The 57671-nt window shown below is 70.6% G+C and carries 48 protein-coding genes, 1 tRNA gene and 1 pseudogene (1 of these 50 running past the window's edge); 23 read left to right on the top strand and 27 right to left on the bottom strand.

Going from position 1 to position 57671, the window contains the following annotated elements; all coding sequences use genetic code 11:
• The 9 genes from CX1_RS07515 to CX1_RS12675 form a co-directional block, all read right to left on the bottom strand.
• Positions 1-674, bottom strand: partial view of a serine hydrolase gene (locus CX1_RS07515; protein WP_060925485.1) — the 5' portion only. Its footprint begins 343 nt before the window's first position; only the first 674 of its 1017 coding nucleotides appear in the window; it begins with the start codon at positions 672-674; its stop codon lies beyond the left edge, outside the window.
• Between the two features lie 69 nt (positions 675-743).
• On the bottom strand, positions 744-1646 hold the full coding sequence (locus CX1_RS07510) for a hypothetical protein (protein ID WP_146780672.1): 903 nt from the start codon (positions 1644-1646) through the stop codon (positions 744-746).
• Between the two features lie 31 nt (positions 1647-1677).
• On the bottom strand, positions 1678-2109 hold the full coding sequence (locus CX1_RS07505) for a flagellar basal body-associated FliL family protein (protein WP_052753124.1): 432 nt from the start codon (positions 2107-2109) through the stop codon (positions 1678-1680).
• A 553-nt stretch (positions 2110-2662) separates the two neighbouring features.
• Positions 2663-3343 carry a hypothetical protein gene (locus tag CX1_RS07500; protein ID WP_046650038.1) on the bottom strand — a complete coding sequence of 227 codons (681 nt, stop codon included), beginning with the start codon at positions 3341-3343 and terminating at the stop codon, positions 2663-2665.
• A gap of 74 nt (positions 3344-3417) precedes the next feature.
• Positions 3418-4155 carry a hypothetical protein gene (locus tag CX1_RS07495; RefSeq protein WP_046650037.1) on the bottom strand — a complete coding sequence of 246 codons (738 nt, stop codon included), beginning with the start codon at positions 4153-4155 and terminating at the stop codon, positions 3418-3420.
• 85 nt (positions 4156-4240) lie between these two features.
• On the bottom strand, positions 4241-5143 hold the full coding sequence (locus CX1_RS07490; protein ID WP_046650036.1) for a hypothetical protein: 903 nt from the start codon (positions 5141-5143) through the stop codon (positions 4241-4243).
• 94 nt (positions 5144-5237) lie between these two features.
• Complete coding sequence (locus CX1_RS07485; protein ID WP_046650035.1) at positions 5238-5783, bottom strand: hypothetical protein; 546 nt, start codon at positions 5781-5783, stop codon at positions 5238-5240.
• A gap of 67 nt (positions 5784-5850) precedes the next feature.
• Positions 5851-6066, bottom strand: coding sequence for a hypothetical protein (locus CX1_RS07480; RefSeq protein WP_046650034.1), 216 nt, complete (start codon positions 6064-6066; stop codon positions 5851-5853).
• A 344-nt stretch (positions 6067-6410) separates the two neighbouring features.
• Positions 6411-7556 (bottom strand): hypothetical protein, encoded by a 1146-nt coding sequence (locus CX1_RS12675; protein WP_060925484.1) that lies wholly within the window; start codon positions 7554-7556, stop codon positions 6411-6413.
• Positions 7557-7905: 349 nt separating this feature from the next.
• Here CX1_RS12675 and CX1_RS07470 point away from each other — a divergent pair, with 349 nt between their 5' ends.
• A complete protein-coding gene (locus tag CX1_RS07470; RefSeq protein WP_046649531.1) occupies positions 7906-8916 on the top strand; it encodes a pirin family protein in 1011 nt (336 codons plus the stop codon).
• A gap of 99 nt (positions 8917-9015) precedes the next feature.
• Here CX1_RS07470 and CX1_RS07465 read toward each other — a convergent pair.
• A tRNA-Ser gene (locus CX1_RS07465) sits at positions 9016-9100 on the bottom strand.
• Positions 9101-9295: 195 nt separating this feature from the next.
• Between CX1_RS07465 and CX1_RS07460 the strand changes: the two genes are divergently transcribed.
• Positions 9296-10270, top strand: coding sequence for an NAD(P)H-quinone oxidoreductase (locus tag CX1_RS07460; RefSeq protein WP_046649544.1), 975 nt, complete (start codon positions 9296-9298; stop codon positions 10268-10270).
• A 67-nt stretch (positions 10271-10337) separates the two neighbouring features.
• Here the strand turns inward: CX1_RS07460 and CX1_RS07455 are convergent, their stop codons facing one another.
• Positions 10338-11606: an aminotransferase class V-fold PLP-dependent enzyme gene (locus CX1_RS07455; protein WP_046649545.1), complete on the bottom strand. Its 1269-nt coding sequence runs from the start codon at positions 11604-11606 to the stop codon at positions 10338-10340.
• Between the two features lie 273 nt (positions 11607-11879).
• Between CX1_RS07455 and wzm the strand changes: the two genes are divergently transcribed.
• The 3 genes from wzm (at position 11880) to CX1_RS07440 (ending at position 14710) form a co-directional block, all read left to right on the top strand.
• Positions 11880-12731 (top strand): galactan export ABC transporter permease subunit Wzm/RfbD, encoded by an 852-nt coding sequence (wzm, locus tag CX1_RS07450; protein WP_046649546.1) that lies wholly within the window; start codon positions 11880-11882, stop codon positions 12729-12731.
• Positions 12732-12759: 28 nt separating this feature from the next.
• Positions 12760-13554: a galactan export ABC transporter ATP-binding subunit Wzt/RfbE gene (gene wzt / locus CX1_RS07445; RefSeq protein ID WP_046649532.1), complete on the top strand. Its 795-nt coding sequence runs from the start codon at positions 12760-12762 to the stop codon at positions 13552-13554.
• A gap of 85 nt (positions 13555-13639) precedes the next feature.
• Complete coding sequence (locus CX1_RS07440; RefSeq protein ID WP_046649533.1) at positions 13640-14710, top strand: glycosyltransferase; 1071 nt, start codon at positions 13640-13642, stop codon at positions 14708-14710.
• On the opposite strand, the gene CX1_RS07435 is transcribed toward CX1_RS07440, so the two are convergent.
• From CX1_RS07435 to CX1_RS07415, 5 genes are all read right to left on the bottom strand, one after another.
• The gene (locus CX1_RS07435) at positions 14707-16596 is read right to left on the bottom strand and encodes a glycosyltransferase (protein WP_046649534.1); all 1890 of its coding nucleotides are present in this window, start codon (positions 16594-16596) and stop codon (positions 14707-14709) included. The genes CX1_RS07440 and CX1_RS07435 overlap by 4 nt on opposite strands.
• Before the next feature lie 51 nt (positions 16597-16647).
• The gene (locus tag CX1_RS12830; protein WP_244465375.1) at positions 16648-17250 is read right to left on the bottom strand and encodes a GtrA family protein; all 603 of its coding nucleotides are present in this window, start codon (positions 17248-17250) and stop codon (positions 16648-16650) included.
• A 168-nt stretch (positions 17251-17418) separates the two neighbouring features.
• Positions 17419-18468 (bottom strand): DUF559 domain-containing protein, encoded by a 1050-nt coding sequence (locus CX1_RS07425; RefSeq protein WP_146780674.1) that lies wholly within the window; start codon positions 18466-18468, stop codon positions 17419-17421.
• Positions 18469-18723: 255 nt separating this feature from the next.
• Entirely contained in the window at positions 18724-19440 is a 717-nt protein-coding gene (locus tag CX1_RS07420; RefSeq protein WP_082719218.1) for a hypothetical protein, read from the bottom strand.
• A gap of 413 nt (positions 19441-19853) precedes the next feature.
• Positions 19854-20477: a hypothetical protein gene (locus CX1_RS07415; protein ID WP_052753010.1), complete on the bottom strand. Its 624-nt coding sequence runs from the start codon at positions 20475-20477 to the stop codon at positions 19854-19856.
• A gap of 24 nt (positions 20478-20501) precedes the next feature.
• Between CX1_RS07415 and CX1_RS07410 the strand changes: the two genes are divergently transcribed.
• From CX1_RS07410 to CX1_RS07385, 6 genes are all read left to right on the top strand, one after another.
• Positions 20502-20729 carry a hypothetical protein gene (locus CX1_RS07410; RefSeq protein ID WP_046649536.1) on the top strand — a complete coding sequence of 76 codons (228 nt, stop codon included), beginning with the start codon at positions 20502-20504 and terminating at the stop codon, positions 20727-20729.
• Positions 20730-20890: 161 nt separating this feature from the next.
• Positions 20891-22360, top strand: a complete 1470-nt coding sequence (gene dprE1 / locus CX1_RS07405; protein ID WP_046649537.1) for a decaprenylphosphoryl-beta-D-ribose oxidase — start codon at positions 20891-20893, stop codon at positions 22358-22360.
• A 110-nt stretch (positions 22361-22470) separates the two neighbouring features.
• The gene (dprE2, locus tag CX1_RS07400) at positions 22471-23232 is read left to right on the top strand and encodes a decaprenylphospho-beta-D-erythro-pentofuranosid-2-ulose 2-reductase (protein WP_046649538.1); all 762 of its coding nucleotides are present in this window, start codon (positions 22471-22473) and stop codon (positions 23230-23232) included.
• A gap of 218 nt (positions 23233-23450) precedes the next feature.
• Entirely contained in the window at positions 23451-25445 is a 1995-nt protein-coding gene (locus CX1_RS07395; RefSeq protein ID WP_060925483.1) for a galactan 5-O-arabinofuranosyltransferase, read from the top strand.
• A 26-nt stretch (positions 25446-25471) separates the two neighbouring features.
• Positions 25472-28858, top strand: coding sequence for an arabinosyltransferase domain-containing protein (locus tag CX1_RS07390; RefSeq protein ID WP_060925482.1), 3387 nt, complete (start codon positions 25472-25474; stop codon positions 28856-28858).
• Positions 28859-29018: 160 nt separating this feature from the next.
• Positions 29019-30098, top strand: a complete 1080-nt coding sequence (locus tag CX1_RS07385; protein WP_255217648.1) for a TIGR00730 family Rossman fold protein — start codon at positions 29019-29021, stop codon at positions 30096-30098.
• Positions 30099-30329: 231 nt separating this feature from the next.
• Here the strand turns inward: CX1_RS07385 and CX1_RS12425 are convergent, their stop codons facing one another.
• The 3 genes from CX1_RS12425 to CX1_RS12415 all read right to left on the bottom strand — a co-directional run bounded on the left by CX1_RS12425 (position 30330) and on the right by CX1_RS12415 (position 33417).
• Positions 30330-31712, bottom strand: coding sequence for a glycoside hydrolase family 25 protein (locus CX1_RS12425; protein WP_113570013.1), 1383 nt, complete (start codon positions 31710-31712; stop codon positions 30330-30332).
• 170 nt (positions 31713-31882) lie between these two features.
• Positions 31883-32755 (bottom strand): PrsW family intramembrane metalloprotease, encoded by an 873-nt coding sequence (locus tag CX1_RS12420; RefSeq protein ID WP_052753013.1) that lies wholly within the window; start codon positions 32753-32755, stop codon positions 31883-31885.
• Complete coding sequence (locus tag CX1_RS12415) at positions 32752-33417, bottom strand: hypothetical protein (RefSeq protein ID WP_146780677.1); 666 nt, start codon at positions 33415-33417, stop codon at positions 32752-32754. The genes CX1_RS12420 and CX1_RS12415 overlap by 4 nt, the downstream gene beginning before the upstream one ends.
• A 111-nt stretch (positions 33418-33528) precedes the next feature.
• Between CX1_RS12415 and CX1_RS07365 the strand changes: the two genes are divergently transcribed.
• From CX1_RS07365 to CX1_RS07355, 3 genes are all read left to right on the top strand, one after another.
• Positions 33529-35562 (top strand): M13 family metallopeptidase, encoded by a 2034-nt coding sequence (locus tag CX1_RS07365; RefSeq protein WP_060925481.1) that lies wholly within the window; start codon positions 33529-33531, stop codon positions 35560-35562.
• Between the two features lie 273 nt (positions 35563-35835).
• Positions 35836-36771 carry a sugar-binding transcriptional regulator gene (locus CX1_RS07360; protein ID WP_046649541.1) on the top strand — a complete coding sequence of 312 codons (936 nt, stop codon included), beginning with the start codon at positions 35836-35838 and terminating at the stop codon, positions 36769-36771.
• A 515-nt stretch (positions 36772-37286) separates the two neighbouring features.
• A complete protein-coding gene (locus CX1_RS07355) occupies positions 37287-38252 on the top strand; it encodes a PDDEXK family nuclease (RefSeq protein WP_052753014.1) in 966 nt (321 codons plus the stop codon).
• A gap of 351 nt (positions 38253-38603) precedes the next feature.
• Here CX1_RS07355 and CX1_RS07350 read toward each other — a convergent pair whose 3' ends face one another.
• Positions 38604-39818, bottom strand: a complete 1215-nt coding sequence (locus CX1_RS07350; protein ID WP_046649542.1) for a NupC/NupG family nucleoside CNT transporter — start codon at positions 39816-39818, stop codon at positions 38604-38606.
• A 119-nt stretch (positions 39819-39937) separates the two neighbouring features.
• Positions 39938-40429 (bottom strand): cytidine deaminase, encoded by a 492-nt coding sequence (locus tag CX1_RS07345; protein WP_060925480.1) that lies wholly within the window; start codon positions 40427-40429, stop codon positions 39938-39940.
• A 282-nt stretch (positions 40430-40711) separates the two neighbouring features.
• Between CX1_RS07345 and CX1_RS07340 the strand changes: the two genes are divergently transcribed.
• The 3 genes from CX1_RS07340 (at position 40712) to CX1_RS07330 (ending at position 44747) form a co-directional block, all read left to right on the top strand.
• Positions 40712-41998, top strand: a complete 1287-nt coding sequence (locus tag CX1_RS07340) for a thymidine phosphorylase (protein WP_046649543.1) — start codon at positions 40712-40714, stop codon at positions 41996-41998.
• Between the two features lie 175 nt (positions 41999-42173).
• Complete coding sequence (deoC, locus tag CX1_RS07335; protein WP_060925479.1) at positions 42174-42824, top strand: deoxyribose-phosphate aldolase; 651 nt, start codon at positions 42174-42176, stop codon at positions 42822-42824.
• 6 nt (positions 42825-42830) lie between these two features.
• Complete coding sequence (locus CX1_RS07330; RefSeq protein WP_082719215.1) at positions 42831-44747, top strand: phospho-sugar mutase; 1917 nt, start codon at positions 42831-42833, stop codon at positions 44745-44747.
• 205 nt (positions 44748-44952) lie between these two features.
• Here CX1_RS07330 and CX1_RS07325 read toward each other — a convergent pair whose 3' ends face one another.
• The 4 genes from CX1_RS07325 to CX1_RS07310 all read right to left on the bottom strand — a co-directional run bounded on the left by CX1_RS07325 (position 44953) and on the right by CX1_RS07310 (position 48794).
• Positions 44953-45690, bottom strand: a complete 738-nt coding sequence (locus CX1_RS07325; protein WP_082719214.1) for a biliverdin-producing heme oxygenase — start codon at positions 45688-45690, stop codon at positions 44953-44955.
• Positions 45691-45757: 67 nt separating this feature from the next.
• The gene (locus CX1_RS07320) at positions 45758-46579 is read right to left on the bottom strand and encodes a heme ABC transporter ATP-binding protein (RefSeq protein WP_082719213.1); all 822 of its coding nucleotides are present in this window, start codon (positions 46577-46579) and stop codon (positions 45758-45760) included.
• The gene (locus CX1_RS07315) at positions 46576-47691 is read right to left on the bottom strand and encodes a FecCD family ABC transporter permease (protein ID WP_082719212.1); all 1116 of its coding nucleotides are present in this window, start codon (positions 47689-47691) and stop codon (positions 46576-46578) included. The genes CX1_RS07320 and CX1_RS07315 overlap by 4 nt, the downstream gene beginning before the upstream one ends.
• Entirely contained in the window at positions 47688-48794 is a 1107-nt protein-coding gene (locus CX1_RS07310) for a heme/hemin ABC transporter substrate-binding protein (RefSeq protein ID WP_052753346.1), read from the bottom strand. The genes CX1_RS07315 and CX1_RS07310 overlap by 4 nt, the downstream gene beginning before the upstream one ends.
• A 301-nt stretch (positions 48795-49095) precedes the next feature.
• Here CX1_RS07310 and CX1_RS07305 point away from each other — a divergent pair, with 301 nt between their 5' ends.
• Positions 49096-49776, top strand: a complete 681-nt coding sequence (locus tag CX1_RS07305; RefSeq protein WP_052753347.1) for a neocarzinostatin apoprotein domain-containing protein — start codon at positions 49096-49098, stop codon at positions 49774-49776.
• Positions 49777-49811: 35 nt separating this feature from the next.
• Positions 49812-51107, top strand: coding sequence for an isocitrate/isopropylmalate family dehydrogenase (locus CX1_RS07300; RefSeq protein ID WP_046651412.1), 1296 nt, complete (start codon positions 49812-49814; stop codon positions 51105-51107).
• Positions 51108-51206: 99 nt separating this feature from the next.
• On the opposite strand, the gene CX1_RS07295 is transcribed toward CX1_RS07300, so the two are convergent.
• Both CX1_RS07295 and CX1_RS07290 read right to left on the bottom strand, forming a co-directional pair.
• Entirely contained in the window at positions 51207-52109 is a 903-nt protein-coding gene (locus CX1_RS07295) for a VOC family protein (RefSeq protein ID WP_046651413.1), read from the bottom strand.
• Between the two features lie 200 nt (positions 52110-52309).
• Entirely contained in the window at positions 52310-52609 is a 300-nt protein-coding gene (locus CX1_RS07290; RefSeq protein ID WP_046651414.1) for an RNA-binding S4 domain-containing protein, read from the bottom strand.
• Between the two features lie 172 nt (positions 52610-52781).
• Here CX1_RS07290 and CX1_RS07285 point away from each other — a divergent pair, with 172 nt between their 5' ends.
• From CX1_RS07285 to CX1_RS07270, 4 genes and pseudogenes are all read left to right on the top strand, one after another.
• Positions 52782-54215 carry an ROK family transcriptional regulator gene (locus CX1_RS07285; RefSeq protein ID WP_146780679.1) on the top strand — a complete coding sequence of 478 codons (1434 nt, stop codon included), beginning with the start codon at positions 52782-52784 and terminating at the stop codon, positions 54213-54215.
• A gap of 24 nt (positions 54216-54239) precedes the next feature.
• The gene (locus tag CX1_RS07280) at positions 54240-54902 is read left to right on the top strand and encodes an HPP family protein (RefSeq protein ID WP_082719210.1); all 663 of its coding nucleotides are present in this window, start codon (positions 54240-54242) and stop codon (positions 54900-54902) included.
• Between the two features lie 339 nt (positions 54903-55241).
• Positions 55242-57362: a catalase gene (locus CX1_RS07275; RefSeq protein WP_046651420.1), complete on the top strand. Its 2121-nt coding sequence runs from the start codon at positions 55242-55244 to the stop codon at positions 57360-57362.
• A gap of 32 nt (positions 57363-57394) precedes the next feature.
• Positions 57395-57671, top strand: a pseudogene (locus CX1_RS07270) (acyl-CoA dehydrogenase); the annotation flags it as partial.

Raw genomic sequence — 57671 nt, 5'->3', positions numbered from 1 at the left:
GCGCCGAACGCCGCCTGGTCCGACAACTCCCACTGCACGTCACCCGGCGGCACCCAAGCGTCGAACTGCGTGCGCGCGTCGCCGCCGTCGCCGAGGACCTCGTTGACCGCCTTCGCCGCGGCCGCCTCTCCGCCCATGGACAGCCACGCCGATTCGGCGGCGTCGTTGTCGGACTCGGAGATCATCGGGTCGATCAGGTCGACCACCCACGACGCGGCGCCGGCCTCGGTGCCATCGCCGCTTTCGTCCCTTTCGTCGCTGGTGTCGTCGCCATCCTCGTCGCCGGCCTCGGCGGCGTCTTCGTAGCCGTTTTCGCGCAACGCGGCGATCGCCACGGGGACCTTGGAGGTCGACCAGGCCGAGACGTCGGAAAGCTCTCCCGCTTCCACGGGACCGTCGTCCGTTTCCGCGCCCGGCAGGGCAAGCGCGATGGCCGCCTCGCCGTCGTACTCCTCGGCGATCTTCTCGACCTCCGCGGCCAACTGCGGGTCGAGCCGACCGGCGGCGTCGATCCTCCAGGTGGGGTCATCCGGGACGCCCGGCTCGGGTTCCCCAGCATCCGCGCAACCGACCAGAAGCAGCGACGCCACGGACGCCGCGAGCAGCGCCGCCCCGGCCCGGGCGCTCGTCCGGTTCCACGTGCCCCGCGGTCCGATCGTGCTGGTGCGGGCCATGCGAGTCCTCCGGGGTCGTTCAAACGTACGTCGCCCATGAAATTCGGCGATGCCTTCCGCCGCACGAGCCTAGCAGGTGCCTCCGGCGGGCATGTGGCGAAGCACGGCCCCGGCGATCTCCGTGAGCATCGCCTGGCCGGATTCGTACGTGCCGTCCGCGGGGCGCGCCGCTATGGCCACGCCCACTTCACCACCATCGACGGCTATGGTGCCGAACTGTCTGACCAGGTAGGTCCCCGACGCATCCGGCCCCCAGCCGCCCTTGAAGCGGGCGCCCGGGATGGTGCCCAGCCCGTAGCGCTGATCGGCGGCGATGTCGCCCATCGCCTCCACGACGGGGCCGCCTCCGTCGATGCACGTCAGATTCGCGCCGAAGGCGGCCTGATCGGCCAGCGCCCACTGCGTCTGGCCGAAGGCGGTGAACTCCGGGCGGATGCGCTCCGGGTTGGTCCTGGTCACCGGGTCGCCACCGTCGCGCAGCACCGCGTCGGTGGCGGCCGCCGCAGCATACGGGCCACCGAGGGACGCCCACATGGCCTCCGCCGCGGCGTTGTCCGACACGGTGATCGCCGCATTGACGTTGGCGTCGGCGGCGCCGGTGGCGCGCACGGACGCGATGGCGATGGGCACCTTCAACGTCGACCAGGCGACGTCGGCGACCAAGTCGCCCGCGACCTGCGGGGCCCCGGCGCCGCCATCGCCCGCGGATCCCGGTTGAGCCACCGCGGCGCCGGCCTGGCCTCCCCGGGCGGCGATGATCGCGTCGATCTCGGCGGCCAGGTCGCCGGTGGCGCCGTCGGGTACGTTTCCGCCCTCGCCGGCACCGCCCTCGTCGTCCGGCGGAGTCGGGTTCGGCCGACCGTCGTCGACGGCGGAGGATCCGGCCACCGCGCCCCCGTCGTCCCCGTCATCCCCGCCGCCCGTGCCGCCCGGCAGCGTGCAGCCACCCAGCACGAGGCCGCCCGCGAGCATCGCCGCGAGCATGGTCCGGGCGAAACCCCGCCTAGACAATGTGCACCACGGCGTTGTTCCCGCCGCGGCAGGTCACCACGTCGCCGTCATCGGTGCAGGACATGTCGTAGCTGCGCCCGGTGACCGGGCTGTACGCGTTGATGGTGCCCTCGAGCCGATCGGTGGAGTTGTAGTGCCTGACGAACTCGTTGCGCACGGATTGCGCGAACTCGCAGCTGGTCACGCCCGTGCCCGAGTAATAAAGGTTGAGGTCGCCCGGATCGCCCGAACCGCCGCACTTGTTCCAGCTGGCCGGGGCGGACCATCCTTCGGCCCGGCCGCGGGCGGTCGTCGTCGTTTCCGGCTGCGCCTGCGCCACGGTCGACTGGGCGGCCGAGCCGGTCGAGTCCGCGTCGGAGCCGCCCGACATCAGGAAATAACCCAGAGCACCGCCGCCGACGATGAGCAGCAGCGCCAGGATCACGATCAGAGCGATCTTACCGCCGCCACCCCGGTTTTGCGGCGGCGGTCCCGCCGGTCCGCCGGGATAACCGCCGGGGTGAACGCCCGGCGCTCCCGGGTATCCGCCGGGATAAACGCCCGGTCCACCGGGGTAGCCACCCGGTCCACCCGACCCTGCCGGCCCTGCCGGCCCACCGGGGTAGCCACCCGGCCCGCCGGGAAATCCTCCGGTGCCGCCGGCGCCGCCCGGCCCGCCCCCGGAGTACGGGTTGCCCGCGCGGGACGACGCCGCCCACGGCTCATCGTCGAACACTTCCGGGGACTCGGACCACGCCTGCCCTTCGACGGGACGCCACTCGTTGGTGGGTTCGTTGCCCCCGCCCTGACCACCCGGTCGATCTCCGCCAAAAGGACTGCTCATCGCTACCGCCGCTCCTCGCAACACGTTGTGGTTCGATTCTGGCACAGGCCGCGGACGCCACCGCCCCGTCATCCCCGAAAGCGGGGATGACGGGGCGGGTCGACTCGGGGTCGCCGGCAGTGCCGGACCGTCGACAAGCGCGCTCGCGGAGCGCCTAGCTGGAGCCCAGCGAGCCGAAGGCGGCGGGCAGGGAATTCTCCACGGTAATCGGGGTACCACCGCTCACCTTGCGGGCCGTCGGACCGACGAGAGATCCGATGCGGACGAACCCTCCGTGCTGGTACTGGCCCAGCTCCTGGGGGGCGCGGTAGGTGAAGTCGACGACGATGGACTTCGACTTGGACACGGTGGGATTGTCCTCGAACAAACCGAGGAAACCGCCCTCGGTCCACGACAGGCGGACCTCCTGCAGGCCGTTCTCCACGGGAACGACGGTGCGATCCTCGGCGGGGACGGCGTGCAGAGCCTCGCCGAGCGCGTTTTCCTTCATGCGGGTGACGGAGACCAGCTCGAAGCCCTGGGGCATGATGTCGGCGATCTCGCGGACCTTGCCACCGTTGTCGTTGTTGCCGATGATCTCGATGCGCGTGGTCACCAGACCGCCCGGCGTGACGGTGACGCCGCGGGTGACCTGCTTGTACATGGTGGCGCTCCAGATCCAGCCACCAGTCGAATCCAGCTTCACCTTCGGCGCCGACGACTCGCCCATGCCGGGCATGAGGGAACCGAAGTCGGGCAGGACGGGGTTGATCTGGGCGGACGCCGGGGAGGCGACGCCGATGGCCATGCCGGCGGCGATGGCGGCGGCAGCGGCCGCACGGGTGAACTTCTTCATGATTGCTCCTGTGTCAGGGGGAAACACGGTGGCGGGCTTGCTTTGCGACGCCCACCGGACCGCGATCTGGCGTCTTAGTTGGAAGAACCGGAGTTCAGCGAGCCCCAGTCGATGGAGCCGGAGGAGTTGTTGTCGCCGCCCGGCAGGTCGGGGATCGGGATGATCGGGCGGGCGACGACGTTGACGGACGGGCCGCCATCGTCGGCCTTGGTGGAGTGCCGGAAGGAGCCGCCTGCGGCGGAAACCTCCATGCCGGCGCCAGTCTGCTTCCAGCCGGTCTCCTCGGGAGCAACGTAGGTGAAGTCGATGGAAAGCTTTCCCTCGCCGATGTGGATGCGACCGATGCCGTTGTTGTTGAGGTCGACTCGCGTATCGCGCAGCCCCTCACGCTCGACGCTGGTGTACTGCTCGGCGGTCAGCGGAGTGGTCGTGCCATCCGGGCGGTTGAGAACGACCGAGTCGATCGTGAAACCGGCGGGCATGACATCGGTGATTGCCTGAACGCGGGCCTCGGAAAGTGCGCCGCTCTTACCGCCCTCGACCTCGACGCGGAGGGTGATCTTCTCTCCCTGGGTCACGTTCTGGCCGCCCAAGATCTGCTTGTACAGGGTCGCACTGTAGACGCCCCACTGGCTGACGGGCTCGCCGACCTGAAGGCGCTGGCCGGCCTCGAGAGCGGAGACCGCCCGATCGGCGATCTCGCCGAGAGGGCCCGGCAGAGCCGGCTGGGCGACGGCCGCACCGGCTGCGGCGAGGAGCATGGTGGTGGCGGCGGCGCCGGCGACGGCGGCGCGGGTGATGTTCTTGCGCATGTGGTTTCCTAACGGTGAAGGGGATTTCCGGTGTGCGGAAAGCATGGGTGGATTGGGGGACGGCGGGCCGTCGTCAAGCGAGGTGCTACTCGCCCTCGTCGCCCTGGTTCAGCGAACCGAGGTCGATGGAACCCCAGTCGATGGAGCCCGTCGGATCCTCGGGGTCGATCACCGGCGGCTCAGGGATGATCGGGCGCTCCTTCACGATGATCGGCTGACCACCGGTGTCGGCGGAGAAGGAGCGCGCGTTGTCATCACCAATGCGATTCTTGCTGTCGGTGACGAAATTCGCGCTGCCGCCGTGCTCGTAGGTGCCCACGTTTTCGGGGGCCCGGTACAGGAAGTCCAGGGTGTACGTCTGGTCGGCGGAAACTCGCTGGTTGATGCCGCCCACCTTCACGTCGGTGGAGCCATCCTCGCGCTCGATGACTTCGTACTGCCCCTCCTCGAGGACGGCGGGATTCTCGCCTTCCTCGCCGACGGTGACGCGGGCGACGGAAACGAACTCGAAACCGGCCGGCATGTGATTGCTCATGTCCAGCAGGCGGGCATGCTTCCAATGGCCGTCGACCTGCATGCGGACGGCCACCATGTCACCGGGGTAGGCCTCCTGGCCGGCCGTGACCTGCTTGTGCAGCGATACCTCGTAACCGTCCGACTTCCAGAACCAGGTGCCCTTGTCCTCCGCACGGATGTTCTCGCCCAGCTGCACGCGCTCGCCAGTTCCGATCAGATCGTTAACCGGAACGTCGGGGGTCACGGGCAGCTCCGGAACCTCCGGCACCTCGGGGGCGGGGCCGGAGCCCGGCAGCTGCGGCAGGTTCTCGATGGACGACGCCGCGGGGGCCTCGGGGGCCTCCGACATGACCGGGTTCTCGGCCGGCTGCGCCCCGGCGGGCGCGATCATGCCGGCGATGAGGGCGGTCGACGCGGCGCCGGCGATGGTGGCGCGGCGGACCGCGGTGATTCGGGTGGTGCGCTTCTGCATGGTTGCTCCTTCTTTTTCGTGCGCTGTTTCAGTTCATGCGCCGCTTCAAAAACTTGGCTTGACGACGCCCACGTGGACGTCGTCAAGCCATCACCTAGATCGAGCCGACGCCGTAGCCCTCGAGGGAACCGAAGACGTTCTCCGGTGCGAGGGCGACCTCGATGGGCACGCCGCCCTTGTCGCCTCCGACGGTGCGGGGGAAGGCATTGAGCACGGAGCTCGCGCGCATGACGCCGCCGTGCTCGTAATCGCCCGGCTCCATTGGGGCGCGGTAGACGAAGTCGACGACGATCGACTCACCGGCGCGGATGCGCGGATTGTCCTGGTAAAGGCCCAGGAAGCCGTCCTCGTTCCACGAGACATTCACCTCGCGCAGGCCATCGGCCTCGCGCTCGACGACGTCGTATTCCCCCTCGGCGAGGACGTGAGCCGCCTTGCCCAGCGCGTTCTCCTTCATGCGCATCACCGCCACCAGCTGGAAGCCGGCGGGCATGACGTTGCGGAGCTCGCGGACGAAGGTGTGGCCGCCGTTGCCCTCGACCTTCAGGCGCACGGTGACCAGGCCGCCCGGCAGGACGCGCTGGCCGGCGACGACCTGCTTGTGCAACGCGGCGTCGTAGACGGTGCCGACGAACGGCACGACGCGTTCGCCCGGCCCAGCTCGACGGACTCGCCGGTGGACTCCGGCAGGCTCGGCATGATCGGGCTCAGATCGGGCTGAGATCGGGCATGCCCGGGATCGCCTGGATGACGCCGGGCGGAATGTCGGGAAGCCCGGCGGCGTCGGAGCCGGTGGGCTGCGCGGCGGCCGGGGCGGCGGCGCCGACGAACAACGCGGTGGCGAGGCCCGCGCCGACGGCGGCGCGGGTCAGGGCGGGACGGGAGAAGCGGGCACGAGAGAAGGGGACGGGGCGGATGCTCATGGGGTTCCTCATTCGGTTCGGCGACATCACCACAACCTGATTAAAACCCAACAGTCACTTAAGCACCACCAGTCACGCCCGTTTCGGCGCCGAACGGACCCGAACGGGGGCAACCGCAGTTCCCCGCCGCCGCCCCAGCGCAACGCCGTACGCCCGCGACGGGCGGCGAAATCCGGACGGGGGCGGTCCGTGGAAAATGCCGGAACGCGAGAAGGGCGAGCCGTGGAAAATGTCGGAACGCAAAAGGTGCGGGAACGCCAAAGGCGCGGACGACATGTCGTCGTCCGCGCCGTGGCGTCGTCAAGCAATACCGCGTGAACGCGGCGGGCCTCAACCGGTGAGCACTACTTCATCTGCTCGGCGACGGTCTTGGCCTCTTCGAGATTGTCGTAGGGGTACATCTCGAAGGAGATGCCCTCGTTGGTGTCGGCCCAGAAGACCTTGGCGGAGCCACTGTCGTAAGCGGCGGCGATCAGCGTGACGCCACCCTCCTCCTTGATCACCTCGTAGTCCATCGTGCGGGCCTGGTCGGTGGCACCCTTGGCGAACTCGGCGTCGTTGATGATCTCGATGTTGTTGCCGTCCAGCAGGCTGCCCGAGGCACCGCGGCAGCGCAGACCCGGAACGGTGCGGTCCTCGACGTTCGAGTCGTAGGACGTGATGGTCGCCGTCGCATCGCGGCAGGCATCCGCGTTGTCGCGCAAGTAGGCCGGGACCACGCTGGCGTAGGGCTCGCCCATCGAACCATCGCCGGCGGCGGACGCCGCAGGCGTCGTCGACGTCGCTTCCGGCGAGGTCGTCTCGTCGTTGCCCGTCGTCGTGGCGTCGGTGGTTTCACCGCCGTTGGTTTCCGTGCCCTCGGCCGTGGTTTCGGTGCCGGTGTTCTCGACGTCATCGTCGCCGCCCATGAACATGAAAGCGCCCAGCGCCAGGACCACGATGGCCACCAGCGCGCCGATGCCGATCAGCAGCCCCTTGTTGTTGCCGCCGCCCGATCCGGACGAGCCGGAGCTGGAGGGGCCTTCATATCCGCCGGAACCGTAGGGGCCGTTCGGGCCATTCGGGCCGCCGGGGCCGCCGGGGCCGCCGGGACCCGCGGGGCCATTCGGACCGCCGGGGCCCGCAGGACCGTTCGGGCCACCGGGGCCGCCGGGGCCTGCGGGGCCATTCGGACCAACCGGCCCGCCGGGACCGCCCTGGGATCCGTACGCACCATACGCACGGGTTTCGGCGTCGCCGCCGGCTCCGGGGGCGCCGCCATAACCGGGGCCCGGCCCCTGCGAGCCCGCACCACCGGGCGCATCCGCGGCCCCGTACGTACCTTCCCGCCCGTACTGCGACTGCGGGTTCGCGTACGGATTCGTGCGCCCGCCGCCCTGGGAGTACGGGTCGCCGGAACCGCCGTAGCCTCCGCCACCGGGAGCACCGTCCGGCCCACCCGGTCCGCTCGCTCCGGGATTGCCGCCGTATCCGTGGTTCTGGTCGTTCATGGCCTTGTCCGCCTTTCCGATTCCAACCCGAGGTCCGCCCTCGGGGTGTCTGGGTGGCGGGACCTCCTGCCCCGCCGCTTTCGACGATGTGATGCGCCGGGGACCCGAAAGGTTCCCGAAGTGAAATGGAAATTTTGCGGCAGCTCGCCCCATCGGGGAGAACGCCGTTAATTCCTTTGACAAAATCGTGCTTACATTTGTGGCGCATGTCACTTGCAGGGATCGACTGCTTTCATGGGCCGGGAATAGAATCGGGACCAACACCGTTTGATGATGTGACAACATTGTGGAGTCGTGCCGTCCCGCACGAATCACCCGAACCCAAGCCGCCCCAGAGAGAAGGCACACCATGTCCGCGATCCGCCAGGTCGTCCCCCTCGCCCAGCAGTGGCCGGGTATCGATCCTTTCCTCTTTTCCGTCCATCACCGCGACACCTACCCGGCGGCCGACGGCAACACGATGCGCCCCGACGCCTCGCTGGCCGGCCGAAACCTGGGCCAGGACTTCTCCGGCCGCGACGGCTGGTCGATGTACCACGGCGCCACCATCCCCGGCTTTCCGCAGCACCCGCATCGCGGCTTCGAAACCGTGACCATCGCCCTCGAGGGTTTCATCGACCATTCGGACTCACTCGGAGCCACCGCCCGCTTCGGCGACGGCGACACCCAGTGGCTCACGGCGGGCTCCGGCCTGTCCCACTCCGAGATGTTCCCGCTGCTCGACCCCGACGACCCGAACCCGCTGGAGCTGTTCCAGATCTGGTTGAACCTCGCCCCCGAGGACAAGGGCGCCGACCCGCACTTCGACATGTTCTGGGCGGAGGACACGCCCATCGTCGTGCGCGGCGAGGAAGGCTCCCGGGCCCGGTTCCGCGTCATCGCGGGCGACATCGACGGCGTCGAGGCGCCCACTCCCCCGCCGCGGTCCTGGGCGGCGCGGCCGGACAACCACGTGGCCATCTGGGTGGTCACGCTCGATCCCGGCGCGAGCACGGAGCTGCCGGCCTTCGACTCTTCCGCAGTCCGGACCCTGTACAACTACGGCGGTGCGCTGACCGTCGACGGCCGGGAGCTGGCCTACGAGGCCGCCGTCCTGGAGCCGGAGGCGGTCACCGTCACCGCAGGTACCGACGGCGCATCCTTCCTGATCCTCCAGGGCCGCCCGATCGGCGCGCCGGTCGTCCAGCAGGGCCCGTTCGTGGCCAACACCCGCGAGGAGATCATCGACGCGATCCAGGACTACCGCGCGGGCCGGTTCGGTGCCTGGCCGCTTGACGACGACGGCCCCGTCCTGCCCCACGGGGAGGGCCGCGTCGCCCGGTACCCCGACGGCGACGTGCGCCGGCCGGCCGCGCAGTAGCAGCCCCAGGGAACCCCACCGCCAGTACCCGAGGGCCCCGCCAGATGCGCAAAAGCCCCGGTCACGGATGTGTCCGTGCCGGGGCTTTGACGTGCTCGGCGGAAGTGGAGGGATTTGAACCCCCGGTCCGGTGAAGGACGCTCGCTTTCAAGGCGAGTGCATTCGGCCGCTCTGCCACACTTCCCCGCCCCGGCGACTGCTCGGCGGGGCTTCCCAATGATAACCGCGCCGCGTGCCCGCGCCTCAATCGCATCCGGCACATCCGGGGCGCCACGCCGATCATGCGGGCGCGGGCCGTCGTCAAGTGAAAACCGAGACGAAGCGCACGGAGACCGTGACCTCGACCACAAACGCGCTAACGGTGGTTAAGGTGGGATTCATGAAGGCGATCATCCAGACCAACCCCGACGACCCGCGCGCCCTGGAGTGGGGCGACGCCCCGACCCCCGAGATCGGCGATGGCGAGGTGCTGGTCAAGGTGCGCGCCGCGGCCGTCAACCGCGCCGACATCCTGCAGGCCCGCGGCCACTACCCGCCGCCGAAGGGCGTCACGGACATCCTGGGCCTGGAATGCGCGGGCGTCATCGAGAAGGTCGGCGACAACGCCGGCGGTTGGCAGGTCGGCGACGAAGTCTGCTGCCTGCTCTCCGGCGGCGGCTTCGCCGAATACGCCGCGGTGCCGGTCGGGCAGCTGCTGCCCGTGCCCAAGGGGTGGGAACTCGAGCGCGCCGTGGCCATGCCCGAGGTGGCGTGCACCGTGTACTCGAACATCGTCATGGTCGCCGGCCTGAAGGAGGGCGACACGCTGCTGGTCCACGGCGGCGCGGGCGGCATCGGCACCTTCGCCATCCAGCTGGCCAAGTCGCTCGGCGCGACCGTCGCCGTCACCGCCGGCAGCGCGGAAAAGCTCGAGCGCTGCCGCGAACTCGGCGCCGACATCCTGATCAACTACCGCGAGGACGCCTTCGAGGACGTGCTCAAGGAACACGGCGGCGCTAACGTCATCCTGGACATCATGGGCGCGAAGTACCTGGACCGGAACGTCAAGGCGCTGGCCATGGACGGCCACATGGTGATCATCGGCATGCAGGGCGGCGTCAAGGGCGAGCTGAACATCGGCCGCCTGCTGTCCAAGCGCGGCTCCATCACCGCCACCGGCCTGCGCTACCGCGACAAGGCCGACAAGGCGCGCATCGTCTCCGCGACCGAGGACATCGTGTGGCCGCTGCTGGAAAACGGCACCATCACCGACCAGATCCACGCGACCATGGACATCCGCGACACCGCGAAGGCCCACGAGCTGCTGGACTCCGGCGAGGTCACCGGCAAGATCGTCCTCGTCGTCGGCGACTAGGCGCACTGACCGGGGGGGCTGCGTTGCCCGGGGTCCCCGGCTATGCCGGCTGCCCCGGTTATCCCGGCTATCCCAGCGAGGCGACGGCGCGGACCAGCTGGTCCACGTCGTGGGGGGTGTTGAAGGGCTGCAGGCCCACGGTGACGGCACCGCCGGCCTCCATGACGCCCATCGCCTCCAGCAACGCGGAATGGCCGGGGCCGACCGCGCTGGTGACCATGTGGTTGTCCAGCAGGCGGCGCACCACCGTCGGCGCGGGCACGCCGGCGACGATGAAGCTCACGCGCGGCACGCGGTCGACGTCGACGCCCTCGGCGTCATCCGACCCCTCGCCGTCGACGCCGACGATGTGCACCTGATCGAGGTTGCCCAACGCGTCGATGAGGCGCGAAGTCAGGCCCGAGAGATAACGCCCGACCTGCGGCATCGACTGCTCGATGCGGTGGCGGCGGGTGCCGCGGGCGACGGGGTCGAGGTCCGCCAAGTGGCGCACCGACTCCGACACCCCGCCCAACAGCGACGGCGCGACGGTGGTGACCTCCAGGCGGGCGCGGCCGCGGGCGCCGGGCACCAGGGCCATCGACGTCATGCGGTCCAGCAGCGACGGATCGCGGAACACCAGCGCGGACACCTGCGGGCCACCCCACGCCGCGGCGTCGAGAAGCACGATGTCCGCACCCATGCGATTCATGTCCACGACGCGGTAAGGAGCGTAGGCCGACGCGTCGACCAGCACCTTGGCCGCCGAGTTCTCCCGCACCCGGCGCGCGATGTCCGCCACCGGGGCGACCGCGCCGACGAAGGGATCGGCGGCGGGCACGACCACCAGGCGGGTGTCCGGCGTGACCAGCTCGTCGAACTGCCAGGCCGGGACCGCACCCGTCGACAGATCTGCTTCGGCGAAACGCACGCGGGCGCCGAACATGTCGGCCGCGCGGCGGAACGGCACCTGCGACACCGGGTCACCCGTGCGGGTGAGCACCATGCCCGTGCCCAGCGACAGGCGGCGGCCCATCGCCTGCATGAGCAAATGCACCAGCGCCTCGCGCGACGGGCCGAGGACCACGCCCTCGACGCGACCGCCGGCGACGTCCGCGAACGCCCGGCGCGCCGCCGACGCGAACTGGTGGCCCGCGGTGATGCCGGCGACCTGCTCGCGCGAATGGGTGCCGGAACCGGTCTCCCCGGGCAGCGACTTCGGGGCGGCGCGGAAAGCCGTGGCCATGGTCGACAGCACCCGCTCCGGGATCTGGGCGCGCTCGCCGCCGTTGAGATACGTCCACCCGTCCGACAAAGACGAATAGAACCCTCGGGTCGTGGGCACGTCGAAGGCCATGACCACCCTTTCCGATTGCGAACGCTGGATACTGCCGGGGATACCTCTCACCACTGCAGATGCACGAGAGTACCCCTCGCTCCGCCAATGGTTCGGCCGGACCCCGCGCAACCGCGCGACAGCCCAGCCATCTGCAAGACAGTATGCCCCTGATCGCCTCCGGATAACACGGCGGGTAGGGCCGAGGGTGCCCCGCCGGGTAGGTTGGGATCCGTGACGAACGCAGAACAACCAGGTCACCCGCCCACCGGATTGCGGGCCGACATCGCCCGCATGACCGGCCAAGGCGACGTGGCGGCGCCGCCGCGCTCCAGGTCCCGCACCGTTTCCGCGGCATGGCGGGACCTGACCCGCGGTTACGGCCAGCGGCAGCTGTGGCTGCAGCTCGGCTGGCAGGACATCAAGCAGCGCTACCGCCGCTCGACGCTGGGCCCGCTGTGGATCACCATCGCCACCGGCGCGATGGCCGTGGCGCTGGGCCTGCTGTACTCCCTGCTGTTCCAGCAGGAGCTGTCGTACTTCCTGCCGCACGTCACCGTCGGCCTGATCATCTGGGGCTTCATCTCCGGGTGCGTCAAGGAGGGCTCGACGGTCTTCATCGAAAACGAGGGCCTGATCAAGCAGCTGCCCAGCGCGCTGAGCGTGCACGTCTACCGCCTGGTGTGGCGGCAGCTGCTGTTCCTGGCGCACAACATGGTCATCTGGGTGATCCTGGTGGCCGTGTTCCGGCCGGACCTGGGCTGGGATTTCTTCCTGGCCATCCCGGCGCTGGCGCTGCTGGTCGTCAATGGCGTGTGGGTGACCATGTTCTTCGGCATCGTGGCCACCCGCTACCGCGACGTCGCCCCGCTGTTGGATTCGATGATCCAGCTGGTGTTCTACATGACGCCGATCGTGTGGACCACGAAGACGCTGGAGGACCAGGGCGGCGCGGTCGCCGAGCGCGCCCGCATCGCCGAACTCAATCCGCTGTACCACTACCTGGAGATCGTCCGCGCCCCGCTGACGGGCCAGCCCCTGGACGCCTACCACTGGTGGATCGTCCTGGGCTGCACGGTCGCCGGCCTGCTGCTCGCCCTGCTGGCCATGCGCCAGTGGCGTTCGCGCGTGAGCTACTGGGTGTAACGGGAAGACGGACGAAGGAAGAACGAAAATGGTCAGCATCGACACCTACGACGCCTGCGTCGACTTCCCCATCTTCGACGCGAAGTCGCGGTCCATGAAGAAGGCGTTCCTCGGCGCCGCCGGCGGCGCGATCGGCCGCAACGACTCCAACGTGGTCGTCGTCGAGGCGCTGAAGGACATCAACCTGCACTTGCGCGAGGGCGATCGCGTGGGCCTGGTCGGCCACAACGGCGCCGGCAAGTCCACGCTGCTGCGCCTGCTGTCGGGCATCTACGAGCCGACGCGCGGCACGGCGGACGTCCGCGGCCGCGTCGCCCCGGTCTTCGATCTGGGCGTGGGCATGGACCCGGAGATCTCCGGCATGGAGAACATCATCATCCGCGGCCTGTTCCTGGGCCAGACCCGCAAGCAGATGAAGGACAAGCTCGACGACATCGCGGAGTTCACCGAACTCGGCGACTACCTGCACATGCCGCTGCGCACCTACTCCACCGGCATGCGGGTGCGCCTGGCGCTGGGCGTGGTCACGTCCATCGAACCGGAGATCCTGCTGCTCGACGAGGGCATCGGCGCCGTCGACGCCGCGTTCATGGCCAAGGCCCGCGACCGCCTCACCTCGCTGGTGGAGCGTTCGGGTCTGCTGGTCTTCGCGTCGCACTCCAACGAGTTCCTGGCCCAGCTGTGCGACACCGCCCTGTGGATCGATCACGGGCAGATCCGCAAGGCCGGCCTGGTCGACGAGGTCGTGGAGGCCTACGAGGGTCCCGAGGCCGCCGCAGCCGTGCGCCGCATCCGCGACGAGCGGGGCCACCGCCCGCTGTAGGGCCACATTGGGCCGCAACCCCGCACCTCGCCCCGACCCGGCCCCGTCACGCGGCCGCCCGCCGGCACTGTGGGAAGATGGCGCCATGACCGAGGGATCGAAGAGCAGCACCGCCGTCGTCGTCGTAACGCACAACCGCCTGCGGGAGCTGACCGGTTCCCTGGAGATCCTCGTCGGGCAATCCCACGCCCCCGAGTGGGTCATCGTGGTGGACAACGGCGATGATCCGCGCGTGCGCACCGTGGTGCAGTCGCTCGACGCCAGCGCCGATGGTGGCCCGCAGACGATCTACCTGGGGTCGAAGACGAATCTCGGCGGCGCCGGCGGTTTCGCGTTCGGCATGCTGACCGCCCTGAGCCTCGGCGCCGATTGGATCTGGTGCGCCGATGACGACGGCCGCCCCGAGGACACCACCGTCCTGGAGAAGCTCCACGCCTGCGCCGCGCGCCATGAACTCGACCAGGTGTCGCCGGTGGTCTGCAACATCGACGACCCCGACAAGCTGGCGTTTCCCCTGCGCCGCGGCCTGACGTGGCGCCGGAATCGTTCGGAATTGCTTTCCGACGGCGCCAACCCCAACCTGCCCCGCGTGGAGGACGAAGACGGCCGGGTCTGGTTCACCGGATTCGCCGACCAGGAAGCCGCCACCGGCGTGGCGCTGCCGGAGGACCTGCAGTGCACCGACGGCGAGCATGACCTGCTGCCGGGCATCGCCAGCCTGTTCAACGGCGCGCTGTTCACCGCGAAGTCGCTGGAGCGCCTCGGCGTGCCGGACTACCGCCTGTTCATCCGCGGCGACGAGGTCGAGTTCCACCGCCGGCTGGCGCGGTCGGGCCTGCGTTTCGGCACGTGCCTGACCACCGCGTACCTGCACCCGTCGGGCACGGAGGAGTTCCACCCGATCCTCGGCGGCCGCATGCACACGCAGTACCCGGCGGACGATTTCAAGCGCTACTTCACCTACCGCAACCGCGGCTACCTGATGAGCCAGCCGGGCATGCGCAAGCTGCTGCCCCAGGAGTACGCGCGCTTCGCGTGGTTCTTCCTGATCCAGCGCCGTGACGTGCCGGGCTTCGTCCGCTGGTGGGCGCTGCACCGCCGCGGCCGCCGCGAGAACTTCGAGCGCTTCAACCCGAAGCCGAAGAAGGACGACTAGGCCCCGAAGAACTTCTCCCAGTTGTCCGCGGCGGTCAGCTGCGGCACCGCGCCGCGCCACTGGTCGCGGATGGAATCCCACTCGGAGTTGAGCCGGCCCATCAGGCCGATCAGCTCGGAGCGCAGCTTCAGCTCGCGGTCGCGGTCGCGCACCAGGTGGCGCACGCCGGACTGCGACGCGTCGGTCACCCACACCTCGTCGAAGGTGGAGATGTGCCACCAGAACGCGTCCTCGAAGGCCACGGCCACGGGGCCCGGGCGCTTCTTGCCCATCTGCGTGTAGGCGACGCGCTTGGCGAAGGTCCGGTCGTCGCTGGCGATCTCCCGCGTCGGCGGGCGCACCGGCGACAGGCCGGCGGGCATGTCCGACAGCGGCAGCAGCTTCGTCTCGGGGTACTCGGCGCGGCCGGCGGAGATCCGCCCGAAGTCGCCCTGCGAGGCCTGGTCCAGCACCGACGGGCCGCGCAGCATGTCGCGCACGGCCTCCATCTGCGTCCACGCCAGGCCGTAGCGCATGGACACGATGTTGGACAGAATGCGACGGGTGACGGTGCCCACGACGTCCTTCGCGGTGACCGGGCCGTGCACCGACGTGGCGATCAGCCCGTTGCGCAACCCAAAGTACTGCGCCGCGTTCTCGACGTCCTTCCAGTAGAAATCCGCGTGCCACACCGCGGCACCGGGCACGGTGTCCGTCGGAAAGCCCGCCTTGGCGGCCCGGTACCCGAAGTCGATGTCGTCGTACTGGAAGAACAGGGGCAGCGCGAGGCCGATTTCCTCGACCACCTGCGACGGCACCAAGCACGTCCACCACGCGTTGTAGTCCACGCCGAGGCGGCGCAGCTGGTGGTTCTCCCGCACGTCGACGTCGGCCTTGGCGTACAGGTCGTCGTTTTCCAGCACGGTCAGCGACTTCCAGTCGAAGACCTCGCCGGTGCGGAACAGGTGCGTCGGGTTGTACAGGAACAGCATCTGCGCGCCGAGCAGCATCGGCTTCGCGGCGCAGCACGCCAGCGCCGACAGCCGCAAAGTGGTCTCCGGCTCGGGGCGGATGTCGTCGTCGGTGAGCAGGATCTGGCAGTCGCCGGCCGCGGTGGCGTCGCGCATGCCACGCGAGAAGCCTCCCGCACCGCCGAGGTTGGGTTGCTTGACGACGTTCAGGCGCTCACCCAGGATCCGCCGTGCACGCTGGAAGTCGGGCTGGTCCTCCGGGTGCTGGTCGCCCTGGTCGACGACCCGGATGGTGCGGACGCGCTCGAGCGCCGCGAGATCGTCGGCGAGCGTGGCGACGGTGTTGGCGCAGTCGACGGGGCGGTTGAAGGAGCAGATGACGATGTCCGTCGGGATGTCCCGGCGCACCTGATCCGCCGCGACGGTGTAGCGCAGGTCTTCCACGGCACCGCCGGCGTCGCCGGAATCGACGACGACGTGGATGGCGCCACCGTCGGCGAAACGGTCCAGCGGGACCGTCAGCGCGATGTCGGACTCCGGGCTGGTGGCGATGTCCGCGGCGGTGGCCCGGGCGTGCGACGCCTCCAGGCGCAGGTGGCCGCCGATGTCCTCGGTGTACGCGCGGACGCGGACGTCGCCGCGGACGCGGCCGCGGATGGTCACCTCCGGCACCGTCGTCCACCGCTGCCACTGGGAGGCGCGGAAGCGGCCGAAGTACGTGTCCGTGGCCACCGTGGTCCGCGGCCCGAGCTCGATCGCCGTGCGCGACGGGGTCGCCGAGCCGGCCGCCCCGTCCGCGCCCTTGACCGTGAAGTACAGGTCCGGGTCGATCCAGTCCGCCGGCGGGGCGAACAGCACGCGCTGGACGGTCATGCCCTCGGCGGCATTTGCGGTGGTATCGGGGGTGAAATCGGCGTCATCGCTGGAGTTGCTCACGGCCCCAGGGTAGCGACCGGGCGGCGAACCGCCCATCGGACTCGCCCGCCTTTACTCGACCTTGAAGATCACCGTGCGCTGCACGATGAAGTTCACCACCGTGGCCACGCCCTGCGCCACGACGAACGCCACCGTGTCGCTCAACCCGCGGCCCCAGCCCCACTGATCCACCAGCAGGAACGGCGCCGCCCAGAAAATCGCGTTCTGCACCGCGAACGTGGTCAGATACAGCGCCGCCACCGCCGCCAGACGCTTCCCCGACGCCTCCGCCTTGAACGTCCACCGCCGATTGATCATGTACGCCGTGATCGTGCCAAACACCCAGGCGACCGCCTTCGACACCGTGCGGTCGACGCCGAACACCCAGTTCATGATGATCAACGTGCCGAAGTCGACCACCGCCGCGATGACGCCGGAGATGATGAAACGCGTCATCTGCACCATCAGCCCGTGATCGTCGCGCGGCTTGTCGGCCAGCGGTGCCGTCGCGGACTTCTCGGCGCGGATGCCGTCGGTGCCGCGGGTCGAATCTGCGCTGGTGGAGTCGTTCACGTCACCGGTCGCGCCGCCGTTGCCCTCGGCGGCGTTCGCGGCATTGCGGCCGGCATCGTTCGCGCGGTCGTCGCTGGTGGAGTCGTCGTGGGCCTTGTTCACGGAACGGAAGCCTACGCCACCGCGCGCCGCCCGCCACAAAACCACCCGGCGCCACGGGCTTAGTGCCCGAATCCTCCAGACCCCAAAATCGCTGCCACAAAACCCCAGCTCGCGGGACCCCACGCAAAAAGTCTGGAGAATCCGAGCACTAAGCCTCCGCCCAAGTCGTCAGGCCCCGGCCCACTCGCGATCGCGCTCCCAATGCTCCAACCGGTCCCAGCGCTCGAAATAGAGGTCGCGGCACCGGCGCACGTCCCACTCCCCCTCGACGCGCGGGCCGCCGAGCAGCTGATCGATGGTGCGGGCAATCTCGGTGACGACTTCGTCGAAACGCAGCCACAGATCATCGTCCGTGTAGCGCAGAATCGCGAAACCCCTGCGCACGAGGTTGTTCTGTCGCGCGCGATCCTCGCGGAAAACGTCCTCGTCCATGTGGAATTTCTTCGAATCGAACTCGATGACCAGCCGCGCCGCCACATGCACGAGGTCCCACTCGTACGGCCCGATCCACTGGTTCAGCTCGATTTCGTAGCCGCGCAGGTTCAGCGCACGCGCCAGTCGCCCCTCCTTCAGCGAACGCCGGCGCTCCGGGGCCCACTCGACCAGAGGGCGCAGGCGATTGCGCTGGTGGGCGGGCAGTTCTTCGAGGTCATGCACAAGTTTGCTTCGCGACGCCGCCGTCGGCAGCTTCCGGTCGAGCGCGTCCGCCACGACCTCGGGACCCCACAGTTCGAGAAGATCGACGAGAGTTTCCGCCAGCGACGTCACCGGCACGCCGTCGATCGTGTTGACCTGCACGGACTCGCGTCGCCTGGTCAGGCACCCGGCGACGTCCCGGCGCGACGGCGGGACGACAACGTCCATGTAATCCGGCTCCCGTTTCCGCAGGCCGTGGAGATGCGCCGCGACCCGGTGGGAGAAGACCGCGTCCGGGGCCACCGCGAGGACCAGGCCCATCCGGGTCCGCAGGCCCGAGACCTCGAAGCGGTATCGCCCGCGCTCGACTCGGGCGATCGTTCCGTTCGCCAGCGCTCGCTCGAGCTCCAGGCGGGTCATGCCGCCGTCAAGGAGTTGGCGCCGCGTGCGGATGGTGCCCGGCTGGATGCCCGTCAGCTTGCCGCCGATTTCGCGGAGGCGTTTGCGTCTTTTCGGCTTCACCGACTTCGACTGCGTTGTCTTGCCGCGATTTTCCCCGTGGTCCCCCGTGGATTGATTCACGCGGAGACTCTCGCACGGCCGATGCGCCCCCGCATGACGAGTTTCGGCGGGGGCGGCGGGCCAATCCGGCCATCGAGCGGCGTCCTCGGCGAGAGCTTAGTGCTCAGATCCTCCAGAGTTCATTTGCCGGTCCACAAAACCGCAGGTCAGGATTCCCTCTTTAAAACTCTGGAGGATTCAGGCACTAAGTCGGGCAGAATCCTGCGCATCCGGACACGCAGAGGTGGAAAAGCGCTTGCAGGGGTGGCCGCCAGGTCAGCGCCGCAGGGCCTCGCGCAGCAGGTCGAGCTTCTCCACGACCCCCACCTGCTCGTCGCCGACCACCCCGACCTCCTCCAGCACCGCCCACGTCGCCGAGCACAGTTCCTCGACGTCTTCGCCGGTCAACGGCGTGCCGTCGTCGGCGACCCACCCCAGCGCATCCATGACGTGCGAGGTGACGTCGTGGCGGATGTCCTGGTCGGTCAGCGCCGACAGGCACAGCAGGGTGGCCAGCGCGGCGTCGCGGCCGGCGTGGTCGTCGGCGTCCTCGGCGGGCAGGACGCGCATGCGGTCGCAGTCATCGGCGATGCACGCGCAGCCGGGGTTGCGCCGCAGATCCAGAGCCTGCAGCAGGGGCACGAACTCGAAGACGCCGGACCGCTCGATGAGGTCCACGACATCGTCGCGGGCGGTGGCCAGCGTGTTGCGGATGGACTGTTCGCCGGTGAGCAGCTCGTTGATGGCGGCGATGTCGGGTCCGCCCGCCGCACTGCCCGGGTTGCCGGCGTTGCCGCCTCGCGGATCTCCCGCAGCAGCACCGGCGTCCCCGTCCCCGCCCTGGCCGGTGCCCCGGCCGGCACCACCCGGCCCCGCGACGTTGGCGACGCGGCCGCCGCGCCACAGCCCGTCGATGGTCCCCGATCCGCCGATGCACAGGGCGTCGCCTCGTCGCGGGCGAAGGCCTCGCGCACGTCGAGCCGGTGGTCCCACAACCCCCAGTGCCAGGTCAGCGTGTCGCCGACGTCCTGCAGCACGTCCCCGATGACGGTGTCCAGCGGCACGTTGACGCTCATCCCCGCGTCGAACCCCGGCGCCCCCGCGATCCCCGTCGAGCCTTCCAGGGTGAACTTGGTCGGGGCGGATTCGCCGGGCCAGCCGAACATGACGCGCAGCGCGTCGGAAAGCTCCCGCAGCGTCAGCCGGTCGTTGATGCCGAACTGCCGGTGCACCACCTGGGGCTCCTCCGCCAAAACGGCACCGATGATCAGCGTGGCCGGTTCCGCGGCCACGCGCACGCCCGGGAAGGCGATGACGTTGTCGGTGTCCGTCGACATGGCCCCAAGCGTACCGACGCTCCCCGAACCCCGCCGTGCCCCGAAGCCCCTCCCCACCTCGCGGCGGGGTCAGTCCGCGGCGTACTCCAGAGGCACGGGGCGGGACTCCGCACCCCACGGTTCCCGCAGGTAGTCACGCCGGCGGCGCTGCGATTCCAGCTCGGACCACGTCGCGGTGAGCTCCTCCAGCCCGCGCGCCCACGCGAGCACGGGCCCGGCGGCGGCCTCCCCGACGTGGCCGAATTCGATGGGTTCGACGTCGGCGACCGTCGGAAAGCGCGGCGACACCAGCTTGTCCTTGCCGGGCTTGGCCTTCTCCTCGGCGACGCGGTCCCTCAGCTCCTTCACGTGGCCGCGCAGGGCCTTCACGGTCGCGGCCAGGTCGACGCGGGGCGCGGGGGTCTGCTTGACGACGTCGACCTCCTCCCCCACGGCCAGCACCGCCGCCCCGGCGAACAGGTTGGCCAGCGTCGCCCCGGCGGCGTCGGCGGCCGGGTCCACCAGCCAGGCGCCGGACAGCCGGTCGCCGGTCAACTGCGGCGCGAGCTGCACGTGCCACACCGCGATCTCGCCGGATTCGCCCGGCGCGCCCACGACGGCGATGGTCGTCGGAGCCGTTGCCCCGGCGGCCCCGGCGGCGTCGGTGGCGGTCGCGGCGTCGGTGCCCGCTTCGGTGGCGCTGTCCTCGCTCATGGGCAACAGGATAACCTCACGGTCATGTTCGGATTCCTGAGGAAGAAGAAGAAAGACCCGGTCTACATCGCCGCGGAGCACACCGACACCCCGATGTCGTCGGAGATGACGCGCCTGGTCGCCCAGGAGCTGCCTCTGCTCGACAGCGTCAGCCGCACCCGCGTGTACCGGCTCCTCGAGGAGTACGACGGCCCCACCATCACCTCCCAGGAGGAGCTGCCGCAGGAGATCCGCGACCTGATGGACCTGTAGGCCGCTTCCTTTGCTTTGCGACGCCCACGCGCCACGCGGGCCGTCGCAAAGCAAAAGGGACGGAAAACCCCGGTGCTGCCGGGATTCTCAGGTATTTCTAGGCGCACTCCCGGGGCGCGCCCCCCTGTGGACTCATGCGGCCGGGAGTAGCGTGTGCGGTGATGTCTGCACACAACAACGGCACGTCCAGCACCGACGCTTCGAACGGTGCCCCCGGAGCCGTCTCCACAGAAGCCAGGAAACTCACCGGCTGGGGCCGCACCGCCCCCTCGACCGCGGAGGTGCTCTCCACCTCCGACGTGACGGAGATCGCCAACGCGGTGCGCGCCGTCGCCGAGCAGAACGACGGCAAGCCGTCGCACCTCAAGCGCGGCATCATCCCGCGCGGCATGGGCCGCTCCTACGGCGACCCCGCCCAGAACGCCGGCGGCCTCGTCGTCGACATGCAGGCCCTCAACCAGATCCACTCGATCGACCCGGATTCGGCGATCGTCGACGTCGACGGCGGCGTCACCCTGGATCAGCTGATGAAGGCCGCGCTGCCCTACGGCCTGTGGGTCCCGGTGCTGCCGGGCACCCGCCAGGTCACCATCGGCGGCGCCATCGGCCCCGACATCCACGGCAAGAACCACCACTCGGCCGGTTCCTTCGGCAACCATGTCGCGTCGATGGAACTGCTCGTCGCCGACGGCCGCATCCTGCACCTCGAGCCGGAGGGCTCCGACGACGACCCGTCGGGCGAACTGTTCTGGGCCACCGTCGGCGGCATGGGCCTGACCGGCATCATCCTCCGCGCGAAGATCCGCATGACCAAGACGGAGACCGCGTACTTCATCGCCGACGGCGACCTGACCGCCGACCTCGACGAGACGGTGGCGTTCCACTCCGACGGTTCGGAGCACAACTACACCTATTCCTCCGCGTGGTTCGACGCCATCTCGCCGGAGCCGAAGCTCGGCCGCGCCGCCATCTCCCGCGGCTCGCTGGCCACGCTGGCGCAGCTGGAGGAGCTGGCCCCGAAGCTGGCGAAGGATCCGCTGAAGTTCAACGCCCCGCAGCTGGTGACGGTGCCGGACATCTTCCCGTCGTTCACCATGAACAAGCTGTCCATGGTCGCCATCGGCGAACTGTGGTGGCTGAAGTCGGGCCGCTACAAGAACCAGGTCCAGAATCTGACGCAGTTCTACCAGCCGCTGGACCTCATCGGTGAGTGGAACCGCGGCTACGGCTCCAAGGGCTTCCTGCAGTACCAGTTCGTGGTGCCCATGGACGCCGTCGAGCCGTTCAAGGACATCGTCCGCGACATCCAGAAGTCCGGGCACTACTCCGCGCTGAACGTGTTCAAGCTGTTCGGCGAAGGCAACCGCGGCCACTTGTCCTACCCGATGCCGGGCTGGAACGTGTGCGTCGACTTCCCAATCAAGCGCGGCCTGGGCCCCTTCCTCGACGAACTGGACAAGCGCGTCATGGAGTTCGGCGGCCGCCTGTACCTGGCCAAGGAGTCCCGCACCTCCGCGGAGCACTTCCACGCCATGTACCCCGAAATGGGCGAGTGGCTGCGCATCCGCAACGACATCGACCCCACCGGCGTGTTCGAGTCCGACATGAGCCGCCGCCTCGAGCTGCGCTAGACGCCCTCGATTCCAGAATCGATCCGATTGCCGGTGGGCGTCGCAAAGCACACCCCGCTTTGCGACGGTCACCCTCCCGGCCATCCGGCCACAACCAAGGAGCAACGAACATGATCAACGCCGTGGGCGTCCCCCAGTCCATCCTGGTGCTCGGCGGCACCAGCGAGATCGGCCTCGCCATTTCCGCCGCCTTCCTGGAGAAGGGCCCCGCCAAGGTCACCTTGGCGGCGCTTCCCGGTGACCCGGGCCGCGAGGCCGCCGAGGCGCAGATGCGCGCCGCCGGCGCTTCCGACGTGCGCGTCATCGACTTCGACGCCACCGACTTCGAGTCCCACCCGGGCGTCATCGACGAGGCGTTCGCCGACGGCGACGTCGACATCTGCATCGTCGCCTTCGGCCTGCTCGGCGACGCCGAGGAGCTGTGGCAGAACCAGCGCAAGGCCGTGCAGATCGCGCAGGTCAACTACACCGGCGCGGTGTCGGTCGGCGTGCTGGTCGGCCAGAAGTTCAAGGCGCAGGGCCACGGCCAGTTCATCACCATGTCCTCCGCCGCCGGCGAACGCGTCCGCCGCTCGAACTTCGTCTACGGCTCGACCAAGGCCGGCCTCGACGGCTTCTACCTGTGCCTCGGCGAGGCACTGGAGGAGTACGGCGTGAAGTCCCTGGTCATCCGCCCGGGACAGGTGCGCACCCGCATGTCCGCCGGCGTGAAGGAAGCGCCGCTGACCGTGAACAAGGAAGACGTCGCGGCCCTGGCCGTGCGTTCCGTCGAGGCCGGCAAGTCGCTGGTCTGGGCGCCGCCGACGTTCCGGTGGGTGATGATGATCCTCAAGCACATCCCGCGCCCGATCTTCCGCAAGCTGCCGATCTAGGCCGCTGCCACGGCGCGGGCGCCCGCTGATCCGGCCACCGACGGCGCCACGCGGCGAAAGAGCTCAGCGTGGTGGCGCACGCGGAAAGGATGCGACGCCGCCGGTGCTGACGCCATGAACGAGCTGACGGGATGAACGGGGGGCACGGCATTCACGTGGGCGCCGGACCGTCGTAAAGCAACGGTGGCGGGGTCCGGGCCGTGTGGGAGACTGGTCCCATGTCAGAAAGCACTGCGCCGCCGAGCCCGACGGCGGCCACGGCAACGAAGGCCCCGCACGACCACCGGGACAACCCGTTCGCCACGGACCCCGTGGGCGAGGTCTTCGCCGACGACCAGCTGTCGCTGAAGCACGCGGCGCTGGGCATGATCGCGGCTGCCGTCGGCGGCGCGATCGTGGCGTTCGTCGCGTGGTTCGTGCTGCACCGGATCTCGCTGCCGGCGTTCGGCGGATCGATGGTCACGCGGGCGATCTCCTCCGCCGTGACCGTGGTCCTGCTGCTGGCCGTCACGGTGCTGCTGTGGTTCTGGGCCACCCGCGGCGCCGGCGCCCGCCCCCGCTGGATGGAACTGCTCACCTACGTCGTGTCCTACCTGTCGCCGGCCGCGCTGGTCGCGTCGACGCTGGCCATCCCGCTGGGGTCGACGCGCCTGTACCTCGACGGCATCAGCGTCGACCAGGAGTTCCGCACCGAATACCTGACCCGCATGACCGCGGAATTCGGGCTCAACGACATGGCGTACATCGACGTCCCGTCGTACTACCCCGCCGGCTGGTTCCTGGCCGGCGGCCGCCTCGCCGACCTGTTGGGCATCCCCGGCTGGGAGGTCTTCCAGCCGTGGGCGCTGATCACCCTGGCCGCCGGCGGTTCCCTGCTGGTCCCGGTGTGGCAGCGGCTGTCCGGTTCGCTGCCGGTGGCGGCGGGCATCGCGCTGCTGACGACGGCCATCGCCATCTCCACCACCGCCGACGAGCCCTACGCCGCCGTCGTGGCCATGGGCCTGCCGCCGCTGGCCGTCATGGCCCGCCGCGCACTGGCCGGCGCGTGGTCGGCGACGGTCGGCGTCATCGTCTTCCTGGGATTCTCCGCGACGTTCTACACGCTCCACACCGCCGTCGGCGCCCTCATCGTGATCACGCTGACCATCGCGGTCTGCGCGGCGGAGAGGTCCTGGCGGCCCGTCGCAAAGCTCGTTCTGATGGGCGCGGGTTCCATGCTCATCGCCGCCACGGTATGGGCCCCCTACCTGTGGGCCACGCTGACCGGCGCGGCGTCGTCCGGCGCCACCGCCATGAACTACCTGCCCGACAACGGCGCGCGCGTGCCGCTGCCCATGTTCGCCGCGTCGGTCATCGGCCTGATGTGCCTGCTGGGCCTGATCTGGATGATGGTGCGCGTGCTCGAACCCGACACCCGGGCCATGATCATCGGTCTGGCCGTGATGTACGGCTGGGTGGTCGCGTCGATGATCGCCACGCTGGCCGGGCGGACCCTGCTGGGCTTCCGGCTGGAGGCGCCGATCACCCTGATGCTGGCGACGGCCGGCGTGTTCGCCATCGCCGACATGAAGCTCAACGGGGTCGAAAAGCTGTGGCCCGCCGCCGTGCGCCCCGCCGCCGCGCGCGCCATCAGCGCCGTACTCGCGATGGTGATCTTGCTCGCAGGCGTCGGTTACGCCCAGTCGATCCCCACCCGCCTCCACGGGCCGATCGATCTGGCCCACACCGACACCGACGGATACGGCGAGCGCGCCGACCGTTTCGCGCCCGACGCCGGCAAGTGGTTCCCCGAAATCGACCGCGTCCTGCGCGAGTCCGGGCTGGAGCCGACGGAGTCCGTGGTGCTCACGGATGAGCGCAATTTCCAGGCGTTCTTCCCCTATTACTCGTTCCAGGCCCTGACCAGCCATTACGCCAACCCCTTGGGCGAATTCGACCGGCGCAACGCCGCCATCGAGGAATGGGCGGCCATCACCGACCCCGACGAACTGGTCAACGCGATGGACGCCGACCCGTGGCGGGGGCCCGACGCGATCATCGTCCGCGGCGACGCGTCCGACCCCGACGGGCGCTTTACCATCGACCTGGCCGACGACATCTATCCCAACAACCCCAACGTCCTTTTCCGCGGGGTCGCCTTCGATCCGGCCGCGTTCGAGAAGCATTGGGAGGTCACCCAAAAGGGACCTTTTGTCATCCTGATTAGGCAATAGGGGCCTTTTCCGTAAACTGTGTTTCCGTGTCTGCCGAAACCAGTGAAATCAAACGGAGCCCGGATCTCGACGAACCCGTGGTGACCGTGGACCGGATCGAACGCCCGCCGATGGACGGACCGAAGCCCACCAAGGGCGTTCGGCTCGCGGCCATCGCCGCGGGCATCATCGGTTTCCTGTGCTTCGTCGCGCTGCCCTTCCTCCCGGTGACCCAGACCCAGTCGTCGCTGAGCTGGCCCCAGAACGACAGCCTGAACTCGGTCGACGCGCCCCTGATGGCGCAGGCCCCGATCTCGCTGTCGATGGACGTGCCGCTGTCGCTGGTCGACGAGCTGCCGGAGGGCCGCACGCTGCTGGTCGGCACCCTGCCGCCGGATTCGAAGGACCCGACCGCCGAGGGCCTGCAGGTCCGCCGCGTCAACGGCTCCGTCGACGTCGTCGTCCGCGACCGCGCGGTGCTGTCCCTGAACCAGGACGAGCTGGAGGCGAACCGGGACGGGATCCTGTCCATCCGCTCCACGCACGAGTCCACCGAGGCGTTCGTCGAGGGCGCCGTCGACGAGGAGGGCGAGCCGCTGCGCGGCGTCGTGGAGGAGGACATCCGGCCGCAGACAGTCGGCATCTACACCTCCCTGCCCGCCGACGGCGACGCGGCGGCCGCCGTGGCCGCGGGCCTGAACGTCGACATGGAGATCGACAGCCGGTACACGTCGAAGCCGACGATCATCAAGTACATCGTCATGTGGCTCGGCCTGCTGCTGGCCCTGGTGTCGTTGTGGACCCTGTGGCGCATCGACAAGGTCGACGGCTCGTCGCCGACCCCGTGGCTGCGCAAGGACGCCTGGCGCCTGCGCCCGCTCGACGCCCTGGTCGGCTTCATCCTGCTGGTCTGGCACTTCATCGGCGCCAACACCTCCGATGACGGCTACATCTTCACCATGGCCCGCGTCTCCGACGAGTCCGGGTACATGGCCAACTACTACCGCTGGTTCGGTGCCCCCGAATCGCCGTTCGGCGCCCCGTACTACGACCTGCTGGCGCTGATGGTCAAGGTGTCCACGGCGTCGGTGTGGATGCGCCTGCCCGCGCTGATCGCCGGCCTGGCGATTTGGTTCGTGCTTTCCCGCCTGATCATCCCGCGCCTGGGCCGGGACATCGCCGAGCGCCGCGTGGCCTACTGGTCCGCCGCCGGCGTGCTGCTGGCGTTCTGGCTGCCGTACAACAACGGCCTGCGCCCCGAGCCGGTCGTCGCCCTGGGCGCCCTGCTGACGTGGGTGTTCATCGAGCGCGCCATCCTGACCCGCCGCCTGTTCCCGGCCGCCATCGGCGTCGTCGTCGCCACGCTGTCGCTGAGCTGCGGCCCCACCGGCCTGATGGCCATCGCCGCGCTGCTGGCCGGCCTGCCCGTGCTGGTCCGCATCGTCGTGGAGCGCCACAAGGCCCTCGGCGGCGGCGCCGCGGCCCCGCTGATGCAGACCATGCCGTTCCTGGCCGCGGGCACCGCGATCCTCGTCGCGGTGTTCGGCGACCAGACCCTGGCCTCCGTGCTGGAGTCCATCCGCGTGCGCGGCGCCATCGGCCCGTCGATGCCCTGGTACGAGGAGCCCATCCGCTACTACTGGATGATCCTCCAGTCGGTCGACGGTTCCTTCACCCGCCGCTTCGCCGTGCTGGCCGCGCTGATGGCGCTGGCCATCACCGTCGCCGCGCTGCTGCGCCACCGCACCGTCCCCGGTGCCCTGGCCGCGCCGTCGATGCGCCTGGTGTTCATGTACGTGGGCACCATGTTCTTCCTGACCTTCACGCCGACCAAGTGGACCCACCACTTCGGCGTGTACGCCGGCATCGGCGCCGCGCTGGCCGCGCTGGCCGCCATGGCGATCTCGCACTGGGCCGTCGGCTCGCGCCGCAACCAGGTGCTCTTCGCCGGCGCGTCGATCTTCCTGCTGGCGTTTTCGCTGATGGGCATCAACGGCTGGTGGTACGTGTCGGCGTACGGCGTGCCGTGGTTCGACAAGACCGTCCAGTTCCGCGGCGTCGAGGCCGGCAACATCGTCATGGTCATCGCGCTGCTCACCCTCGCCGCCGGTGCGGTGCTGCAGTTCGTGCAGGAGTTCCGCGGCAAGGACCGCAAGCCGTCGACGCTGGCGGCGCGATTGCGCCTGGGCACCGTCGCGGCCTCGCCGTTCGCGGTGGTCTCCTTCATGGTGGTCATCTTCTCGGTGCTCAGCCTGGGCAAGGGCTTCGTCTCCCAGTACCCGGCCTACTCGGTCGGCCTGGGCAACCTGCGCGCGCTGACCGGCCAGACCTGCAACCTGGCCGAGGACGTCCTCATGGAGACCGATCCGAACCAGGGCTTCCTGACCCCGGTCGGCGGCGTGTCCCTGGGCGACTCCCTCGACCCGGAGGGCAACGCCCGCGGCTTCACCCCGAACGGCCTGCCGTCGGAGATGACCGCCGACGCGGTGTGGGTCAACGACGGCCAGTCGAACACCGACCGCAGCGAGAACCCGGATTCCAACTGGGTCTCCGGCGGCGAGGGCGCGTCGACGGAGGGCGGCTTCGAGGCCGAGGCCGGCGTCAACGAGTCCCGCGCGACGCTGCCGTTCGACCTCGACGGCGAGCGCATCCCGGTGCTGGGCTCCTACAGCGAGGAGGTCCAGGTCCCGGGCTCGCTGGAGACCTCCTGGTACGAGCTGCCGGAGCGCTCCGAGTCGCACCCGCTGCTGGTGGTCTCGGCCGCCGGCCGCATCTACCACCACGACATCAATGGCGTTGAGCAGGAAGGCCAGTCGCTGATGGCCCAGTACGGCCAGTGGAACGGTTCGGAGTGGATCACGCTGCACGAGTCCGAGCCGATGGACATCGGCCCCGCCCCGACGTGGCGCAACCTGCGCTTCCCCACGGCCGACATCCCGGCCGAGGCCACCGCGGTGCGCCTGGTGGTCAAGGACGAGAACCTGGCCAAGGGCGAGTGGATCGCCGTCACCCCGCCGCGTCTGGCGGAGCTGACGCCGATGCCGCAGGTGATCGACGCGTCGGTGCCGACCATCCCGGACTGGGCGGTGGCGTTCCAGTTCCCGTGCCAGCGCCCGTTCGACCACTTCGCCGGCGTGGCGGAGAACCCGAAGTTCCGCATCACCCCGGACCGCGACCTGAAGGTGTCGTCGACGGACACGTGGATGTCGCTGAGCGCCGGTGGCGTGCTGGGCATGTCCGACGCCGTCAACGAGTCGGTGGCGGTGCCCGCGTACCAGAACCACGACTGGAACCGTGACTGGGGCATCGTCGAGGCGCTGCAGTCCCGCCCGAACCCGGACGGCGTCCGCCCGGAGCCGGCGGTCATCGACCACGAGGAGATCACCCGCTCCGGCCTGTGGTCGCCCGGGCCGATGATCGCGGAGGAGGACTAGTTCCTCCCGGGCGCGCCGTCGCTTGACGACGGCCCACCCACCCGCTTCCGGCCCGTGAACCCGGGTCCCTCCCGCACCGTGGAGGGGCCCGGGTTCCGCCGTTTCCGGGTCCGCCCGGGGCGGGGCAGCGGCGTCCGCGTGCATGACGGACAATGGGGCGGTGAGCAACATCGATGGTTTCGGGCAGGGCGGCGACGCCGGCGGGCAGGGTTTCGGGCACGGCAGCGGCCAGGACGACGAAGGCGTCGCACCGATCCTCGTCGCGGCGGTCGTCGTCACCGACGATCGAGGCCGCGTGCTGACGGTCCGCAAGGCCGGCACCGACCGCTTCATGCTCCCCGGCGGCAAGCCGGAGGAGATCGCCGGGGCGGATGGGCGGCGTCGTGAAGCGCCCGCGGAGACCGTGATCCGTGAGTTCCGCGAGGAACTCGGCGCGGAGCTGGACCCCGGGAAGCTGGCCGACTGGGGCGTCGTCGCCGATGCCGCGGCGAATGAGCCGGGGCGGTCGGTGGTGGGGCATCACCAGCGCTATCTCGGGGCGGTGCCGGAGGTGTCGCCGCAGGCGGAGATCGAGGAAGTCCGGTGGGTCGACCCGCGTTTCCCGACCGGGCGGCTGGCGCCGATGCTGGCCAACCACACGCTGCCGCGGCTTCGCGACGGGGCGCCGGCCAGGGAGATTTCGGCGGTGACCGTGTTCGCGGGTTCCACCGACGGCGCCGACCCGGCGTGGCGCACGGCGGCGGAGGAGCTGGGGCGGGAGCTCGGGCGCGAACGCGTGGAGATCGTCTACGGCGGCGCGTCGATCGGCCTGATGGGCGCCGTGGCCGACGGGGCGCTGGCCGAGGGCGGGCGCGTCACCGGCGTCATCCCGACGTTGCTGCGCGACCGCGAAATCGCCCACCGCGGGTTGTCCCACCTGGAGACCGTGGACACGATGGCGCAGCGCAAGGACCGGATGTACGCGCTCGGCGACGCGTTCATCGCGCTGCCCGGCGGCGCCGGCACGCTGGAGGAATTCTTCGAGGTGTGGACGCGCCAGCACATCGGCATCCACCAGCAGCCCGTCGCGTTGGTCGGGCCGGGCGGGTTCTGGCGGCCGCTGGTGGCGCTGATCGAATCGCTCGTCGACGGCGGACTGATCCAGCGCAAGCACCTGGATTCGCTCATCGTCGTGGAGGACCCCGCCGAGCTGCTGCCGGCGCTGTGCACGTGGCGGGCGCCCGGCACGAAGTGGGGATGACCATGCGGGCGTGAGTGGGCGGGCGTGACTGTGCGGACGACTGCGCGGCACCCTCACCGCACACGAACGCGCCGCCGGGGCCCCTTCCCCAGGGCCCCGACGGCGCGTCGGTGATGCGGTGATGTGTTGGCCGCCGTCGACCGGGGTCCCTTCCCCAGGACCCCGATGACGGGCGGTGTTCGGGTGGGCGCGGGCCGTCGTAAAGCCAACCGGCCCGCCCGAGATGCGCCTTTAGCGCGAGGCGCCGGCCAGCAGCGCGACCACGTCGGAGTACGTGGCCAGCTTGATGACCTGATCCGGATCGAACGACGACCCCTCGCCGGCGGTGGCATCGTCGCCGCCGATGGTGTCTCCGGCCTGGCCGGCCTCGTCGGCGGTCGGGGCGTTCTCGCCGATCTCCTCGAGCTGGCCCTCGGGGACGTTGCCCGACTCGATGGCCTGCTTCAGGAAGGCGATGAGCGTGTCGATCTGCGCGGCGTCCAGGCCCGCGGCCTCGGCGGCGTCGCGGACGGCGGCGATGCTGTCGTCGAAGTCGGCGTCGGAGGAGCCGCCCTGGATGGCCTCGATGATGGCGTCAACCAGTTCGGCCGTGGCCAGCGGAGACTCCGGCGCGGTGGTCGCGTCGTCGTTCGCGTCGTCGGTGGTGCCGCCGATGACATCGCCGTCGGCGGAGCGGTCGCGCGGCGGGGCGACGGTCTTGGCGTCGGCACCGGTGTCGGCGGCGTCCTTGGCGCGCTCGGCACCGGCGGCCTCGGCCTCGCTCTTCGGCTCGCCGCGGGTCTCGGGAGAGGCGGTGGCGTCGCCGGCTCCCCGACCGTTGACGCCGTTGGCGGAGCCACCCTTGCTCAGGCCCTCGAGCTGCGCCTTCGTGCCGTTGAAGGTGTTCAGGTCGACGGGGGTGTTGATGCCCGGCACGACGCCGGTGCTGGAGCGCTGCCAGAACAGCGGCTCGTTCCAGCCGCCGGGGACGTCCGTCGGCGGCTGGTCCTGGTAGGCGGCCAGCCACAGCGGGTAGCCGTTGAGGCCGGTGGTGTCGGCCATCTTGTTCACCCAGAACCAGCGGTAGGTGTAGATCATCGGCATTTCGCCGGTCTTGAGCTCCACGCGCTGCAGGAACGCCGACGCCCACTTCTCCAGGGCGGCGGGGGTCATGCCGGCATCGAGCTCGAGGTCGAGCACGGGCGGCAGGGTGCGGGCGCCGGCGGGCTGCAGCTTCAGTGCCTCGGCGTAGGCGTCGGCCTGCACGACGGCGTCGCGGTCGGGGTGGGCCTTGTGGTAGCTGCCGATCATCAGGCCGGCGTCGGAGGCGGCCTTGGAGTCCTCGGCGAAGAAGGGGCTCAGGCCCTCGAGGCCGTCGGTGGCCTTGATGAAGGCGAACTGCTCGCCGGAGGCGGCGACCTTCTCCCAGTCGAGCTTCACGCCGCCGGGACGCTGCCACTTGGAGACGTCGATGCCGGTCGGGGAAGTCGCGGTGAAGGCCTCGGCCGGGGCCGGCGCCAGGACGCCCAGCGCCATGGGCAGGGCGGCGGCGAGGGCGACGATCGCGCCTGCGCGGCCGCGGCGGGCTCCCGAGCGCGGCCGGGACTTGGGGAAGGTCACGGTGCGGAGGTTCATGACTCGTAACTATACGGCACTCACGCCCCTTTAGTCACATTGGCAACACGAGTAACAAACCCCTCCCGGTATATGCGCTGGGGTTTTCCCTCACCCACCGAGCTTTACGACGCCGCTGATTCACGACGCCGCCGTACTTGTTGGCGCCGATGTTCTGCGACGGCACTGCTTTACGACGGCACCGCGGAGCCTCTGCGGCGAACGGAATCCGGCCGCCGCAGATGATCCGACTGCCGCGCCAACTTTTTCGCGACGAGCCAGCACCCGATCAACGCCGCCAGATACAGCGGCCACATCACGGCGATGGGCCACGCGCCCCAGCTGGTCGGCCACGAGTAGTTCCACAGGAAGTGCATGAGGAATGCGGCGAACGGGCCACCGAGGCCGAGCGTCCAGCGGGCGGGCGTCGTCAAGCGGGGATGCAGCAGCGCCATGCCGACGCCGAGCCCCGCCACCGCCGAGAAGAAGACGTGCAGGCCGGGGCCGGCGACGGCGCGGACGAACCACATGAACAGCAGGCCGTCGACGTCGGAGTTGGCGTCGTCGAGTGCGCCGGCGGCGCCGTACTGGACGGTTTCGATGAGCTCGAAGCCCAGGCCCACGAAGATGCCGACCAGCAGGCCGTCCCACGGGCGATTCCACGGGCGCGGCAGGGCCAGCAGGATCAGGGCGATGCCCAGCGACTTGCCGACTTCCTCCGGCCACGCGCCCGCCAGCGACGCCTCGGCGGCTTCCCAACCGACGGCGGTGGCGATGGTGGTCATCGATTCGCCCGCGACGAGGATGAACGTGAAGGACCCCAGCGCTCCCCAGGCCAGCGCGAGCAGCGGCCACGCGCCGGCGGGGCGCCACAGGACCGAGCGGGACATGGCCCACCAGACGACGCCGATGACCGCCGCCGAAATCAACGTGCCGAACAGCAGCGACAGCGGCGTGACCCGCCCGAACGCGAAGAGCGTCAGGGCATTGACGGCCGCGCCCGCCGCGATGATCGGGACCAGGATCAGGAAGGCCCAGCGGATTTGGGAGGTGCGATCGATCATCGGCCCTCGCCCTTCCGCACGTCGGCGAGGATCGTCGCGGTGGCGTCGTCGACGTCCTCCGCGTCGCCGGAGACGATGGCCACGAGACCGCGGGCGCCTTCGGCGGAGCCGGAATCGGCCTCTCCGCCCGAACCGGCGGGATCGGCAGGATCCGCACCGACGCGATCGTCGGCCGTCCCCTCCTCGCCGAGCACGATAACCTGGTGCGTCACGCCGTCGAGGCTGGTCACGGGCGTGCCCGACCACGCGAGCAGGCCCGGGGCCCGCGGCGTCTCCGCGGCGCGCATCTCCGGGGCGGGCGAGTCCGAGAACGTCTTGGCGCGGATGGCGCGCACCCCGAAGCGGGGCAGGTCCTCCACGCCTTCGGCGGAGCGCGTCTCGATGGTCACGTCGTCGCAGGTGAATTCGTGGGCGCCCACGGTCAACGAGGTGGCGCGGTCGCAGTCGGGGGCGCCGTCCCGGACGTCGAAAAGCGCACTGTAGGAGGCGTCTTCGCCGCCGAGGGTGACCGTGCGCACGCTCTCGAGGACCTCCGCCTCCTCGCCCTTGGCGGAGGACAGCCCGGCGGCCAACGCAACGGGTGCGAGCGTGGCGGCCAGCGCGACGGCACTCACCAGCGCCACCGTGCGGTGCGAGGTGCCGCTGAATCGGTTCGGTTTCATCCGCCCATGATGCCATGCCGCGCGGCGGAATTGAGCACTGTTCAGATCCGAAACTTCCCGGCCACGCCGTTGTCGAACACCCGATCCGGCCCCGTCCCTACACTGGGCCGCATGACAGACGAGAACGCGAACGCCACCAGCCCGACCACGGCCCCCTCCCCCGCCGACGACCTGTACCGCCACGTCAACGGCGAATGGATCGACTCGCACGTCATCCCCGCCGACCGCGCCGTCGACGGCGCCTTCCACAAGCTGCGCGAGGAGTCGGAGGAAGCCGTCCGGGCGATCGTCGAGGATGCGCCGGCGGATTCGCGCATCGGAAAACTCTACGGGGCGTTCATGGACGAGGCCGCGATCGAGGACGCCGGCATCGACGCGCTGGCGCCGGACATCGCAGCGCTCGACGTCGACGACCGCGACGACCTCGCCGAGGCGCTGGGCCGCCTGGACCGCACCGGCGTCACCGGCCCGGCGGCGTTCTGGGTGGAGAAGGACTCCACCTCGGATGTGGCGATGCTCTACCTCGTCCAGTCCGGGCTGGGCCTGCCGGACGAGGCCTACTACCGCGAGGAATCCCACGCCGAGACGCTGGCCGCCTACCGGGAACACGTCGAGTCCATGCTGCAGCTGCTGGAGGATTCGACGGTGTCGGCGGGCAACTTCGAGGGCTTCGACGGCCTCGATTCCTTCCCGCTGCACGACCTCGCCGACGCCGCCCGCCGCATCGTCGACTTCGAGTCGGCGCTGGCGTCCGGCCATTGGGACGTCGTGGCCAGCCGCGACGCCGTGCGCACCTACAACCTCACCGACATGACCGCCCTGCCCGCCGGTTACCCGTGGGCGCGCTGGTTCGCGCAGATGGGCGTCGGCGCGGAGGTCGGCGCGGGGGCGGGCGCGGAATCGGACGCTTCGGCCGGGGTGGAGCGGATCGTCGTCATGCAGCCTTCCTACCTGGAGCACCTGGCGGCGCTGTGGCGCGACACCGACCTGGAGGACCTGCGGCTGTGGGCGCTGTGGCGCGTGCTGCGGGCGCGGGCGCCGTACCTGGGCGCGGCGTTCGTGGAGCAGAATTTCGAGTTCTACGGCAAGACCCTGTCCGGCGCCGAGGAGCTGCGGGCGCGGTGGAAGCGCGGCGTCGGCCTGGTCGAGGGCGCGCTGGGCCAGGAAGTGGGCAAGGAGTACGTCGCCCGCCACTTCCCGCCGACCCACAAGGAGCGGATGCTCGAGCTGGTCGACTACCTCATCGAGGCGTACCGCGAGCGCATCACCGACCTCGACTGGATGACGCCCGACACCCGTGAGCGCGCGCTGGAGAAGCTCGGCCAGTTCAAGGCGAAGATCGGATACCCCGACAAGTGGCGGAGCTACGAGGGCCTGGAGCTGACGGGCACTTTGCTTGACGACGTCCGCGCCGCCTCCGCATTCGGCCACGACTACGAAGTGGCGAAACTGGGCAAGCCGGCGGACCGCGACGAGTGGTTCGCCACGCCGCAGACCGTCAACGCGTTCTACAACCCCGTGGTCAACGACATCACGTTCCCCGCGGCGATCCTGCAACCCCCGTTCTTCGATCCCGAGGCCGACGCCGCCGAGAACTTCGGCGCGATCGGCGCGGTCATCGGCCACGAGATCGGGCACGGCTTCGACGATCAGGGCTCGCAGTACGACGGCCACGGCAACCTCAACCAGTGGTGGACCGACGCCGACCGCGCGGCGTTCGAGGGGCTGACCGACAAGCTCGTCGAGCAGTTCGACGGGCTGGTGCCCACCGGCCTGCGCGAGCGCGGCGAAACCGGCGTCGGCGTCAACGGCAAGTTCACCCTCGGCGAGAACATCGGCGACCTCGGCGGCCTGGGCATCGCCGTGGTGGCGTACCGCCGCTGGCTCGCCGACCAGGGGCGCGACACGTCCGTGGAGAAGGACCCGGAGGCGTACCGCGGCCTGTTCCTGTCGTGGGCGCTGGTGTGGCGCACCGCCATCCGCCCCGAGATGAGCCGCCAGTACCTGGCCATCGACCCGCACTCGCCGGCGGAGTTCCGCTGCAACGTCATCGTCACCGACATCGATGAGTTCCACGCCGCCTTCGACGTGAAGCCCGGCGATGGCATGTGGCGCGACCCCGCGGAGCGCGTGACCATCTGGTAGCCGGCGGCGCAGGCGCGGCGCGGCCCGTCCAAGCGGAGCGGGCGCCCGGGCGGAGCCAACGTCCGGGCCTGTCGCGCGGGCAGGCATGGCGCGGGCTTCACATTCGTTCCCGCGTCCCGGCAACCCTCCACGTAGCCACCGTTTCCACCCTCCACCCGAACGGTTTACAATTGTGCGGGAGAGTTGCCGGCGGGGACGCCGGGGCGTCGTGAAGCAAAACAACGGCCCCCACCGCCGACCCGGCACCACCCGCCCGGCCGAGGAGGAGGACCCGTGGATGCCCGCGACGTGCAGGCCCTGGCGGCCGTCAAGCTGTACTACGGCGAAGGGCTGACGCAATCCGACGTGGCCAAGGAGCTCGGGGTGTCGCGGCCGACCGTGTCCAAGCTGCTGACGCTCGGGCGCGAACGCGGATACGTGTCCATCACCATCCACGACCCGCGCGAGGAAGCGTCCGAAGCCGGCGCCCGCCTGCGCGACCGGTACGGCCTCGCCGACGTGCGGCTCGCCCAGCCCGCGCGGCCCGGATCCGACGTGCTGCTGCGCGAACTCGGGCGGATCGGCGCGGAACTGCTCGACGAACTCGTCGTCGACGGCACCATGCTCGGAGTGTCCTGGGGGCGCACCATGTTCGCCGTGTCGCGGCAGCTGAAGCGCAAGGACGTGCAGGGCGTCGAGATCATCCAGCTCAAGGGCGGGATGAGCCACTCCGACAAGTCGACCAACGACATCCGCACCATCGGCGGGTTCTGCTCCGCGTTCGGGGCGTTCGCGCGGACGCTGCCGCTGCCGGTGATCTTCGATTCCGTGGAGACCAAGCGCATCGTCGAGCAGGACCGGCACATCGCCCACATCCTGCAGCTGGGGCGGGAAGTCGACATTGCGCTGTTCACGGTCGGCAACATCGCGGCGGATTCGCTGGCACTGAATCTGGGGCAGCTTTCCGACGGCGAACGCGACCGCCTGCTCGAGCGCGCCGTCGGAGATGCGTGCTCGCGGTTCTACCGCGCCGACGGCGGGGTGGCGTTGCCCGAGGTCGACGCGCGGACCGTGGGCATCACCCTGGCGGATCTGCGGCGCGTGCCCACGAGGGTGCTGGTCGCCGGCGGGTCCGACAAAACCGAGGCGATCGAGACGGCGCTGCGCACCGGTCTGGCCACGCATGTCGTCATCGACGAGGCGACCGCGGCGAGGGTGCTGGAGGTCTAGCGCAGCGCGCCCCCACCCTGCACCCGCCGCGCCCTCCGCGGCCGTCCCCCACCCGACCCCTGTCGCCCGTCCCTCACGTCGGCGTCCCCTCCACCACCGTCCCGAACCCAACCCCCGTCGCCCCTCCACCACCGTCCCACACCCGGCCCCCGTCGCCCCCTTCACACAGAAAGATGTCGGGGAGCCAAAAAGATGCGGTGTGCCACTTCTTTCTGGCTGTCCGACGTCTTTCTGCCGGGGGTGGCCTCACGTCTCCCGATCCCCGCGGCCCATGATCTCCCGTCGCAGCGGAGCCACGATTTCCCGTCGTTGCAGCCCCCGTTTTCCGGTCGCCGAGGATTCCCCGAAACCCGATGGAACCGATCGGCCCCGAACCGCGTCTAACAAGGTGCGGCCCCATCGATGAAGGCCGCCGTACACGTCGGCGCGGATCGTCGTAAAGCGATGTCCGCTGGCCAGCCACGGGCGAACGCCCGCGTGTGCGACGAACCGACACCGGGGGAACCACGTAAACCATGGGCACGACAACCGAAACGACGCTGCGAATCCATTCCAGCGGCGTGATCCTGCGCCGCGACCAAAACGAGCTGGGCGCCGACGAGATCCGGCGGCGATTCCGAGCGGGGGAACTCGTGCGGATCGCGCGAGGCATCTACATCCGCCACGCCGAACGCCCCCGCCATGAAGATTTCCGGTTACGCGCGGCGGCTGCGGGACTGATCCACTCCGGCGCCATCGTCACGGGCCCCGGTGCAGCCGCCATCCAGGGTTTCGGTGGCCTGTACCCGCAAAAAATGATGATCGATGTGCTGTCCCCGAGCGTCGACGGCACTTCGGAAAGCGGATTCTGCCGCCTGCGCAAAGCCAAGGGCGACGAGGCAACCCACATCGTCGACGGCATCCGCGTAACCACGCCCGCAGTGACCATCATGGAGACCGCTCTCGTCCACGGGGCCCGCATGGGTCTCGCCGTCGCCGAATCGGTGCTGTGGACGGGAAAATGCACGAAAAAGGAGCTTGCCGACGCCTACGCACACACCGCCCGCCGCAAAGGCCGGAGCGCCGCGAAGTTCGTGGCCGAGACCGCCGATGACCGCAGCCAATCCGTCGGTGAAACCCTGACGCATTGGTGCATCCGCCAAGCCGGGTTGCCCGAGCCGCTGCAGCAAGTGGAGATTTTCGACGAGACCGGGGCGTTCGTGGCCAAGGTGGACTTCTTCTGGCCCGAGTTCGGGATCATTGTCGAATTCGACGGAAACGTGAAGCTCTCCGGGAAATACGGCGATCCCGAAACGGTGGCGCGGCGACAACTGGAGCGGGATACCGCGCTGACGAACCTGGGTTTGCGGATTCTCCACGTGAAATGGGACGAAGTTTTCTCGGGAACGGGGATCCGGACGATTCGCGGATTCTACTATCACTTCGCCGCGCTCCGCGGCGGATACCTGGGCAGCTGGCGACTGGCCGATCTGCGGCGTTAATCGCTGCGGGGAGGGGCGAGGGGGCTGAGGGAGTTGAGGGGTTGAGGGGTTGAGAGGTTGAGGGGTTGAGGGGTTGAGGGGTTGAGGGGTTGAGGGGTTGAGGGGTTGAGGGGGAACGAAGATCGATGGGATCGAGGAGTCTCCCGGCCACGCAAAGCCGCCCTTCGAGAGAAAGATGTCCAGCGGCCAGAAAGAGGTGGTTTGCCACTTCTTTCTGTCCACTGGACATCTTTTTGCGGGGTTAGGGCTGCAGCGCCGCGCCGACGGGTCGGCGGGGCCAGCACGGCGGCGTGGGCAGAGCCGGCGGAAACCAGCCGCGCTGCCGGGCCACGCCGCCGCGCGGCACCCCACCTAGAATGCGATGACGCCCACGATGGCGGCGTTGAGCAGGTTGACGCACAGACCCGCGAACAGGGCCAGCGGGCCATTCTTCGCCACCTCGCCGCGACGCTCCGGCGCCAGCGCGCCGATGGAGCCGATCTGGATGGCGATGGACGACAGGTTGGCGAAACCGGCCAGGGCGAACGTCGCGATCATGACCGACTTCGGGTCCAGGGAGTCGACGTGCTCGCCGAAGGAGGTGTAGCCGACGAACTCGTTGAGGATCGTCTTCTGGCCGATGAAGTTGCCGACCAGGCCGGCGTCGTCCCACGGCACGCCGATCAGCCACGCGATAGGCGCGAAGATGGCGCCGAACAGCCCCTCGAGGGACCAGTTGTCCTGGCCGAACCAGCCGCCGATGCCGCCGAGGAAGGCGGACAGCATGGCGATCGTCGCGATGAAGGCGATGAGCAGGCAGCCGACGATGACGGCGATGCGGCCGCCGTTCATGGCGCCGGCGCCGAGGGCGTCGATGACGTTCTTGGACTCGGTGTCGCGGACGTCGCGGACGGAGGCGTCGAGGTCGGACTCCTCGGTCTCGGGCCAGAAGGCCTTCGCGATGATCAGCGAGCCCGGCGCGTTCATGATCGACGCGGCCAGCAGGTACTCAAGGGGCGCGCCGAGCAGGGAGTAGCCGATCAGGGTCGAGCCGGCGACGGAGGCGAAACCGCCGGTCATGCAGGTGAACAGCTCGGACTTGGTCAGCTTGGGCAGGTACGGCTTGATCACCAGCGGCGCCTCGGATTGCCCGAGGAAGATCACGGTCGACGCCCACACGGATTCGACCTTCGACGTGCCCAGGATGAACTTCAGGGCGGTGCCGACGTAGTCGACGAAGTACTGCACGACCCGCAGGTAGTACAGGGCGCCGAGGATCGCGCCGAGGAAGATGATCACGGGCAGCACGTTGAGGGCGAAGACGAATCCGCTGTCCTCGCCGAACAGGCCGCCGAAGACGAAGGACGTGCCTTCGCCGGTGAAGTCGATGAGTTTCTCGATGGCGTGCGCGGTGCTCTTGAGCGCCTGGAAGCCGGGCTCCCATTTCAGCACGAGCAGGGCGAACAGCACCTGCAGGCCGAGGCCGACGCCGAGGGTGCGCCAGTTGATGGATTTGCGGTGCTTGGAGAAGGTGATGGCGACGCCGAAGATCAGGATGATGCCGAGCAGACCCTGTAGCCGTTCCATTGTTTCTTCCGTTCTTTAGGGGTGGCCGTGGTTGGGGGGTTGGCCGTCGTGGGGTTGGCCGTCGTGGGGTTGGCCGTCGTGGGGTTGGCCGAGGTTAAAGGGCGGTGGCGCGGGGACCGTTACCGCAGGTCGTCGGGGCCGAAGGCGTGGGGGAGGATCTCGGCGAAGTCGATCGAGATGGGCTCGCCTGGCTTGACGACGCTCATGTGGTCGCCGTTCGCCGCGCCTGCTTCGGAAATGCCCGCATCGGCAGTGCCGGCGCCGACGGCCGCTTCGGGGCGGGGGCCTTCGACGATGACCCGCTGGCAGCCGAACTCGTTGAGCACCTGGCGGCAGGCACCGCAGGGGTGGCACGGCGCGGCATCGCGGCCGACGATGGCGCACGCGACGATGCGCGCCCCCGGCCCGTGTTCGGCGACCATGCGGAACACGGCGGTGCGCTCCCCGCAATTGGTCAAACCGTAGGAGGCGTTTTCCACGTTGCATCCGGTCACCACGGTGCCGTCGTCAAGCAAAAGCGCCGCCCCCACCGGGAACCCGGAGTAGGCGACGTAGGAGTTGGCGGTGGCCGCGCGGGCGCGTTCCAGCAGTTCGGCGTCGGTGATGGACATGACTGCCGCGGTCCTTTCTGGAGGTCGGACGCTCGCCGGGTGCTGCGCCGGGAACGTTGGCCCGGCAGAAGGCCGCCGGAAGGCGTACGACGACGACCCGCATCACAGTAGAACTATTGGAAAACGTCCTGTTGACATTTGTTCTAGGCCTCACGATAATCGAAGCCGAACAAGTCCACAAGACCACAATTCCGGGCACCCGCGAACGGTGCGCGACCGCCACCATCCGGCCGCCGCCGACGCACCACCACCGCCCGGGCGAGCTTCGGAGGAGCGAGGACGATGGCGGAAAAATTCGACGTAGTCGACGTGATCAAGGTCAAGCGCGATGGCGGGGTGCTGCCCGACGACCACATCGATTGGGTCGTCGACGCGTACACCCGCGGCGTCGTCGCCGACGAGCAGATGGCGGCGCTGGCCATGGCCATCTTCATCAACGGCATGGAGCGCCCCGAGATCGCGCGCTGGACCGACGCGATGATCCGCTCCGGCGAGACCATGGACTTCTCCTCGCTGGGCAAGCCCACCGCCGACAAGCACTCCACCGGCGGCGTCGGCGACAAGATCACCCTGCCGCTCGCCCCGCTGGTGGCCAGCTACGGCGTCGCGGTGCCGCAGCTGTCCGGCCGCGGGCTCGGCCACACCGGCGGCACCCTGGACAAGCTCGAGGCCATCCCCGGCTGGCGCGCGGACCTGACCAACGACGAGCTGATGACCATCCTCCGCGACCCCGGCTGCGTCATCTGCGCCGCGGGCACAGGCCTGGCGCCGGCGGACAAGAAGCTCTACGCGCTGCGCGACATCACCTCCACCGTCGACTGCATCCCGCTGATCGCCAGCTCGATCATGAGCAAGAAGATCGCCGAGGGCACCGATTCGCTGGTGCTCGACGTCAAGGTCGGGTCGGGCGCGTTCATGAAGGACGAGGCGATGGCCCGCGAGCTGGCCCGCACGATGGTCGACCTGGGCAAGGACGCCGGCGTCGACACCGTCGCGTTGCTCACCGACATGTCGGTGCCGCTGGGCCGCTGCATCGGCAATGCGCTGGAGGTCCGCGAGTCCGTCGAGGTCCTCGCCGGCGGCGGTCCCGAGGACGTCGTCGAGCTGACGTTGGCGCTGGCCCGGGAGATGCTGTCGGCGGCGGGACAGCCGGATGCCGACGTGGAAAAGGCGCTTGCCGACGGTCGCGCGATGGACACCTGGAACGCCATGATCCGCGCCCAGGGCGGGGACCCGGAGGCTGCGCTGCCGACGGCGCGCCACACGCACGACGTAGTGGCCGACGCCGATGGCGTGGTCACCGAGCTGGATGCCCTGGCGCTCGGCGTCGGTTCGTGGCGCCTGGGCGCCGGCCGCGCCCGCAAGGAGGACCCGGTGCAGGCGGGTGCCGGCATCGAACTGCACGTCGGGCTCGGCGACACCGTGACCAAGGGGCAGAAGCTGTTCACCCTGCACACCGACGACGAGGACCGGTTCGAGCGCGCCCTCGAGTCCGCCCTGCCCGGCGTCGCCGTCGAGGCCGATGGCGTCGCCCCGGAGCGCAAGGTCATCATCGACCGGATTTCGTAGCGCGCCCACGGCTCTGCGGCGCCCTTGCCGCGGGGTCGTCCGACTCGCCCCGGCACCATCGCCCCCACACGCACACACACCTTCTCCGCTTCCCTCCTCCCCGCACTCCACCGCACTTCCCCGCTCTTCCCCCCCCCCCGCTTTCCCCGCTTTTCCCCGAAAGGACTCCACCACCATGACTTCCCGCGCCGACGTCGCCCGCATGATCGACCACACCCTGCTCAAGCCGGAGGCGACCCCGGACCAGGTCTCCGCGCTCATCGACGAGGCCGCCGAGCTCGGCTGCTTCTCGGTGTGCGTCTCCCCCAACCAGCTGCCGGTGTCGACGCCGGAGTCCGTGGCCGTGGCCACCGTCGTCGGCTTCCCGTCCGGCGCCCACAAGCCGGAGATCAAGGCCGCCGAAGCCGCCCGCGCGGTGGAGGACGGCGCCGACGAGGTCGACATGGTCATCAACCTGTCCAAGGCCGCGACCGGCGATTGGGACGCGGTCGAGGCCGACATCCGCGCCGTCCGCGAGGCGATCCCGAATGCGCTGCTCAAGGTGATCATCGAGTCCGCGGTGCTTGACGACGACGCCATCGTCGCCGCATGCCGTGCCTCGGAGTCCGCGGGCGCCGACTTCGTGAAGACCTCCACCGGCTTCCACCCCGCCGGCGGCGCCTCGGCGCATGCGGTGAAGCTGATGCGCGACACCGTCGGCGACCGCCTGGGCGTGAAGGCCTCCGGCGGCATCCGCGACGCCGCTGCCGCCGAGGAGATGATCGCCGCAGGTGCCTCCCGCCTGGGCCTGTCCAGCTCCGCGGCCGTGCTCGAGGGTCTGGAATAGGCCCCGATGACCGACCACGCCCACGCTTCCGACAACAGCGCCCCCGCCCCTGGCTCCGGCAACGGCGCCACCCCCGACTCCAACAACGGCACCGACACCACCACCGTCACCGACCCGGCCGTCCTCGAGGCGGCCCGCGAATGGCTCGCGCATGACCCCGACGACGCCACCCGCGACGAGCTGTCGACGCTGATCCAGAAGGCCGAGTCCGGCGGATCGGCGGCCACCACCGACGCCGCCGACGCGGCCGCCGAGCTCGCCGACCGCTTCTCCGGCCCGCTGACCTTCGGCACCGCCGGCCTGCGCGGCGAGGTCGGCGCGGGCGAGTCCCGCATGAACCGCGCCACCGTCATCCGCGCCACCGCCGGCCTGTGCGCCCATCTGCGCGACATCGTCGGCGAGGGTTTCACGGTCGTCGTCGGCTGCGACGCCCGCCACGGCTCGTCGGACTTCCACCGCGACGCCGCCGCCGTCATCGCCGCCGCCGGCGGTCGCGCGTTGGCACTGCCGCCGCAGCTGCCGACCCCCGTGACCGCCTTCGCCGTGCGCCACCTGGGCGCCGACGCCGGCGTCATGGTCACCGCCAGCCACAATCCGCCGCGCGACAACGGCTACAAGGTCTACCTCGGTGGACGGGCCGTGGACTCGGACGAACGCCGCGGCGTGCAGATCATCGCCCCGCACGACGCCGCCATCGCCGGCCACATCGCCGCGGCTCCCCCGGCCGACGAGATACCCCGCGACGAGGGCGCCGTCGAGCACCTCGGCCCCGATCTCCTCGACGCCTACGTCGCCCGGGCCACGTCCCTGGCGTCGTCGTCGGATCCGGCGGACCGGGCGGCGACGCGGATCGTCGTCACGCCGATGCACGGCGTCGGCGGCGAGACCATCACCCGCGTGCTGCGCGAGGCCGGGTTCACCGACGTCGCCGTCGTCGAGGAGCAGTTCGCGCCGGACCCGGATTTCCCGACCGTCGCCTTCCCGAACCCCGAGGAGGACGGTGCCCTGGATCTGGCGTTCGCGCTGGCCCGCGAGCGCGGCGCCGACGTGATCATCGCCGCCGACCCGGATGCCGACCGCTGTTCGGTGGCCATTCCCGACGCGGCCTTCGACGGAGGGTGGCGCCAACTGTCCGGCGACGAGATCGGCGCGCTGCTCGGCGAGATGATCGCCGCGCAGGTCGAGGCCGGACGGACGGGAGACGGGCCGTCGCAAAGCAAGGAAGCGGGCGGCGAGGAAGCGGCCGCCGGCCACCGCCCGACCCTGGCGAACTCGATCGTGTCCTCGCGGCTCAACGCCCGCATCGCCGCGGCCCACGGCCTGGACCACGCGACGACGCTGACCGGCTTCAAGTGGATCGCCGGCACCCCGGGCATGGTGTTCGGCTACGAGGAGGCCATCGGCTACTGCACCGATCCGGCGCGCGTGCGCGACAAGGACGGGGTGACGGCGGCGGTGCAGGTGGCCGATCTGGTCGCGAAGCTGAAGTCGGAGGGCCGCGGCCCCGCGGATCTGCTCGACGACCTCGCCCGCGCCCACGGCCTGCACGCCACCGCGCCGCTGACGTTCCGCGTCGAGGACACCGCGCTCATCGCCGAGGGCATGGCCCGCCTGCGCGCCAACCCGCCGGAGACGCTGGCGGGGTCGGCCGTCACCGCCGTCCATGATTTGTCCGACGGGTGGGACGGTCTGCCGCCGACCGACGGGCTGATGCTGTTCACCGAGGCCGACGACCGCGTCATCGCGCGCCCGTCCGGCACCGAGCCGAAGCTGAAGTGCTACCTCGAGGTGATCGTGCCCGTCGAGGGCGGCGACGGCAGTGGCGGTGGTGCGGGGCCCGACGGTGCGCCCGTCCCCCACGACGCCGCCGCCGGCCGGCTGCACGTCATCGCCGCCGAGCTGTCGGAGGTCCTGGGGATGTAGGCGGCTGCGCCCGTTGCTTTGCGACGGGCCGGCCACGACCCTGACATGAGGCCGACGGATGCACCCAACCCCGGACGCTTCCGCCAATTCGTCGCATGAATTCGCGGAAGCGTCCGGGGTTGCATGCACGCGAGCGCCTACCCCAGGTGCGGGCAGAACTGCTTGCCAGCGGAACTCGCACCCGCACCCGCCGCGCTGCCCGCACCTACCCCAGGTGCGGGCAGTACGGCTTTCCGGCGCCGGCCGCCCCGTCAGGCCTTGCCGCCTCGTCCGCGCCCGGCTCTTCCACGGCGGCGCGGTGCCGTTCGTCGAGCGCCCGGAACAGCGCCGTGTTCAGGCGGAACGCGAGGACGGCCTCGGCCAGGACGCGGTCGCGGACGTCGTCGTGAAGCTCGAGGGCGTCGAGCCGCTCGCGGTAGGCGTCGCGGTACGGCTTGATCTTGCCCAGGGCGGAGAAGTCGTAGAATGCGGCGCCCTCGCCGTCGATGCCGTAGTGGTCGCGCAACCGGCGGGCGATGATCTGCCCGCCGGACAGGTCGCCGAGGTAGCGCACGTAGTGGTGGGCCAGCAGCGATGCGGCGTCGCCGGCGCGGGCCAGCTCGGTCAGCCGGTTGACGTAGGCGGCGGTCGGCGGCAGCGCCTCGATGGACGAGCGCCACCGCGGGCCGACGAGGAATCCCAGGTCCCGCTCCAGCGCGTCGTGGCGCTCCAGGCGCTCGTCGGCGATGGCGGCGCCCTCGGGGGTGTCGGCGATGGACCGCACCGCGTCCTCCAGCGCGCCGTAGACGAACCACAGTTGGCCGGCGAGGTCGGCGGCGGCGCAGGCGTGGAGTTCGCCGTCGAGCAGTGCGCTCATGAACCCGGAGTTTTCGGCGTCGTCGTGGGCGGCTGCGGTGGCTTCCCGGAGCCGGGTGGTCAGGCGTTCGGTGGTCGTCTGGAGCATGTCGCCCCTCCTTGCTGGTCGTTGTCGGGTGGTCGTTGTCGGGTGGTTGCTTCGGTTGGCCGTTGCTTTACGACGCCGCCGTCGCGCGTCGTCCGCCGCGCGCGGGCACGATGACGGGGTTGCCCGCCGAGTCGGCGAGGACTTCGACGTCGAGGCCGTAGACGTCGCCGATGAGGTCGGCGGTGAGCGTCTCGGCGGGTGCGCCGGCGGCGACGACGCGGCCGCCGTCGAGGACGATGACGTCGTCGGCGTGCGCCGCGGCGGCCGCCAGATCGTGGAGGACCACGACCACGGTCACGCCCCGCCGCGCCCGCGCCGCGACGAGGGCCAGCACCGATTCGGCGTGGCGCAGGTCCAGTGCCGCGGTCGGCTCGTCGAGGAGCAGCACCGGGGTGTCCTGCATGAGCACCCGCGCGCAGTGCACGCGGGCCAGCTCGCCGCCGGACAGGACGGTGACGGGGCGGTCGAGGAGGTGCGCGACGTCGCAGTCGGCGATGACGCGCCGGCGCAGCCCGGGGTCGGGTTCTCCCCAGGGGGCGCGGCCGAATTCGATGACCTCGCCGGCGGTGAACGGCACCGTGGCGGGGTGCGACTGCGGCAGCACCGCCCGCAGGCGCGCCCGCTCGCGGATCGGCGTCGCCGCCAGATCGGCGCCGCCCCAGGTCACGGCGCCGACCTCCGGTGCGACGTCGCCCGACAGCGCCGCGAGCAACGTCGACTTGCCCGCGCCGTTGGGCCCGACGAGCGCGGTGACGCGGCCGGGGGATGCGGTGGCGGAGACGTCGTCAAGCAACACCCGCCCCGACCTGCGGACGGTGACCTCCGACGCCGCCAGGGCCCGGGAGGAGCGCGGGGCGGCGAGGATGTCGCGGATGTCGGGGGCCCTCATCGCCGCACCGCCCTTCCGCCGCGCAGCAGCAGCCAGAAGAACAGGGGGCCGCCGACCAGGGAGGTCAGCATGCCCAGCGGCAGATCCGCGCCGACGACGAGGCTGCGGGCGGCGAGGTCCGCGAGCGTGGCGACCAGCGCGCCGCCGAGCAGCGACGCCGGCAGCAGCGCCCGATGGCCGGGCCCGAGGATGAGCCGCAGCGCGTGCGGCACGACCAGGCCGATGAAGACGATGATCCCGGAAAACGCCACGCCCACCGCGACGACCAGCGCCGTCAGGCCTATGACGATGCGCCGCAGCTTGGCGACGTCGACGCCCAGATGACCGGCCTGCGCCTCCCCCAGGCCCAGCAGGTCGAGGCGGCGGGCCAGCGCCCACATCACCGCGGCCGCCGGGACGGTGACGGCGGCGACGATGGCCGCCGACGTCCAATCGCCGCCGGCGAAGCTGCCCATCTGCCAGAAGACGATGCGGTCGCGGGCGGCGGGTTCGGCGATGAACGTCAGGCCCGAGACGATGCCGCCGCACACCGCGTTGACGGCGACGCCGACGAGGATGATGCGGGCGACGTCGCGGCCGCCGCGGGCCGTGGCCGCGACGATGGCCGTGGCCGCCGCGCCGCCGAGGAAGGCACCCGCGGCGATGGCCCAGTCGGCCGCCGCCGCGCCGAGCGCCGCGGGCAGCGCCGCACCGCCGGCGACGGTGACCGCGGCGGCGCCGACCGCGGCACCGGAGGAGACGCCGACCAGCCCGGGTTCGGCCAGCGGATTGCCGAACACCGCCTGCAGCGCCACGCCCGCGATCGCCAGGCCCGCGCCGACGAACAATGCGAGGGCGATGCGCGGCAGGCGGACCTGCCACATCACCACGTCGGCCTCGCCGCCGGCGCCGACGATGGACTTCAGCGAATCGAGGGCACCCGTGCCGAACTGGCCGATCGTCGCCGACCACGCCACCGCGCCGATCAGCGCGACGGCGAGGACGACGTGGACCGCGATGCCCCGGCGGCGCCGGGCCGCGGCCGCGGCGTCGATGCGGTCGGGCGCGGTGACCGGGGCGCTGGCGGCGGCGTCGGGGACGGGTCGTCGTGAAGCAGGCAACACGGACGTCATGCGGCGGCCTTTCCGTAGAGCGCATCGGCCATCGCGGCGAGTACCCGCGGAGTGTCGGGGCCGAAGGACAGCAACTGCGAATCGGGGACGTCGAGGACGCTGGCGTTGGCGCCCGCCGGGGTCTGCGCCATCCCCGGCAGCGAGCCGAGGCCGGCGGGGCCGCCGATGGAGTCGAGGCCGTGGGTCATGACGATCACCGTGTCCGGCGCCGCCTTGACCAGCGCCTCCGGCGTCAGCGGCGTGAAGGCGCCGTCCATGCCCAGGCCCTCGGCGGCATCGACGCCGCCGAGCCGCTCGATCAGCGAGGAGGCGCCCGACTCGGGCCCGGCGATCATGGCGACGGTGGTGCCGCGCAGGTAGAGCACCATCATGCGGCGGCCATCCGCGCGCGTTTGCGCGTCGCGGGTGGCGGCGTCGAGCTTGTCGACGATCGCCGCACCCGCCTTTTCGCCCTGCTCCCCCAGGCCCACCGTCGTGGCGACCTGCGTGGCCAAGTCGGCGATGGTGTCGGGGGTGCGCTCGTCGGGGATGCGGACGACGGGAATGCCGGCGTCGGTCAACGTGTCCAGGACGCGCGACGGGCCGATCGAGCCGTCGGTGAGGACGACGTCGGGGCGCAGCTTGAGAATCGACTCGGCGTTGATGGTGTGGCCGCCCGGCGTGACCTGCGGGAGGTCCGCCGCACCGGGGAAGTCGGTGGCGGTGTCGCGGCCGACCAGCCGATCGCCCAGACCCAGCGCCCACACCATGCGCGACAGCGCGCCGGCGCGGTCGAGCGTGAGGATGCGATCGACGGAGGCGACCTCCACCTCGGCGCCGTCCCAGTCGACGGTGACGGGGAGTTTCGGCTGCGGGTCGTCCACGAGAACCTCCGGGTCGGCCGGCGGCAGCTCCGCGGACACGTGGCCTGTGGGGGCGGAATCCCCGGTCGCGGCGGCGTTGGTCGAGTTGGCGGTGTTGCCGGAGTTGGCGGCGCCGGCGGCACCGCTTCCCTCCCCGGCGCCCGTGCCCGGGCCCGCGCATCCGACCAATCCGGCGACGAGCACCAGGCACAGCAGCGCGGCGGCGATGGCGCCGTGGCGTCGGGTCAGGGAAGTCGGCATGGGGCTCCTCTTCGCGGTTTCGGTGTGTGGTGCCGGAGTGTTGTTTCGGGGCATGGCGTCGGGCCTGGCGTCGGCGCCGCGGTCGTCGGCGCCGTGTTCGTCGGACTCGCGGCGATCGCCGGCCCACGGAAAAGGTGACGTGCCCAACAAATGTGTAGCCTACGCTTAGTTAGGCTTGCCTTGCCGCAGGATGTTAGCATGGCCGTCGCCTTCGCCGTAAACACATCGGCGGCGAACCGGCGCACCGACGAATCTCGCCGGCCCCGCAGGAGGCGCCCGGCACGTCCACCAGGAGAACTTCATGAAGCACAACGCGACCACTGCGATCCCCGCCACCACCGCGACCACCGCCATCCCCGCCGCCGCGGCCTCCCCCTTCCAACGCGGGCGCCGCGCTCGCCGCGGCCTGCTCACCGCCCCGGCCATCGCCGCCGTGGCGCTGCTGGCCGCCTGCTCGGGCGGATCGGACGGATCGGGCGACGACTCCAATGCCGGGGCCGCCACCGACCCCGCTTCCACTTCCACCGCCACCGACGCCGCCAACTCCGCGAGCACGGCCACCTCCGAAGCCCCCGCCTCCTCCGACGATTCCGTCTCCGGCGAGGCCACCGCCAACGGCGTCACCGCGAAGGTCTCCCCGGTCGACGGCATCGTCGACGGTTCGGAGGTCACCATCGAGCTGTCGGGCCTCAACCCCGCCTACGGCGGCTACTACCTGGGCTTCTGCGGCGACCGCCCGGAGGGTTCGCCGGCCCCGGCCTGCACGGGCGACCGCGCGGTGCCGGGCACGCAGGCATGGCTGTCCAACCGCGGCGGTTCGCAGCCGGTGCCGGGCAACGGCGAGGCCACCGTCACGCTGACCGCGAAGGCCGCCGGCGAGGGGGTCGACTGCCGCGCCGATTCCTGCACGCTCAAGGTCTTCGGCGACCACTCCGAGGGCTTCGAGGACATCGTCGACGTGCCCGTCACTTTCGCGCCGTAACCCCGCTTTCCGAGCCGCCCCCTATTCTCGGGGGCATGAGCGCCTCCTCGCACCGCATCGTGTTGTTGCCCGGCGACGGCATCGGCCCGGAGATCGTCGACGCCTGCCGCCCGGTTCTCGCCGCGGCGTTTCCCACGTGGGAGTTCACCGACGCCGCAATCGGCTGGGGCTGTTGGCGCACCGCCGGCGACCCGATCCCGGCGGAGACGTGGCGGGCGCTGGAGTCCGCCGACGCGGCGATCATGGCGGCGATCACCTCCAAGCCGGCCCGGGAGGCGGAGGCCGAGCTCGCCGATCATCTCCGCGGCACCGGCCTGACCTACCGTTCGCCGGTGCTGCAGCTGCGCCGCCGCCTCGACCTCTACGCCAACATCCGCCCCGTGGAGGACCTGCTGGCCGGCGCGGGTTCCCCCGCTTCTTCGCTTGACGACGGCCCCGCGCCCACCCCGTCACCCCGTTTCGGTTTCACGGTCGTCCGCGAGAACACCGAGGGGCTGTACTCCCACGATCTGTCGATGGCGGGGCCGGATAGCAACGGGCTGTGGGACGTCGTCAAGCAGGACCCGACGGTGACCCACTCGACGCGCGCCGACACCGCCGTCGCCCTGCGCGTGACCACCGGCTTCGGGTGGCGGCGGTTGCTGCGAACCGCCGCGTCGCTGACCGGGCGGGCCGCCGACCCGTCGCTGCGGCGCGTGACCATCGCCGACAAGCCGAACATCCTGCGCGAATCCGGGGCGATCATCCGCGACGCCGTCGACGAGGTCGCCGCCGAGTTCCCCGACGTCGACTTCGAGATCGCCAACGCCGACGCCGTGACCATGCGGCTGATCACGTCGCCGATGAGCTTCGACGTCATCGCCGCGGAGAACCTGCTCGGCGACATCCTGTCCGACCTCGGCGCCGGCCTGATGGGCGGACTCGGGTTGCCGTCGGCGGCGAACATGGGCGACGGCCACGCCGTGTTCGAGCCGGTGCACGGGTCGGCGCCGGACATCGCCGGGCGGGGCATCGCCGACCCGGCGGCGTTCCTGATGTCGGCGGCCATGTGCGCCGAGCATCTGGCCGCCCGCGGCGAGGGAACCGGCGCAAGCACCAGGGGCAACAGCGCGGTCCCCGACACGGCCGGCAGCAGGGGCAACCAGGCGAGCCCCGACACGGCGGACACCGGGGGCAGCAGCGCGACAACCGGTTCTGAGCTGCGCGAACGCGCCGCCCTGCTGCGCCGTGCGGTCATCGGCGTGCTGCACGACGACCCGACACCCGACCTCGGCGGGGACAACACCACCGCGGGCTTCGCGGCGGAGGTGGCGCGGAGGTTGGCGTCGTAAAGCAAGCGCCCCGCCAACCGCAAACCCACCCCGAATGAGCTAACCCACCCGTTGCAGCGGGTGGGTTAGCTCATTCGGGGTGGGTTAAGCGGGAGAGCCCTACTGGAACTGGCTGAGATCGATGTTCTGCAGCGGATCCGACTCGCGGGCGTCCTCCTCCGGCGGCAACGGCACCTCGCACAGCACCGTCGTCGCACCGGAGGGGTCGGCGATGGTCGCCAGCGGGCCGAACTCGGTGTCCTGCACCGGCACCAGCACCTCGCCGCCGAGCTCCTGGGTGCGCAGGACCGCCTGGCCGATGTTCTCCACGCCCAGGTAGGCGAGCCAACCGGTGAAAGACTCGCCCTCGCCGGGGCCGGTGACCTGCGGGCCGGCGACGAGGCCGGCGAACGGCGCGCCGGCTTCCATCGCAATGGCGTAGACGCCCTCTTCGGTGCGGGCGCGCACGGCGATCTCCCAGCCGAACAGCTCGTGGTAGAAGGACACGACGTCGTCGAAGCCGTCGATTTGGCCGGCGACCAGCTCGAACCACACCGGGGCACCGGGCTCGCCGGCGGCGACGAACGCCTGCTCGCCGGGCTGCTCCAGCAGGCCGACCATCGCGCCGGCGGGGTCGACGATGACGGCCATCGCGCCGCCGTCGACGAGCTCCACCGGCTCGAGGGCGATGCCGGCGCCGAGGCCGCGGGCCTTCTCCACCACGGAGGCGACGTCGTCGACGTGGAAGTTCACGCGCCACTGGTCCGCGGTGGCGGGGGGGGCCGCGTTGGTGGCGTCTGCGTTGTTGGAGCCGGAGCCGGCACCGCCCTCGTCGGAGTCGGCGGCGAACAGGGCGGAGACGGGCATGCCCATCAGCTTCGCCATGCGGCGCCCGCCGCCCTCGCCGGCCGCAGAATACTCCCAGCCCATGAGCTCGCGGTAGAAGCGCTCCGACTTGCGGGGCGCGCTGGACACCAGGTCGACTCGGACGGGCATGCCGAACTCGGCGGGGAAAGCGGGCATCGGGGGTTCCTCCACTTGGTACTGCTCGTACTGCTCGCACAGCTGCGCGGGGCGCGCACGTCGGGCAATGCTACCGGAGGCATCCGCCGCGGCCGGACGGGCGGGCGGCTTCGCGGCGGGCCATGCGGGTCATGCGGGACGTGCGGGTCCGCTGCGCTTTACTCGTCGCTTTGCGGGCCGCTTCACGACGCCGACGTGGTTCACACCTCGACGTTGCGCCACTTTTCCGGGTCGAAGTCGTCGTCGGCGGTGGCCTCGTCGAAGTAGTCGTCGTCGATGTCCCCGGGGCGGGCGACGCGGGCGGCGGTGCCGGCGACGGCCACGACGTCACCGGGGTAGAGGTGGCGGCCCCGGCGGGTGTCGGTCTCGCCGTTGACCTCGACCTGCCCTTCGGCGATGACCTCCTTGGCCAGGCCACCGGTCTCCACCAGGTTCGCCAGCTTCAGAAACTGGCCCAGACGGATGGACTCGTCGCGGATGGCGACGTCATAAGGCTCCATGCCCCAAGCATGGCACATGCGGGGGCGGTGCTTCTCGGACCAACGGACGCCAGTAGACCGGATTGTCTGACAATCAACAATCCACTTTCCAAATACCGCATACCCACAGGCCCAGCGCCCGCACCAACCCCGGAAGTTGACAGACCGTTCGGTCTATTCAAAGATGGTCGACATGTCACGCGCCGCTTCGACGACCCTCACCGACCGCCCGGCCGACGCCCCTACCGCGTCCGTCGCCGGGGCGGCCACTTCGTCGTCGGGCTTCGCGGCTCCCGGCACGGCGCCCCGGAACGGAAGCGCGAATGGCGCCACGATCAAAGCCCCGGGCGGCGCCCCCGGCAGCCGCACGAATGGACCCGCGACCACAACCGGCGCCACCTCCTCCCCCATCGCGCAGCCGACGCACGGGTCGCTGACCATCCCGCCGACGGCGTCGTTCCGCCTGCCGACGACCCCCGCCGCCCGCCTCCACCATCAGATCCGCCTGCAGTGGCCGGTGACGCGCCCGGAGCTGGCGGCGTCGACGGGACTGTCGCAGCCGACGGTCGCGCGCGGCGTCACGGCTCTCATCGACGCCGGCCTGGTGGAGGAGCGCCCCGACCTGATCACCGGCACGGCGACGGGCCGCCCGCGCACGCCGCTGGCCCCGGCGAAGACCCCGTGGCTGCACGTCGGGGCGCACATGGGGCTGAAGGTCACGCACATCGCCATCTTCGACACCGTCGGCCGCGTGCTGCGCGAAACGGACCTGCACCTGGCGCTGGACCAGCTCGCCCCGGACGAGGCCATCGACGCGATCATCGCGGGCATCCACCGCCTGCGCACCGGCCTGGCGCGCCCACTGCGCACCGCCGGCGCCGCCCTGTCCGGCCACGTCGGCGCCGACGGCACCGTGACGTCGCGGTCGTACGGTTGGGGCAAGACGGACCTGGTCGGGATGCTTTCCGACGGCCTCGGACTCCCTGCCCTCGCCGCACCCGACGTGGCGGCGATGGCCGCCTCCGAGCTGGCCGCCACCCCGCTCAAGGCCCCTGGCACGGACGCTGCCACTGCCGCTGCCGGCGCCGGATTCGATGACGGGCGCCTGCCGACGTCGCTGTACTTCTACGCCCGCGAGCTCGTCGGCGTGGCCTGGACGGTCGACGGTGCGGTGCACCGGCCCGCCCACGGCGACGGTTCGATCGGCCACCTGCGACCTGCGGCCAGCGACCTGCTCGGCGGCGATACCCTGCGCGACGCCGTCGGCTCCTCCGGGGTGCTCGCCGCCGCACGCGAGCACGGCGTGCGGGCGGAGACCTTCGCGGACCTCGTCGCCGCCGCGGACTCCGGCGCCACGGCCCGGACGATCCTCGACGAGCGGGGCCGCCTGCTCGGGCTGGCCGTGGCCGACGTCGCCGACATCGTCGATCCGGCGCACGTCATCCTCGCCGGCGCAGCATTCACCGCCGACGCCGCCGGACTGCGGGTCGCGGCCCGCACCATCGCCGCAACATCGCCGGTCCGGCGCGACATCCGGGTGTCCCGGGCGCGCGGCACCATCACCCGCGACGCCGCCCGCGCCGTGGCGCTGGACCCGCTGCACCGCGACCCGCTGAACCTCGCATGACCCCGGTCCGCGACAATCGAGCGCATGTCCGGTTCCGATGAGGCGGCGACGCCATCCCCCGCACCGCGGCCCTCGCCCGTACCGCAGCGGTCGACGATGGACGTCAATCCCCTGACCCACGGCACCGACTGGGGCGTCCCCGACACCGACGGCAGCCGCACCCGCCGGGCCAGGCGCGGCCGGGTCGCCGCCGCGTTCTCGGCGATGGCCGGGCAGGCCCCGCCGCGGCCGCCGGTGCTCCACATCATCTCGGCGACGCTGGCGCTGATGGTGCCGCTGATCATCCTCGGCGCCGCCGCCGACGCCACCGACCTGGCGCTGCTCATCCCGCCGATGGCGGCCACCGCGGCGCTGATCATCGGCGGCCCGGACCTCCCGCTGGCCCAACCGCGCAACGTCATCCTCGGCCACCTCATCGGCGGCGGCATCGGGTTGCTGCTGTCGCTGTGGTTCGGGGGCTCCGCGCTGGCGGGCGGCGTCGCCGCCGGCCTCGCCTTCGGCGCGATGCTGCTGCTGCGCAGCGCCCATTCGCCGGGCGCGGCGACGGCGATGCTCCTGGTCACCATCCCGCCGGCGGTGCCGTGGCGGTTCATGCTGGTGCTGATGGCGTCGGCGGTCATCGTCATCACCGCCGGTCTCGTCGCCAACCGCGCCCGCCGTCTGCGCTACCCCGCCTACTGGTGGTGACGGCCCCTCCACGCGGGCCCCGGGACGTCGTCAAGCGAGACGGCCGGGAAGTTGCGGCACGAAGAAGTGATCGCGGTTACCCTTGACGACATCGACCGTTAGCCGCATTCACCCCTGCTTTCGCCGCGGCGACGGCCCGAGACTCCCCGACAGCCACGACTCGAAGAAATGACGGTGACCGGCATGGCCACGAGCAGCAACGGCAAGAAGAAGTCCAAGAAGAAGGCCCCCGCGAAGGCGGCCAAGACGAAGAAGACCGACGGGCAGAAGAAGAAGGTCTCCGCCAAGGACGCGGCGAAGGCCGGCAAGGCCCGGGCCGCCGCCCACGACGCCGCCGCGATGCGCCCCGGCGTCCCCGGCCCCGAGCCGGTGTCCTACGAGGAGCCCACCGACCCGCGCGGCCCGCTGGAGCCGAAGGCCGACCAGACCTCGCCGAAGCCCGCCACGCCCACCGGCTGCCCGGTCCACGCCGACCGCACCGACTTCGCGCAGCAGGGCGAATACCTGACCACCCCGCAGGGCGTGCGCCGCGCCGAGACCGACCATTCGCTCAAGGCCGGCGCCCGCGGCCCGGTACTGCTGCAGGACCACCACTTCCAGGAGAAGCTGCAGCACTTCGACCGCGAGCGCATCCCGGAGCGCGTGGTCCACGCCCGTGGCGCCGGTGCGCACGGCGTGTTCCGCTCCAACGGCAAGGCCGCGAAGATCACCCGCGCGGGCTTCCTCAAGGAGGGCGTGGAAACCCCGGTGTTCGTGCGCTTTTCGACGGTCGCCGGTTTCCGCGGTTCCATCGACACCGCACGAGACACCCGTGGTTTCGCCGTGAAGTTCTACACCGACGAGGGCAACCACGACCTGGTGGGCAACAACATCCCGGTGTTCTTCATCCAGGACGGCATCAAGTTCCCCGACGTGGTGCACTCCGTCAAGCCGCAGATGGACCGCGAGATCCCGCAGGCGCAGTCGGCGCACGACACCTTCTGGGATTTCGTGTCGCTGCACACCGAGGCGACGTTCCACACCATGTTCAACATGTCCGACCGCGGCATCCCGCGCTCGTACCGGATGATGGAGGGCTTCGGCATCCACACGTTCCGCCTGATCAACGACGAGGGCGAAACGTCGCTGGTGAAGTTCCACTGGAAGCCGAAGCTCGGCGTGCACTCGCAGATCTGGGAGGAGGCGCAGCTGTCCGGCGGCGCCGACCCGGACCTGCACCGCCGCGACCTGGCCGACGCCATCGAGGCCGGCGCCTTCCCCGAGTGGGACCTGGGCGTGCAGGTGTTCCCGGACAACGCCGAGGAGACGTTCGAGGGCATCGACCTGCTGGACCCGACGAAGCTGGTGCCGGAGGAGATCGCGCCGGTGGAGATCATCGGCACGATGGTCCTCAACGGCAACCCAACCAACTACTTCGCCGAGACCGAGCAGATCGCCTTCTGCCCGTCGAACATGGTCCCGGGCATCGAGACCACCAACGACCCGCTGTTGCAGGGCCGCCTGTTCTCCTACAAGGACACCCAGATGCACCGCCTGGGCGGCCCGAACTTCACGCAGCTGCCCATCAACCGCCCGCATGTGCCGGTCAACGACATGCAGCGCGACGGTTTCGCCCAGCACGCCGTCCCCGGCGGCGCCAGCGCGTACCACCCCAATTCGGTCGACGGCGGTTGCCCGTTCCTCGCCGACCCGGAGACCGCCGGCGGTTACATCGAGGTGCCGCAGGAGATCGCCGACGCGATCAAGACCCGCGAGAAGCCGGCCAGCTTCCACGATCATTTCTCGCAGCCGCGGATGTTCTGGAAGTCGCTTTCCGACGTCGAGCGCGATCACCTGATCGACGCGTACACCTTCGAGCTGTCGAAGTGCTTCGACGAGACCATCCGCCGCCGCGTGGTGGCGGAGGTGCTGGCGCACATCGACCAGGAGCTGGCGGAGTCCGTGGCCACCGGCCTGGGCCTGCCGGCGCCGGAGCCGGTGAAGGACCTGCCGGAGCCCGAGCCGTCGCCGGCGCTGTCGCAGATCCGCGGCCCGTTCCCGCTCGACGGCCGCCAGGTGGGCATCATCGCCGACGACGCCACCGACGCGAAGGCCCTGGACAAGCTGATCAAGGGCATCGACGACGCCGGCATGGTGCCGCTGGTCATCGCCGACCACGCCGGCCGCCTGGGCAAGAAGAACGACGGCGCCACCGTCCAGCGCACCACCTTCAACACCCGCTCCATCGAGTTCGACGCCGTCATCGCGGCCGCCGACCTCGACGCCCCGGAGATCGCGGTGCTGCTGGGCGAGACGTTCCGCCACCTGAAGGCCATCGCCGCCATCGGCGACGGGCAGAAGCTGGTCAAGCGCCACGTCGACGCGAAGGCGCCGGGCATCGTCCTGGCCGACGACGCCGGCAAGGCCCTGAAGTCCCTGCTCAAGCTCATGCCGGAGCACAGGGTGTGGGATCGCGCGTGACCGGTTCGACCACTTCGGACGGCGTCCCCGGAATTTCCGGGGGCGCCGCTCCGGCGAGCACCACCCGCACGGCCCGCGCCACCCGCACCACTCTGCCGTTGCCCGGTTCCGGTGACACGGCGGCGCGGTTCCTGGCCCTGTGGGACGGGTGCCGCGCGGACGTCTCCGAGGGCCGCCTGGCCGAGGCCGACCATGACGCCGACGCGATCCTCGCCGAGATCGGCGACGGCCGGCGCGTCGCCGACGGCGAGTTCTGGGGCGTGTGGGCCGCCGAGCCGCCGCACCCGGTCCTCGAGGCGCGGCGGGCCG

Origin of the sequence: Corynebacterium xerosis NBRC 16721 = ATCC 373, assembly GCF_001552415.1 — a bacterium.
Taxonomy (GTDB): Bacteria; Actinomycetota; Actinomycetes; order Mycobacteriales; family Mycobacteriaceae; genus Corynebacterium; species Corynebacterium xerosis.
This window is presented reverse-complemented; position numbering and strand designations above follow the sequence as displayed.

Bases quoted from the DNA above. Each gene is read 5' to 3' on its own strand.
- CX1_RS12675 (WP_060925484.1), bottom strand. From the start codon at position 7,556: ATGAACGACCAGAACCACGGATACGGCGGCAATCCCGGAGCGAGCGGA.
- CX1_RS07355 (WP_052753014.1), top strand. From the start codon at position 37,287: ATGGGCACGACAACCGAAACGACGCTGCGAATCCATTCCAGCGGCGTG.
- CX1_RS07350 (WP_046649542.1), bottom strand. From the start codon at position 39,818: ATGGAACGGCTACAGGGTCTGCTCGGCATCATCCTGATCTTCGGCGTC.
- CX1_RS07310 (WP_052753346.1), bottom strand. From the start codon at position 48,794: ATGCCGACTTCCCTGACCCGACGCCACGGCGCCATCGCCGCCGCGCTG.
- CX1_RS07345 (WP_060925480.1), bottom strand. From the start codon at position 40,429: ATGTCCATCACCGACGCCGAACTGCTGGAACGCGCCCGCGCGGCCACC.
- CX1_RS07295 (WP_046651413.1), bottom strand. From the start codon at position 52,109: ATGCCCGCTTTCCCCGCCGAGTTCGGCATGCCCGTCCGAGTCGACCTG.
- CX1_RS07275 (WP_046651420.1), top strand. From the start codon at position 55,242: ATGCGCCCCGGCGTCCCCGGCCCCGAGCCGGTGTCCTACGAGGAGCCC.
- CX1_RS07460 (WP_046649544.1), top strand. From the start codon at position 9,296: ATGAAGGCGATCATCCAGACCAACCCCGACGACCCGCGCGCCCTGGAG.
- CX1_RS07280 (WP_082719210.1), top strand. From the start codon at position 54,240: ATGTCCGGTTCCGATGAGGCGGCGACGCCATCCCCCGCACCGCGGCCC.
- deoC (WP_060925479.1), top strand. From the start codon at position 42,174: ATGACTTCCCGCGCCGACGTCGCCCGCATGATCGACCACACCCTGCTC.
- CX1_RS07495 (WP_046650037.1), bottom strand. From the start codon at position 4,155: ATGCGCAAGAACATCACCCGCGCCGCCGTCGCCGGCGCCGCCGCCACC.
- CX1_RS07395 (WP_060925483.1), top strand. From the start codon at position 23,451: ATGTCAGAAAGCACTGCGCCGCCGAGCCCGACGGCGGCCACGGCAACG.
- CX1_RS07480 (WP_046650034.1), bottom strand. From the start codon at position 6,066: ATGAGCATCCGCCCCGTCCCCTTCTCTCGTGCCCGCTTCTCCCGTCCC.
- CX1_RS12415 (WP_146780677.1), bottom strand. From the start codon at position 33,417: ATGAAACCGAACCGATTCAGCGGCACCTCGCACCGCACGGTGGCGCTG.
- CX1_RS07330 (WP_082719215.1), top strand. From the start codon at position 42,831: ATGACCGACCACGCCCACGCTTCCGACAACAGCGCCCCCGCCCCTGGC.
- CX1_RS12420 (WP_052753013.1), bottom strand. From the start codon at position 32,755: ATGATCGATCGCACCTCCCAAATCCGCTGGGCCTTCCTGATCCTGGTC.
- wzt (WP_046649532.1), top strand. From the start codon at position 12,760: ATGGTCAGCATCGACACCTACGACGCCTGCGTCGACTTCCCCATCTTC.
- CX1_RS07365 (WP_060925481.1), top strand. From the start codon at position 33,529: ATGACAGACGAGAACGCGAACGCCACCAGCCCGACCACGGCCCCCTCC.
- CX1_RS07315 (WP_082719212.1), bottom strand. From the start codon at position 47,691: ATGACGTCCGTGTTGCCTGCTTCACGACGACCCGTCCCCGACGCCGCC.
- wzm (WP_046649546.1), top strand. From the start codon at position 11,880: ATGACCGGCCAAGGCGACGTGGCGGCGCCGCCGCGCTCCAGGTCCCGC.
- CX1_RS07410 (WP_046649536.1), top strand. From the start codon at position 20,502: ATGTTCGGATTCCTGAGGAAGAAGAAGAAAGACCCGGTCTACATCGCC.
- CX1_RS07455 (WP_046649545.1), bottom strand. From the start codon at position 11,606: ATGGCCTTCGACGTGCCCACGACCCGAGGGTTCTATTCGTCTTTGTCG.
- CX1_RS07340 (WP_046649543.1), top strand. From the start codon at position 40,712: ATGGCGGAAAAATTCGACGTAGTCGACGTGATCAAGGTCAAGCGCGAT.
- CX1_RS07305 (WP_052753347.1), top strand. From the start codon at position 49,096: ATGAAGCACAACGCGACCACTGCGATCCCCGCCACCACCGCGACCACC.
- CX1_RS07285 (WP_146780679.1), top strand. From the start codon at position 52,782: ATGTCACGCGCCGCTTCGACGACCCTCACCGACCGCCCGGCCGACGCC.
- CX1_RS07500 (WP_046650038.1), bottom strand. From the start codon at position 3,343: ATGAAGAAGTTCACCCGTGCGGCCGCTGCCGCCGCCATCGCCGCCGGC.
- CX1_RS07290 (WP_046651414.1), bottom strand. From the start codon at position 52,609: ATGGAGCCTTATGACGTCGCCATCCGCGACGAGTCCATCCGTCTGGGC.
- CX1_RS07325 (WP_082719214.1), bottom strand. From the start codon at position 45,690: ATGCTCCAGACGACCACCGAACGCCTGACCACCCGGCTCCGGGAAGCC.
- CX1_RS07300 (WP_046651412.1), top strand. From the start codon at position 49,812: ATGAGCGCCTCCTCGCACCGCATCGTGTTGTTGCCCGGCGACGGCATC.
- CX1_RS12425 (WP_113570013.1), bottom strand. From the start codon at position 31,712: ATGAACCTCCGCACCGTGACCTTCCCCAAGTCCCGGCCGCGCTCGGGA.
- CX1_RS07320 (WP_082719213.1), bottom strand. From the start codon at position 46,579: ATGAGGGCCCCCGACATCCGCGACATCCTCGCCGCCCCGCGCTCCTCC.
- dprE2 (WP_046649538.1), top strand. From the start codon at position 22,471: ATGATCAACGCCGTGGGCGTCCCCCAGTCCATCCTGGTGCTCGGCGGC.
- CX1_RS07490 (WP_046650036.1), bottom strand. From the start codon at position 5,143: ATGCAGAAGCGCACCACCCGAATCACCGCGGTCCGCCGCGCCACCATC.
- dprE1 (WP_046649537.1), top strand. From the start codon at position 20,891: ATGTCTGCACACAACAACGGCACGTCCAGCACCGACGCTTCGAACGGT.
- CX1_RS07415 (WP_052753010.1), bottom strand. From the start codon at position 20,477: ATGAGCGAGGACAGCGCCACCGAAGCGGGCACCGACGCCGCGACCGCC.
- CX1_RS07470 (WP_046649531.1), top strand. From the start codon at position 7,906: ATGTCCGCGATCCGCCAGGTCGTCCCCCTCGCCCAGCAGTGGCCGGGT.
- CX1_RS07440 (WP_046649533.1), top strand. From the start codon at position 13,640: ATGACCGAGGGATCGAAGAGCAGCACCGCCGTCGTCGTCGTAACGCAC.
- CX1_RS07510 (WP_146780672.1), bottom strand. From the start codon at position 1,646: ATGCTCGCGGGCGGCCTCGTGCTGGGTGGCTGCACGCTGCCGGGCGGC.